This is a genomic window from Nonlabens spongiae (assembly GCF_002117125.1).
In the GTDB taxonomy this organism is placed as follows: Bacteria; Bacteroidota; Bacteroidia; order Flavobacteriales; family Flavobacteriaceae; genus Nonlabens; species Nonlabens spongiae.
Map to the genome: position 1 here is coordinate 403,701 of NZ_CP019344.1, position 57,671 is coordinate 461,371.

Here is a 57,671-nt window from a genome sequence, read left to right on the forward strand (position 1 = left end):
TCAGAATTTCTATGGGCTGATCTTTATATTTTCCGAATGGAATTAGCTTCATATCATCTATCAATTAGGCTTATCAATAACTACTGATTTTTTCTAAAATAAACTTACCAATGTAGATCTTTAAGAGAATTATTTCATTTCTGGGATATTTCCGTATTGATATTTTTTTCAATAAATCTATCAAACCCTATTCTCACTGTAGATAACTCTCGTTTACGACTGATCGACACCTTTTTGTCTCCAATAAAACAAGTTCTAGAGCCATTATTCTTCATTACTCTTCTCCACCGCATCCCAGTACTCATAAGCTCGGCGCAGGTGAGGAATCACGATGGTTCCACCTACAAGCGTAGCGATAGAAAGGGCTTCCACGACCTCCTCTTTTTTTAATCCAGCTTTGTGGCTCGCCTCCAGGTGGTATTTGACACAGTCGTCACATCTTAAAACAGTACTGGCGACCAGTCCTAAGAGTTCTTTGGTTTTCTTGTCCAGGGCGCCTTCAGTAAAGGCATTTGTGTCGAGATTGAATATGCGTTTCAGGATTTTATTGTTATCCTCAAGTATCGCGTCGTTCATTCTTGCGCGATACGAGTTGAATTCTTCTACGAGATTACTCATGCGTTTGCTGTAATTTTTCTTTTTTCTTGTTTTTTCAATACGTACGCTGAGATCCAAATACTGATCTCATAAAGAATTAGTACTGGGATAGCAACGATGATTTGGCTGGCTACATCTGGTGGGGTAATGACCGCTGCCACGATCAAAACGATCACCAGAGCAAATTTTCTGTTCTTACGCAGGCCTTTGGGCGTGGCAAGACCTATTTTGGTTAGAAAATAAATAATGATGGGAAGCTCAAATAGTAATCCACTGGCTAATATACTCGCCCGTACATAAGCTATATAACTTGACAGGCTGGGCTCAACGGATATCTCTTTACTCAAATCATAGGTGACCATAAAATGAATGGATAACGGTGCTATAATGTAGTAGCCAAATACAACTCCCAAGAAGAATAATAAACTACAAACGATTATAAAGCCGCTACTGTACTTGCGCTCACTGCTGCGCAATCCAGGAGATACAAACCTCCAGATTTGCCACAGAACCCAAGGAAATGCGATTACAAATCCTACAAGTATAGAAGTCCAGATGTGCGTAGAAAACTGATCTGACATTTCACGCTGCTGAACCTTAAATTGAAAAGTAGGATCACAAAAATCACTTTCCACACCTATAAATCGTCCCATCTTGCAGAAAAACTCATAGGTCACAAAGTCGGCGCGCTTAGGACCAAAGATGATAGTATCAAAAATAAAATCGGTAAAAAATGCTGCAAGAATTGCTCCTGCGACAATTCCTAGAATAGCGCGGATCAAGCACCATCTCAATTCCTCAAGATGATCCAAGAATGACATATTGTTGGGATCCTTCCTAACTCGTGCCATAATTAAACGATTCCTTCTCTTATTAAATCATGAATGTGGACCACACCTGCATATTTATCATCTTCTAGAGCTACCAGCTGTGTGATGTTGTATTCCTCAAGGATCTCACGCGCCTCAACCGCCATGGCATCATTATCAATCGTTTTGGGCCCTGAGGTCATGATATCTTTAGCCGTAAGTGAATCAATGTCTTTATTAGTAGTCAACATACGCCTTAAGTCACCGTCAGTTATGATTCCTATCACTTTTTCGTTTTCAGTCACTACCGTCATTCCCAGGCGGTTTTCAGAAATATTGATGATTACTTCCCTGAGCGTAGACAGTTTATGAACTTGAGGTCGTGCATTTATAGCAGTGAGGTCACTCACTCTCAAATACAATCTCTTGCCTAAAGCCCCACCAGGATGGTAGCGAGCAAAATCTTGGTCTGTAAAACCTTTTAATTCTAACAGGCAAATCGCAAATGCATCACCTATGACAAGCTGTGCGGTGGTGCTCGTAGTAGGAGCCAGACCATTGGGACAGGCTTCTTCTTCAATAGGCGCGTAGAGAATAAAATCTGCTTCTTGCCCTAAGAAAGAGTCCTTATTACTGGTAATGGCGATCAATTTATTTTCAAAATTCTTGATGAGTGGTACAAGCACTTTAATTTCTGGAGTGGTACCGCTTTTTGAGATACAAATGACCACATCGTCTCGCTGTATGTTTCCCAGATCACCGTGAATAGCGTCAGCGGCATGCATAAAAACAGCAGGTGTTCCCGTACTATTGAGGGTAGCCACGATTTTTTGGGCGATAATGGCACTTTTGCCTATTCCAGTGATGATGACTCTACCTTTTGATAAGTGCACGTGTTGTACCGCTTTCGCGAAAGCGGAATCTAAACTATCCAGTAAACCTTTTATGGCTTTTTGTTCTATTTCTACGGTACGTCGGGCTACGGAGAGGATTTGCTGCTCGTCTTGCAAAGTGGGCGCTATTTTAGAATTTGTGATAACGAAATTATATCGTAAATTTAGCTTACAAAGATAGTTAAAAACCCTACAGCCATTATGGCACATACTGAAGTTGCGCTAGAAGAATCTCTAAAGAAATTTTTTGGTTTTGACCAGTTTAGAGGACTACAAAAGAGCGTCATAAAATCCCTCCTCAATAAAGAAGATGTTTTTGTAATCATGCCTACCGGTGGTGGTAAGTCACTTTGCTACCAGTTGCCTGCATTGATGCAACCTGGTACCGCGATCGTGGTATCCCCACTTATCGCCCTGATGAAAAATCAGGTAGATGCTATAAGAGGTGTCTCAGATAACGATGGTGTGGCGCATGTTTTAAACAGCTCGCTTACCAAAACTGAGATTACTCAAGTCAAAAGCGATATAGAAAACGGCGTTACCAAACTGCTTTATGTAGCACCAGAATCGCTTACTAAGGATGAATATGTCGAGTTCTTAAAAGAGCAGGACATCTCTTTTCTTGCTGTAGACGAGGCACACTGTATAAGCGAGTGGGGGCATGACTTCAGGCCAGAATACCGCAATTTGCGTAAGATCATAGATCGCATAGGAAAAGATATACCTATTATAGGGCTCACGGCGACTGCTACACCTAAGGTGCAGGAGGACATCATGAAAAACCTGCAGATTCCTAACGCTACAAGTTATAAAGCGTCCTTTAATAGACCTAATCTTTTTTATGAGGTGCGACCCAAAACGGCTCAAGTAGATTCAGACATTACGCGTTTTATCAAACAAAATGAAGGTAAGTCTGGGATTGTTTACTGTCTATCACGCAAGCGTGTAGAAGAACTAGCCCAAGTTTTACAAGTAAATGGGATCAAAGCGGTTCCTTATCATGCTGGATTGGACTCTAAAACCCGTGCTAAGCATCAAGACATGTTTCTCATGGAAGATGTAGATGTCGTAGTGGCTACGATCGCCTTCGGTATGGGAATCGATAAGCCTGATGTGCGCTTTGTGATCCACCATGATATACCTAAAAGTATTGAATCCTATTATCAAGAAACCGGTCGAGCCGGTCGTGATGGTGGTGAAGGTCACTGTCTAGCTTATTACTCTTACAAGGACATCGAGAAATTAGAAAAGTTCATGAGCGGTAAGCCTATCGCGGAGCAGGAAATAGGACACGCATTGCTACAGGAAATGGTGGGTTATGCCGAGAGCAGCATGAGCCGTCGCCAGTATATTCTTCATTATTTTGGAGAAGAATTTGATCCAGCTACCGGTGAAGGTGGTGATATGGATGATAATATGCGCAATCCAAAGCCTCAAAAAGAAGCCGGTGATGATGTCAAGAAGTTGATCAAACTGGTAGATGATGCGGGTGAGCGCTATAAATCAAAAGACATTGTCAATATTCTTATGGGTAAGAGCAATGCGATGATTTCCAGTCACAAACTGGATCAACACGATTATTTTGGTAGCGGAAAGGATAAGGAAAAAGAGTACTGGACTGCGCTTGTGAGACAAGTCATCGTTGCTCGTTTTCTTAAAAAGGATATCGAAACTTACGGTGTTTTAAAGGTCTTGGAAGGTGGTCGTGAATTTGTCAAGATAGGCAAAAGTTTCATGATGACTGAGGATCATAGCTATCATGAAGGCGACAGTGCTGGTGTGGCGGCGAGCAAAGGAGGAGCCGTGGACGCACAACTGGTTAAATATTTGAAAGATCTGCGTAAAAAAGTCGCGTCCAAAAAACAGGTGCCACCTTATGTGGTTTTTCAAGATCCATCGCTAGACGATATGGCAACCAAATATCCCATTACGATGGAAGAAATGGTGAATATTCATGGAGTAGGTGAAGGAAAAGCCCGTAAATATGGAAAAGATTTCGTAGACCTAATTGCCAAGTATGTTGAGGACAACGATATTACACGTCCCGATGATTTGGTTATAAAGAGTACAGGTTCCAAGAGTGGTAATAAATTGTATTTTATTACCAGTATAGATCGCAAGTTGAGTTTTGAGGACATGGCAAGTGCCAAAGGTCTTGAAATGGATCAGCTTATAGACGAGTTGGAAAGCATTGTTTATAGTGGTACTAAACTCAACATAGGTTATCAAGTAGATGAAATGCTCGATGATGACCAGCAAGAAGAACTTCACGAATACTTCCTTGAATCTGAAACCGATAAAATTAGTGAGGCATTTGATGAGTTTGATGGTGATTATGAGGAGGAGGAGCTCCGTTTGTATCGATTGAAGTTTATTAGTGAGGTGGGGAATTGATCGGTTTGCTGCTTTGCGCAGGTCCAAATCTTAGCGTTTTCTTCCTAAATATACCCAAGATGTAGAAAGTCTCGCAGAAATTCTCGGATGGGAAAGAATCCGAGCAACTGCGTATAGCCCGTGTTGCCCAGAGTTATTATTCGGTTATTGTCCTTTTCAATTTATGGAATGGCTCCCATTCATCCGAAGGATAATCATCTATTATAAGAGTTGAATCTTTTGAAACAACGCTATTTACAATTCCACCGTGAGTGGGCATCGAGCTTTTTGTAATTTTCTCTTTGGCGAGATGATAAATGGCATCTTTAATCAATAGTAACTGTTCGGTTGTCAATTCAACACTATCTATCTTACGTTCCAACTTTTTGTATTCATACCAGACTTTCACTTCTTCATCTTCTTTCGGTTGTTCTGGTGGACCAGGTTCTCCCAAGTACTTAGCATAATTTGCATAATATACCTTTCCATCAGAGTAAATTTGAATTATTTCGGAATCACCACCCCATTCACCGTATTCATCATTAGTATGAGCTAATTCGATGCTATTCCATTCGTCGATATAACCTAATTCGGCACTTTTGTTGTTGTCCGATGCATCGAAATTATTGGATTGACTATTTTCTAATTCGCCATTTTTATCAACGCAGCCAGCTAACAAAATTCCGATCGATAAAGTCAGCAGGATATTTTTCATAATAATGGTCAACATGGATATTTAATTGATAACATAAACTATACCAGCCTCCCCACCGAAGCTGTTGTGTCCCGAATTGGGTCTTCTCAATCCAGCATTTGAGGTATGTCTAATAATGGCTCTAGCATCTAGGCGCCAGTTTTGGGCGAATTCATATTGAAAACCAGCTCCTAGAATATTTGAGAAGGCAAAGCCGCCTTTTAATCGTTCGGTGGATTGTTCGGAATACATAGGGCCTGAACTAAGTAATCCGTAAAAATCTAGTCTTTCAAATAGGGATCTAGATACGCGTAGGCCAGCATTCAAAGCATACTCGTTAAAAGTACGTGGCATTTGAAAACGTTCTCTTCTTTCAAGGTAATTTGGATCATCTGGAGTGATGAAATAAAAATTGATCAACTGATGGTCTACCCTATAAAAGCCAGGCTCAATTAAAATATGGGCATCCCATTTTCCCCAGTTCCACAATTGCCGATTGTATTGAAATTTAATTTGCGTGGAAGAATATATGTACCCGTTGCTGGTGAAGGGAAATGTCTTTTGACTCGCCTTGCCGAAAACGACTCCTATGTATTCAGATTTGCTAGAATTCTGCTCAGACTGATCTTGACTGTAGCAAAATAGAGGGAGAAATATTAGTAAAAAGCTGAATAATCTGAGCAACTTGATGAATTTGGTTGCAAAAATAGATCAATTGATGGAAGGAATTGCTGCGAACGATTTCCAAAAAGAATCACAAGTGTAAACTATATTTCACCCGTCCCAGCCTTTCCTCAAGGGAAGCAGTTTCTATCGCTCAGTATACATCAATTATCAAAAGCCCCCTTGAAGGGGTTTGGGGGTGTTATCTAATACAATTTCGGAGTGTCACCCAATATTAATAAAAAAGCCGCTTCAATCGCGAAGCAGCTTTAACTTAAGGTATTTCTATCACTCTACAATTACATAGGACGCAATACAAAATCTATCGCGTGTACGACACCGTTTGTACCAGTTACATCAGTTACTACAATGTTAGTTGTGGTTGCAAAACCATCGGTTATAGTCGCGCCTCCAGTGATGTTTACTGTAAAAGTTCCTGTAGTTATAGGATCTACAGTTAAATTATCTGATAACTCATCTGAACGTACCTCATCTCCGGCTACCACATGATATAATAGGATATCAGATAGGTTGCTTAAACCTAGAACATCATTGATATCGTTTAAACTATCGTTAGCATCAGCATCGATCAATGCTTGAAATGCATCGTTTGTCGGCGCAAAAACGGTAAACGGCGATGGAGGTGTTGCATTTACGTCAGCTGTGGATAAGGCCTCTACGAGATTTTCTCGACTCAACGCGGTTACCAAGTTAGAGAAATCGGGATTGTATGCTGCTAAATCAGCTACGGTAGGCATAGGAAGTACACCTTGGACAGCATGAATTACTCCGTTATCGACTTCTATATCCAGAGCAGTGGCATCAAGAGCCACTCCATTTATTGTTGTATTATCTGCGCTGATGTATGCATCAAGTGAATTGCTACCATTATTTGCTGCCGTTTTTATATAGCCGTTAGCAAAAGCACTGCTCGTGATTTCAGTGCCTAAAATATGATATAATAACAAGGATTGTAATGTTGTGATGGGCACTTGAGCCAGCTCGTCAAATTCGTCACTATTATTAATAAAGGCTTCAAACGCATCATTATCAGGTGCAAAAATGGTGAAATCACCATTTCCTTCTAATGTAGATCGCAGTCCCGCTGCATCAACCGCTGCTTTCAGACTACTATAATTAGGATTGTTTTCTAGAAAATCATAAGCTGTATTTTCTGATGCTACAGCATTGTCATCGTCATCATCACAAGATGTGAGAAAAGTTGCGGTCAGTAAAATCAGCACCGCAGTTGTAAGTTTTCTTAGGTTTTTCATTGCTTAAAATTTTTGATAAAAATACGCCTCAGGTTCACAGCTATTATTAAACTAACAGTTAAAAGGCTAGACCAGCAATCTCTACTGGCTTCAGGTCAGCGCCATTGGGAATAAATTTTGTCCATTGAGAAAAGCGATCATGAATCATGTCTATCTCATTTTCAAACCAACTATTTTTGCAGCATGGCAAGAGTAGTAGTAGGATTATCAGGTGGAGTGGACAGCAGTGTTTCTGCATATCTTTTAAAGGAGCAAGGACATGAGGTGATCGGGCTTTTTATGAAGAACTGGCACGACGATTCTGTAACCATTAGCGATGAATGTCCCTGGCTGGAAGATTCTAACGATGCCATGCTGGTGGCAGATAAGTTGGGAATTCCATTTCAAACGGTGGATTTAAGCGAGATGTATAAAGAGCGCATCGTTGATTATATGTTTGATGAGTATGAGCGAGGTCGTACGCCTAATCCTGATGTACTTTGTAATCGAGAGATCAAGTTTGATGTTTTTCTAGATATCGCGATGGATTTGGGAGCTGATTATGTGGCCACCGGCCATTACTGTCAAAAAGATTCTTCTATGGCAAATGGCAAGGAGGTATTTCAATTAAAGGCTGGAGCAGATCCTAATAAAGATCAGAGTTATTTTCTTTGTCAGGTTTCTCAAGCACAACTTGCCAAAACCCTTTTTCCCATAGGCCATCTGCAAAAAAGCGAAGTGCGTGCCATCGCCGCAGAACAGGATCTGATCACTGCTGGTAAGAAAGATTCGCAAGGTTTATGTTTTATCGGTAAAGTGCGTCTTCCGGATTTTCTGCAGCAAAAACTCCAACCTAAACCTGGAGAAATAATAGAGATAGACGCTTCAATTAGCGATGCCAGATCTTCAGAAGTAAGTGTGGAGCAAGAAGAATTCAGTAGGGATGAATTGATCTCGCTTTCGCGAAAGCGTACCTATCAAAAAACCGATGGAAAAGTAGTCGGCAAACATCAAGGAGCACATTACTTCACCCGTGGACAGCGTAAGGGACTCGCCGTGGGAGGAACACCAGAGCCCCTTTTTGTGATCGATACGGATGTCAATGAAAACATTATTTATACTGGTCAGGGAAAATCGCATTCTGGATTATACAGACACGGTTTACGAGTTGCAGCAGATGAAATTCACTGGATCAGGGAAGATTTGAAGCTGGCAGTAGGAGAGAGTAAGCCAGTGATGGCGCGCATACGCTACCGTCAGCAATTGGAACCGGCTAGACTTTTTATGACCGAAGATGGTCTTTTTGTGCTATTTGATGAAAAACAGAGTGCGATCGCTCCTGGTCAGTTTGTGGCATGGTACGAGGGTGATGAATGTTTGGGTTCAGGAGTTATTTCGTAACTTTTCTGGCATGAGGATATGTATTGTCTTGTTTTGGTTGCTGTTTGCTCAACTGTCTTTTGGTCAGCAATTACATGCATGGGTATACTTTGCTGATAAACCCAACGTCTCAACCTCACTGGCAAATCCATCGACTATTCTTACCCAGAGAGCGCTGGTTCGTAAGGCTAGGCATAATATTGTAATTGACCAGCGCGATGTGCCCTTGAACCAGAGCTATGTTAATCAAGTGAAAAACAGCATTGGCATTACTTACAAGGCACAATCAAAATGGTTCAATTGTGTGCATGTCATTGGCTCACAATTAGATGTGGAAGCACTCGAGTCTCTTGCATTTGTTGATCGAGTTGAATTTGCTGATCCTTTGTTGAATCCGCGTGTGGAAGGTTCTTGGGATAAATATGCTGAACTTAATACCCAAAATCAAAATTACGGCAGTGCTCGGAATCAGATCGAAATGATTGATTTAGACCAATTGCATAATGCTGGTTTTAAGGGAGATAATGTGTTCATCGCGGTAACGGATTCTGGATTTCCGGGAATTCCAAATAATGCAGGTTTCAGTCATTTAATAAATAATGGCCGCATTTTAGGCGGGCGTGATTTTGTAGAGCGCGACAATAGCTATTATGGAGATAACATTCATGGAACTAGAGTTTTAAGCGTTATGGCAGGACTGGAATCTTTTCAGTTTCAGGGAACAGCGCCAGACGCCTCCTATTATTTGTTCAGAACAGAAGAAAGCGCGCAAGAAACGCCAGCAGAATTAGCTTACTGGGTAGCCGCTGCGGAACGTGCCGACTCTTTGGGTGTAGATGTAATTAATGTTTCGTTGGGCTATTTAGGCTTTGATAATCCTGCAGAAAATTTGACCTACCAAGACATGGATGGAATGACTAGTTTTATCTCTCGAGGAGCAAACGTTGCCTTTGAAAAAGGAATGGTCGTGGTTACGAGCGCGGGAAATAGTGGTAGAAGCACGGTTCATCCTTATATCGCCGCACCTGCTGATGCGCTGGGTAGTCTATGCATAGGATCTGTAGATGCTTCTATGCAGCGATCTGTATTTTCTAGTGTGGGACCCACTTTTGACGGGAGAATAGCTCCAGATATTGTGGCGCAGGGAACTGCAACCGCCTTGATCGATGAGAATGGGTCGGTAACTACGGGTAATGGAACCTCGTTTAGCGCTCCCCTGATTAGCGGTGCGATAGCTTGCTTGATGCAGGCTTTTCCAGATTTGACGCCGCTGCAGATTTACGATTTGGTACGACAATCAGCCAGTCAGGCGGCTACGCCAGATAATCAGATTGGATATGGAGTTCCTGATTTTGGGCAGATTCTCACCACGTTGTCTAACGAAAATGAATTGATAGATAATATGTCAATTTATGTTCGTGATGGAATCATAAACCTTTCCTCGAGTAATGAAGACCAAGAATTTCAAATCTTTGCGCTAAGTGGTCAACTGGTGCATTCAGGTTGTAGTGTAAAGAACCAGATTGATGCTACTGTTCTAAAATCTGGGATTTATTTGTTGCGGTTGAGGTCTGAAGGAACAATTATTAAAATTGCTATTTCTATTTAATTTAGGTGTTCAGACTTTCTATTGTAGCAAGTAACTTCGTTAATATTTCTGGTGATAACTAGCTTAGTTATTCATTGATTTATAAAGGCTTTACACTATATTTTCGCTTTGTTGGGATTTGCGCTTTCGCGAAAGCGTAACCACTCAATAACTATAGTGGTTCATAACCACTTGACAAGGACTCAAATCCTGAAGGATAATCCATGAACGAACACAACGACGATTTAGAACATATCAATAGCGGCCAGGAAGAACAACCCACGGAGACGATTACTCGTGTCACGGGAATGTATAAAGAATGGTTTCTGGATTATGCGAGTTACGTAATTCTCGAGCGTGCCGTTCCTGCGATTGAAGATGGCTTTAAACCGGTGCAGCGTCGTATCATGCAGTCCATGAAGGATCTGGATGATGGGCGTTATAACAAGGTGGCCAATATTGTAGGTCATGCCATGCAGTATCACCCCCACGGAGATGCGAGCATAAGCGACGCAATGGTACAATTGGGTCAGAAGGATTTGCTGATCGACATGCAGGGGAACTGGGGTAATATTTTTACGGGAGATCCTGCTGCCGCTTCTCGTTATATCGAAGCGCGTATATCCAAGTTCGGCCTTGAAGTCCTTTACAACCCAAAGATTACAGAATGGCAGGCCAGCTATGACGGTCGCCGCAAGGAACCGATTAATTTACCGGTAAAATTCCCACTCTTACTCGCTCAAGGAGCAGAGGGTATCGCGGTAGGTTTAAGTACCAAAGTACTGCCTCACAACTTTATCGAGTTGATCGATGCCAGTATCAAGCACCTTAAAGGAAAGCGATTCAAACTCTATCCAGATTTTCCAACGGGTGGCGAGGCTGACATTTCAGATTATAAAGATGGGAACCGTGGTGGCAAGGTGCGCGTGCGTGCAAAGATGCATTCGCCTGAAAAGAATACGATTGTCATCACCGAGATCCCTTTTTCTACGACGACGAGTTCGCTTATCGACAGTATTTTAAAGGCAAACGACAAGGGTAAGATCAAAATCAAGAAGATCGAAGACAACACCGCTGCAGAGGTCGAGATTGTCATCCATTTGCCAGCTGGCCTCTCACCAGACAAAACCATGGATGCATTATATGCGTTTACTAACTGTGAGGTGAGCATCTCGCCTTTGGGGTGTGTGATTGAGGACAACAAACCACTTTTTATAGGAGTTTCAGAAATGTTGCGCCGCAGTGCTGATCACACGGTGGAATTGCTCAAAAAAGAGCTGGAGATTCTTTTGGGAGAAGTAGAAGAGCAGTGGCATTTTGCATCGCTCGAGCGCATATTTATCGAGAATCGCATCTATCGCGACATCGAGGAAGAAGAAACTTGGGAAGGAGTACTATCTGCAATTGATAAAGGTTTGAAACCACATATTCAACACTTAAAACGGGCAGTTACAGAGGATGATATTGTACGATTGACCGAGATACGCATTAAGCGCATTTCAAAATTTGATATTGACAAAGCACAGCAAAAAATTGAGGCGCTTGAAGACCGTATTGCAGAGCTTAAACACCACCTGGAACACCTCGTGGAATATGCCATCGATTATTTTACCAAGCTTAAAAAAGATTATGGTACTGGTAAAGAACGCAAAACGGAGCTCAAGAATTTTGAAGATATCGTAGCCACAAAAGTGGTGATACGCAACACAAAGCTCTACGTGAACCGCGCAGAAGGCTTTATAGGTACCTCGCTCAAGCGTGATGAGTACGTCTGTGACTGTGCAGATATCGATGATATTATCGTTTTCACGAAAGATGGCACCATGATGGTCACCAAAGTTGATTCAAAGACCTTCGTGGGTAAAAACATCATTCACGTAGCGGTATTTAAGAAAAAGGACAAGCGTACTATTTACAATTTAATCTACCGCGACGGTAAAAGCGCACCGAGTTACGTAAAGCGTTTTGCGGTAACCAGCATTACTCGCGATAAAGAATACAGCGTAGGCTACGGCAGTAAGTCCACCCAAGTCCATTATTTCAGTGCTAATCCTAATGGAGAGGCAGAAGTGGTGACCATCAATTTACGCCAGCAGGGAAGTATCAAAAAACTGAAGTGGGATCTTGACTTTAGCGAGATCAAAATTAAAGGTCGGGCAACTAAAGGAAATTTGGTTACTAAATACAACATCAAACGTGTTGATCTGAAAGAGGAAGGTGTTTCTACACTTAAACCTCGTAAGATTTGGTTTGATGATACGGTGCAACGTTTGAATGTAGATGGTAGGGGAGAGTTGCTGGGCGAGTTCCGTGGTGAGGATCGATTGCTGATCATTAATCAGAAAGGAATCGCAAAAACCATCATACCAGAAGTTACCGCTCGGTTTGATGACGATATGATCGTTTTGGAAAAATGGATTCCCAAAAAACCCATAACGGCGATCTATTATCATGGAGAACGCGAATTGTTCTATATCAAGCGATTCTTGATTGAAAACGAAGAACGTGAGGAAGAATTCATTTACGATCACCCAGACAGCTATCTAGAAGTCATTTCAACTGATTATCGTCCTGTTGCTGAGCTGGTACACGTGAAGCCACGTGGTAAGGAGCAACCGCCTAACGAAGAGATTGATCTTGAAGAGTTTATTGCTGTAAAGGGAATAGGAGCCCAAGGAAACATGCTAACCAAAAGCAAGATCAAGCAGATCAATCTATTAGAGCCGTTACCTTATGAACCTGAAGAAACTACACCAGCTGCAGAAGTTGAGGTGAAAGATGAAGAGGTATTATCATCACAATCTCAAGATCAGAAAGCTCAAAGTTCAGATTCAAGTTCAAGTTCTACCGATACTGATCCAGAAGTGGATGAGACCGGGAATTTTAAGTTGTTTTAAAGTAGAAAAAAGTTTTTTATATCGCTTGTAAATATTTTAATAAAATAAACATTTATCATGGGAATCGAGATGATCGTAAAATAAAAACTCTTTCAGTTAATTCAAACTGAAAGAGTTTTTAAGATTAAATTGCTCAGGAAATAGAGATCCTATGGATCAAGGCTAGGATCCTCATTACCTCCAGTAGTGGTTCTCTTACAATCCCCTTTAACACCACTCGGCCCATAAGGTCTACATTCGGTGCAATACTGACCATCAGGTACGCAACCGCCGCCGCTAGCACATCTCGTGGATTCACATACTGTCTCACCTAAAGAAACATCGCCATTCTGAGGATTAACATTCAGAGCAACGGTGGCCACTTTGTTGTTATCTCCACTCCATCTCAAATACGATTTACCGTCAATGTCTTCTACATGATATTCAACTAGCGAAGCTTTTTCATCACCTTTCCTAAGAAATTTTTGCGCCTCTATTCTAATTGAAGCATCCGTGGCGGTCAAGTGAATAGCACCATCGCTATCAATTTTGCCTATTTTTGAGTTCATTACAGATTTGAGTTCCAAATTTCTTTCGAAGATTTGTGACTCATTTGAATCAGCATTATCACGTTCACAAGATGCTGCGATCAGAATTATCCCGATTAATGACAAGATTTTTTTCATAATATTTTATTTGGTTATTCCTTAAATATACAATCATTTAGTAGCGTTTTTTTTTTTTTTGCCTTTTTTAACAAGACTTTATTATTTAATATTTTTCGCGATTTTCTATAAAAAAACCTCAAAATGCTGCTCCTGAAATGAATGAGACTGGTAATTTTAAGTTGTTTTAATTTACTCTGTTGTCATTCTGAACGGAGCCTTGCGACGATTCAGAATCTGCCTAATCGGGAAGTCGGATAGGATTTCGAGGTTACTTATTGAGACTCTGAATCGCTCGTGCCTCGCGTTCAGAGTGACAGAAAAATTTCTATTATGATGGGCGCAATCCAGCATTTATTTATTTGCATCGCGAGGTTAATGCATTACAGCCATTTGTGGAGACTCTGAATCGCTCGTGCCTCGCGTTCAGAGTGACAGGTCGAATTATATTAACTTCAACTTTAATTTCAGCTTCGACTTCAACTCCAAGTTCAACTTCGTGCCGATAGCTATCGGGATCAACTTCTCTACCCCAGCCACCCATCACGATCTAGGCTGCGGTACTGTATGGCTTCAGCGATGTGGGTGCCGTTGATGTCTTCGGTTGCTTCTAGGTCGGCGATGGTGCGGGCAACTTTGAGAATGCGGTCGTAGGCGCGCGCACTTAGGTTGAGTCTTTCCATGGCGTTTTTCAGCATTTCTTTGCTGGCGTCGTCGAGTACACAGTATTTTCTAATGTCTTTAGTAGACATTTGAGCATTGTAGTGGGTTCGAACTGCGTTCTTATCCGCCGCGGCGGAAAAGCGTGCCGTCTGAATATCCCTAGCCGCAGTAACCCGTTTTCTAATTTCTGTAGAGCGCTCTGCTCGCTGGTCGTCAGTCAATTTTTCAAAGGGAACGGGTGTTACCTCGATGTGAATATCAATGCGGTCGAGTAGTGGCCCGGATATTTTACTGAGGTAGCGCTGCATCTCGGCTGGGCTGCTTTGCACGGGAGCATTGGGATCGTTGAAATAGCCTCCCGGGCTGGGATTCATACTGGCGACCAGCATAAAACTGCTGGGATATGTGACGGTAAATTTGGCGCGCGAAATGGTGACCTCGCGATCTTCCAGCGGTTGGCGCATCACCTCAAGTACTGTGCGCTTGAATTCGGGTAACTCGTCCAAGAAAAGAACACCATTATGACTGAGCGAAATCTCGCCGGGTTGCGGGTAGGCTCCACCACCTACAAGCGCGACATCGCTTATCGTATGATGCGGGCTGCGGAATGGCCGCTGCGCCATCAAGCCCGATTTTTCTTGCGTGCGACCGGCAACACTATGGATTTTTGTGGTTTCCAGCGCCTCGTGAAGCGTCATGGGAGGTAGAATGGAAGGCAGTCTTTTGGCGAGCATGGTTTTTCCGGCTCCCGGCGGGCCGATTAAAATAATATTGTGACCGCCAGCGGCTGCAATTTCCATACAGCGCTTGATAGAATCCTGTCCTTTAACATCGGCGAAGTCAAATTCTGGATGTTCCAGAGCTTGAAAAAACTCATCACGAGTATCGACTACTGTTGGTTCTAATTCAGCATCACCTTTGAAGAAGTTGATAACCTCTTCAATATTTTCTGCGCCGTAGACGTCTAAGTCGTTGACAATAGCTGCCTCTCTGGCATTTTGAGCTGGAAGGATAAAACCCTTAAAGCCTTCTTCGCGAGCCTTGATGGCAATGGGTAACGCACCTTTTATGGGTTGCAAAGTCCCATCAAGCGACAGTTCACCCATGATGATGTATTTATCAAACTCATCTGTAGAGATTTGTCCGCTGGCGTTGAGTATACCGAGAGCTAGTGGTAAATCGTATGCACTGCCTTCCTTGCGTAGATCAGCTGGGGAGAGGTTAATTATTAACTTTTTACCCGGCATTTTATAGCCCACATTTGAAAGTGCGGCGGTGATACGGTAGGAACTTTCGCTTATAGCTTTATCGGGAAGCCCTACGAGGTGATAACCTATTCCCGTTGCGCTATTCACTTCGACAGTTATGGTTGTTGCTTCCACGCCAAAAACGGCGCTTCCATAAACTTTGGTCAGCATAGAAAATTATTTATGCCTAAATGTAAACAAGAAATTTTACTTAGTCACCTGTTAAGGATTTCATCAGTAATGCTTGACTTAGCTAAAGTCTCTTGAAAATCAAGTTAAATGAAATTGAAGTAAACGCCTTGCTAGACTAGCTATACCTATTTTTAAGCATGGAAAATATTTTAGTAGCAGGTGCCACAGGTACTACAGGAAGACAAGTCGTGGATTTTTTGAGCAAATCACAATATTATAATCCTATCGCTATGGTGCGTAAGGAAGAACAGAAAGCCGAATTTCAAGCAAAACAAGTCGATTGTGTCCTCGCCGATCTAGAGGATGATGTTACCCCAGCATTTCAAGGTAGTAAGCCCATTGATAAAGTTCTTTTTGCCGCTGGATCTGGAGGTAAAAAGGTGGTAGAAGTAGACCGAGAAGGTGCTAAGAAATTGGTTGATGCTTCCAAAACAAACAACATACGCAAATTTGTGATGTTGAGTTCTATGGGAGCTGATAATCCTGAACAGGCCGATGATCTCAAGGAATATCTCAAAGCAAAACACAACGCTGATGAATACCTAAAAAATAGCGGTCTTAATTACAGTATTGTACGTCCAGGTTCTTTGACAAATGAAGAATTGACCAACAAAATCAAGTTGGACAAGAATCTTGGCGAAATGGGAGAAATAAGTCGTGCCAATGTCGCTCAAACACTCACCAGAGCATTAAGTGATGATGTAGCAAATAAACAAACCTTTGAAATTTTGGATGGTGATACTTTGATAGGGGAAGCTCTTGATAAAGTCTCTACCGATTGATTTAAGCAAATTTGATATTGAAAAGAGATCAGCATTTGCTGGTCTTTTTTTTGTTGTTTGCCCTCGCACGCTTTGCAAAAGCGCGCGACATGGTAAAAGCGTGCGGCGTGGGACAATTGTATTAAATCCAGACGTTATCGATTGGGATGGAAGTTTGGATAGTGATAATTTTATGGCGTGGTCTATGTCTCAACCAGTTCCTCTTATAGCTTTTATTAGTTTGATGATTTCCCGATTAACATTTTTTCTTTTCGTATCATTAAGGATGCAATAGGTAAGCATAACCAAAAAGACAAAACCTAAAAAACTAAAGAAAAGGGTTTTTATAATTAGAAATACTTCAATGACTATATTGCCAAGAGACAATAAGATCATATTAAATCCAAATTCACTTGTGAAAACGGAGGTGTAGATAAACTCATACATAACTTCATAAATTTGTTTGTGTGGCGCAAAGCAGTAAATGTAATTATTTGTAACAATTCTAAATAATACAATAACTTACTAGTTTTCAACATGCTTTGTCAATATCTAAAATTGTTTATAATCATAACATCTATCTCCAAATCGCAAAAAGACGTCTTAAAAATTCACCTGAACCAGCAAACAGATCTAAAGCGTGTAACTACTTCATACAATGATCACTCAATTGTCTGAAAACAAAAAGTACAAGCAATTTTAACCTGTAACTATCTGTTAATCAAATTATAATACATTATTAGTTCAAGACGAACCTTTGATTGTGGACACTTTGTCCATTTAGCTTAAGCGTTCTTAAACAAAACTAGAAAGCCGATTTTGATTTTGCTTGAACTTAGATATTTATACTGTTTTCTTCACTTATGCTTTGTAAGAATACATGGTTAATTGGCTGAAAACAAATATGATATATAAATTTAGTACATATGTACTACAAATTTTTTAGGATAATATCGATTAAGTGCATTTACCAAATGAAGCCAAGCAATAAAAGAACTTCTATACAATTATTGCAACATGTTTTTTTACTTCACAATCCCAATATGATACTTTGATAGGAGAAGCTCTTGATAAGGTTTCAGCCTAAAAGATTTCAATCTTTAAAACTACAAACGGTCAGCATATTGCTGACCGTTTGTAGTTTTGAGATAATGTGAGAAACTTACTTCTTCTCCTCACGATTGAAATAAACGAGGTAGTAATACATCTGGCGTTCCTCGTCCCAGCCTTTCTCGATGAATTTTTCTGCGCTGTCGCTGTTGGTAAAGTCCATTTTGATTTGAACGTGGGTGTCGAGGTTGATCACGCTCTTAATGCCCTTTCTAGCCGCGGTCACGGCCGTATTTGAGATAGGGAAGGAGCTCACGTCTTCAATGCTGTATTTGGGGCCTTTCTCAACTTTGTAATTCTTGAACTCGGGTATGAGTTCTGGATTTTCTAATGTCTCATTTAAGAATACCGTTTCTTCAAAATCGTCATTCTTCGCAAAGTGGTTCACCGCACGGTTCATGAACATTACCTCTTCTTTTTTGTCCTCGGCTGGTAGGACGACTTCTTTGGCAAAATCCTGACAGAATTTGAGGTATTTCTTAGTGAAAAAGTTCTCGTCCTCAAAAACATCAACACCCAAAAAGCTCTCCAGCCAGTATTTTGCATCATAGCGGTTGCTGTCTACTGATAGGATCTTATAGCCCGATTCTTCTTCAACATTAAAAATGATGGCACCTTTGTCCAGTTTGTTAAGATTCACACCTTGCTGCAGGATCATGCGTAAATCGTCTTCACGTTCCTCAAACTGCAAAAATTCTTGCTTGATCTCGCTTTTGAATATCCCGACGGCGTCCACCTTATTGTTGTCCACCATCAGGTTTTCTAGATGACAGACGTATATCTCACCACTTCGTATGTGTGGATGATCTGACTGTTGATAGAGGTGTTTGGCAATCTTTTTACTCGTATCCAGCAGAGAAGCTGGTGTGTTAAATATCGCTTTCGCGAAAGCGTACATCTCATGAAACTCCAAGTCTTCTTCATGGTGAAAGCTGTAATAAGCCTCCTCCTTAGAGCGGAAGGGTTTCAAGAAATACTCCTTGAGTAGCGAGTGCATCTCATCGTCCAGCGGTGTGGTGTTGCTGGAGGTAAGCAATAGCTCGCCTTTATTCTTATTGCCCACGCGGTGGATGGCGAGGTTTTCAATGCGGGTATTGAATAGATTGATCATAGTCTAATAGAGGTCGTCGTAGTTGTCAAAGTTTTCTTCGTCATAGTAATCTTCTTCATCGTCATCGCCTTCATCATCATCGTGAAAACGAGGATCTGCTTCAAACTCCTTGTCTGGTGGGGAGTCAGGCAACTCTCCCATGGAAAATATCACCTGAGGGTAGGCGATTCCATCAGTCGGGCCTACGATCTCAGCAAGTTCTACAAGAAAGGTCCACATGCTCAAAAAGTCGTAGACGTAGATCAGGCGCGTATCTTTCTTGCTTAAAACATCTTGGATCTTAGTTTCGGCCATCTTCTGAACCGGATTCAATCCCTCGCTCATGTCAAATAGGCAATACTCTTGACCTTGATTCCATTCTTCATCGCTGGAATAGAAGCTTGCCATCTCATCTCCCTGCAATTGAAAGGATTGCGTGATCACGTTATGAAAGTCCTCAAGCGTACTGTCGCCTTCTATTTCTATGTCTCGGAGGCAGTCGTTTGCCGCGTCCAGCAGCACCCTCAATCTATAGATCATATAGTCTGTTTTTTTAGGATTGCAAAGGTAATGAATGGTGAATTCAGAATTCAGAATTCAAAGTTTTTGAATTTGTTATCTCTTAAGTTTATATAATAGACACTTTCAAGATTATTCAATTCCCTCTCAGTCGAAGAGTGTTGGGGTGAGGTAACGGTTCTTGTATCAGCGAAGTAGCAGTTTTCTCCTACGTACTTTCTAGCTTAAAACTTACCTTTGATTTATTCGTTTTCTTTTGTTTCTGAACCACCACCGCTATTACGTTTTATACGGTATTGTGCCTAGCGCTGTACGTATGGCCCAAGAAACTTATCCCCATTGAAATGCACCAAATGGTCGGGATTGTCAGCTATCCAGACTTCCGTTTCCCAAGCGATATCTGCAATATACTGACGGAATTTTTTTCTGTCAAGAAATGCTGTCACATAGACTATGTCCGCTTTACATTTTTCTGTTAATTTTTGTAACTGTATCAGCCTAAGTTCGCTAATTGGCCCAGATGAATGAACAGCTTCAATTAAGTATATCCAATTTTTCCGCTTTGAATATGCTATGACATCAGGTAATTCGTCGTGTGAAATCTCGAAGAAATTCAATTCTTCTAATTTTTCAGTCTCCAAATAGAGATATTTGTTAGAAGTGTCTCCTACATAATAGACCTCTGCATCAAATCCGTATCTCGGTAAAAAGTCTTCGATTATCGCTTTCTGTAAATCGTTATGTTTTCCTGCGGAAAATACCAGTTCTCCTCCAGAAGGTAACGTTACATTAACCTTGGCAAGCTGTCGCTCTCGCTTTAACTTTTTGCGTAATGGCTCAATGCTTTCTAACTTCTTTTCAACAAGACTTTGCCAATTGCTTGTGCCGTAAAGTCTTAAAAGTTCTGCATAAACTGGATTGATCGAATAACCGCGAGTTGAGTCATTTGTGGCTGAATTTGGGCTGGATTGAAGAACAACCTGTGCAACAGTAAGAAGTTTTAAATCCTTTCTGCGTATATCATCATATGAACCAGAGCTGATGTTCTCTCCAAAATGCTCATTTACGTACTCAATTATACCCCTTGTTTTTAGAGCATACCCTGAATTCAAGTCTCTTACTGATCTAAAATGATTGATATCCTTAATGTCGCCGCAAGCAAGAAAAGCTATAGCCATTCTTTCAAGACGTCTAGGTGTATTTTCAACTGGAATACCGAAGCAATCTAGTATGTGAAGTGTCGTGTTTATCAGTTCCTGAACTTCCTTGGTTTTTTCTCTATAAGTTCTGGATTTATCTGGACTGATATATTGCTTCATTCTCAAATAGTTTGAATTGTTGGTTTTCTGTAATAAGATATGTTTGTTCGTTGGATAAATAGTTTTTCACATTCTTGGCCAAATGAAAGGCAAAGTATGGTGCAACCGCATTACCTATTTGGTAAAATTGGTTAGTTTCTGTGCCAACGAATGTAAACCAATCAGGGAAACTTTGAAGTCTAGCAGCTTCACGAACGGTTATTCTTCTTCTTCTGCCGTCTTTTAGCCTAACTCTATGCATATCACCCGTAGCACCAGCTAAATTTCTACAGGTCAAAGTTCGGGCAGGTCTATTTAGATATAGGTCTCTTGGATTTATACATTTGGATGCTTTCTCATATTTGGCAACATATTCATCCATTGATTTAGTAAAAAACTTAGAATTATCATTGAATTGAAAAGCCAATTCTCCTAGGGCTTCACCAGCTGTTACTTTTCTATTAATTTTCTTTGGAAGTCTGTTTCGCTTTTTCGTGCCTAGTACAATGACCCTTTCCCTGTTTTGAGGAACTTCATAATCTTTTGCATTTAACAATGCATAATTTATGAAATAACCGAGGTTTTCAAGTTCGTCAATTACCTCTTTGAGATACCATTTGTTTTTGTAAAGCATTCCACGAACATTTTCAAAAAGAAGAACCTCTGGGTCAATTTGTTGGATGGCAGATAAAAAAATCGGAAACCCGTCACGGGAATCTTTAAGTCCAAGTTGTTTTCCACCAACGCTAAATGGTTGGCAAGGTGGTCCACCGATAACTATATCAGCCTTTGGATATTCAGTATCGGTCGCTAACTTTTGTTGGAAGCATTTTCCTAATAAGTTTTTGTTGTAGGTTTTGGTAGCGTTTTCATCCATTTCATAACCAATGGTTTTAAATCCATTGGCCTCAAATCCAAGAGAGAGCCCACCACAGCCTGCAAATAAATCTAGTACCGTCTTATCTAAATCAGTATCAATCCAAGGCTTTAGTTTTTCATTTATTTCTTCCCAATATTTCATTGGTTAAAGGTACGAATTTTAGTGTTTTTTCCGAGTGTTCTAGCATTAGGCACAACGTACTCCTTTATTATATCTCTACGGTTTAGAGACCTATTAAAATGCCATGAAAGAAACGCTAACAATATGCAATTAAATGATCAATCGATCCTTGTTGCAGATCCCTTATAAATCTGATCGCGACCCGACTGGCGGAATTCAAAATCATAGGAATCTTTTTCGGTACGCATGATTTTAAATAGGTAAGCGCGGCTTTCTGCGTTAGTTTCAGGATTGATAGGGATGATACGCCACTCGCACTCGTTGATCCATTCCACTCGGCTCGTGTCAGTAACTCCTTCAAAGGTTTCAATTTGCAAACTATCTGTTCTTGTGAAAGTAGTGGTTAGAAGTTTACCACCCGATTCTTGTGTCCATTCAAAGCTACCGGTTCTGAAATCAGAACATTCCCTAGGATTTTCATAACAACTCGCTGTTGCAAAAATCAAAACAATAAGAATCATAAATCGCATACCACAAAAGTAAGGTCTAGAGTCAGAATTAAAGTCGGCTTATGGAGTAAAACTTTCAAAAGTTCCATCTTCATAAAACAAAATCGCTTTTGATATATTTTTCCCTTTTTCGGATTTGGTATTTGACATCTTTCTTGGGTCGTTCTCAGATGTCTTAATTGGTGTCCCTTCTTTATTCACGGGAGAAACTGACTCGGCTGGAGTAGGGGGCGATGGAGCATTCTGTACTGGAGAACGCATTGCTGGTTGAGCAACGATTGGATTTTTAGGATCTGGATAGCGATCATAATCAGTGATGAACCATTCAAAAGTGACTTCATCAAAATGGGTCAATACGGACATCACAAAGTCTAAACTCGGTTTGTTACGACCTGATAAAATATGAGAAAGCGAACTGCGTCCCACGCCAATTTTTTCAGCAAATGATGACGCATTGAGCTGATGTTTGTCCATTATCAGCTGAATTTTATCCGAAAATTTTTTGAGCTCCATACGTGTTTACAAATGTAATATTTTATAAATATAAACTGACTGTCCTGAAGTGCTTTTTCATAAAAATAAGCAGTATTTCGTATTGATGTAGTTAAAGTTTATATTTAATTAAATACATGTAAATACCTAGAAATAAATTATAAAAGTAATTAAGAGTGGGGGTGCGTTCTAAAAGTGAAAAAATCACGATTTTCAAACTGTAGTTGTTTACTGCTGTTACTTATAACAAGTAACATCGTGTTTACAGTTGTAAAATATCAATTGTTTACCGATGTAAAACCGATAGTTTAGTGAATCAGAGGAACAGTTTACGGTTGTTAAAGAATAGACTCGTAATTTTAGCCTATGAAATTGAATCGCTATTTTAAGTACTCAGAATTTGAAAAGGGTCTCGATCAGATTTTAAATCGTTCAAAAAATCATTCTTGGCAGAAATCCGTCATCGGGAAATCAGTTTTAGGAAAATCGATTTACGGACTCAAATTTGGAAGTGGTAATAATCATGTCTTGATCTGGTCGCAAATGCACGGTAATGAAAGCACTTCTACTCGAGCGCTCATACGATTACTGGATTCCGATTTTTTTCACCAGTTTGAGCAAAATTTAGAATTGTATATTATTCCCGTTTTAAATCCTGATGGTTGCGATTTCTGGACCAGAAATAATGCAAATAATGTGGATCTAAATCGGGATGCGATAGACCTCTCGCAGCCCGAAAGCAAAATATTGAGAACCGCAATTGATGATTTTCAACCTGACTTTTGTCTAAATCTACATGACCAGCGTACCATTTATGGAAACGACTCAGGAACATTACCGGCACAATTTTCATTCTTGGCGCCTGCCGGTGATGCCGAGAAAACAATTTCTGGTGCCAGGTTAAAAGCCATGAGCCTGATCAATTCGATTGCTGGTGCGATAAATTTAGAATCTGCATACGTAGGACGTTATGGAGATGATTTCAATATTAATTGTATAGGTGATTACTGCATGTCCCGTGGTATACCTATCGTACTTTTTGAAGGTGGACATGCCGGTCAGGATTATGATAGGGAAGAAGCTGCCCAATTGTACGAGAATGCCCTCAAAATAGCGCTGACTAAATTATCAAATGACCTCAAACTTCAAAGTCGTGATGAGATTGTTGATGGTTATAATGAAATCCCTTCCATTGCACAAACCTATACCGATATACTCTTAAAACAAGTATCAGATGCCAGAGGATCGCGACAGGATCTGGCCATCATGTACCGAGAGGTAATCGATGGTGATCGATTATGGTTTATTCCCGTTATTACCGATATTGATCAGGAACAAATAAAAAACGCTCATCGAGTGTTGGATGCCGCTCATCTCTCCTTCGAGGAATTGGATCTGTTAATTGAAGAATGCGGAGTTGTTCAATCTACATCGTTTTCGATACGCTCTTTTTACAAATAATTCATTAAAACTCCAAAATACTTAGATTTTACTACTTAAAAACCTTTATTTTGTAAATTAAATGCATAAAAAGCTGCAAAATCATGAGTAGGATAGATGACATTGATAAGCAAATTCTAGATGTTCTTATTGAAAATACTAGAACCCCTTTTACAGACATTGCAAAAAGACTCAATATAAGCGCTGGTACCGTTCACGTAAGAGTAAAAAAAATGGAAGAGTCTGGTATCATCCATGGATCATCACTCACTGTGGACTATCATCAATTAGGTTATACTTTTATTGCATACATAGGTGTGTTTCTTGAAAAAACAAGCCAAACTCAATTTGTGATCAGTCGTATTAAGGAAATTCCGTATGTGACAGTAGCTCACATAACCACTGGCAAATTCAATATTTTTTGTAAAATCAGGGCTAAGGATACCACCCATGCCAAAAAGATTATTTTTATGCTCGATGATATCGATGGTGTGAGTCGTACGGAGAGTATGATCAGCCTTGAGGAAAGTATCAACGATAAGAAGAGATTACTCCACAAGGTTTTTCAAGATCTATAATGTTCACGATTCAGGATCTCAAATCTGAGGAATACGATACCTATTTTAAGCAATATTTGGGTTTATAGATGTGATTCTGGAAAGGTTTGAAGTACTTGTTCGATCTTTGAAACAAATTCTGGATTTCAAAGTTGGCCTTCAACAACCTTTGGAACATCATTACGTTCCTGGAAAATGGAGTATCGCTCAAATGTTTATGAATAAATTGGATATGGAGCGGGTTTTTCATTACAGGGCCTGGAGGTTTCTAGGAGGCGACAACACGCCTTTGACGGGTTTTGATAAGGATGAATTTGTGGGTGCTCTTGGAGATCTCGTCCCGATAGCTATCGGGATCGCGAAAGCGGATTTAAAACAATTATTTGCCATCACACGAACTTTAACGATCGATATATTCAAAAATGCTAGCTCAGACCAACTCCAATTCAAAGGAAACGCCAGCGGTAAAAACATAACCGCCCGAGTAATTCCGTTTTTTCATAGCTGGATACAACAAACATCATGAAAATGTGATTGCCGAGCGATATTAACGCATTTTAATAGAATCATCAAATCTTTAATAACCTGCTAGGACAACCTTAGCAGGCTATTATCATGAATAGGGGAATTGTCATGCGATCTTTGGGGAAAATAAAAAACTATTATGAAAAAGAAAGTAGCCATATTAGCAACAAATGGATTTGAAGAAGTAGAATTAACAAGCCCTAAAAAAGCGCTAGAAGACGCCGGTGCCGAAGTTCACATCGTGAGTCCAGAAGCCGTAAGTATCAAAGCATGGGATAAAGACAAATGGGGAGATACTTATAAAGTAGATAAGCAAGTTTCTGAGGTATCTGCTTCAGATTATAATTCGTTGATGTTACCTGGAGGCGTTATGAATCCAGACCAGCTGAGAATGAATAATGATGCGATAAGCTTTATAAGAGATTTCTTCAAGCAAGGAAAACCTGTAAGTGCTATTTGCCACGGTATTCAACCGCTTATCGATGCAGAGGTATTAAAAGGTAGAAAACTTACTTCTTACCCATCACTGAAAAAAGACGTAATGAACGCTGGAGGTAATTGGGTAGATGAAGAAGTAGTCGTAGACCAAGGTTTTACCACGAGTAGAACGCCTGACGACTTAGATGCTTTTAATGCAAAACTAGTAGAAGAAGTAAAAGAAGGTAAACACGATGAGCAACACGCGTAAATTGTAAACCTTCATAAATCAGAAACGTCCCGAAATTCATCGGGACGTTTTTTTATGTAATTAAATCAAGTCAAAAAGACTATCCACTGCGGGATAACGCTCTGCAATAAATCCCTCACCGTAGTCAGTTCCTATAATTCTGCCATAATTAGCGCTTCTATACTTGATGGAATTGAGAAAGTTCTTAGTAGAAATGGGGGTGTCCTCGCTCTTATCGTCTGGATTGTAAAATTGGGTTTTATACGCTTGAACGGCATCAATTTTCTCATCGATGAATCCCGTAATGTCAACGACGATGTCTGGCTTAAGTTCCAACCATTGAATGTAGTGATACACTTGCTTAGGACGCCAGTGTTCTTGCTGCCTACCGTCCAGTTCGGTTTTAATTCTTTTCAATCCTGATAGAAAACAGCTCACGCTCGCTAAATCGCTACCTCGACCATGATCAGGATGCCGATCTTGTGGTGAGTTACAGATTACGATCTCTGGGCGGTATTTTCTAATGATTTTTATGATCTCCATCTGGTGTTCCCGATCATTGCTGAAAAACCCATCGGCAAATGCGAGGTTTTCACGCACGCTCAGTTTCATGATTTTTGCAGCATCTGCAGCTTCATGATCTCGTATTTCAGCGCTCCCTTTAGAGCCTAATTCACCACGGGTCAGATCTAGGACACCGGTTCTTTTTCCTCTGGACTGTTCTTTAATCAAGACGCCCGCACAGCTTAATTCAACATCGTCTGGGTGCGCGCCTATGGCTAGAATATCTAATTTCATTATTGCTTTTTTGATTTCTCAATGGCGTTTTCTATGTCGGTTTTGAGCACCTCAAATTCCTCAATTCCACAGGAGAATCTCAGTAATCGGTCTGAAATTCCTTGCTCTGCACGCTGTTCTGGGGTCAGAAGGCTATGAGAAGTGAGAGCGGGAGACAAGATAATACTTTCTACACCTGCAAGGCTTAGGGCAGGTCTTATAACCTCAAGATGCTCGAGAAACGCATCAGGATCTACTTGTTCATTGAATTCAAAAGAAAGCATCCCGCCGTAACCGTGCATTTGCTTCTTTGCTACCTCATGATTTTTGTGATTTGGTAAACCGGGATAATTCACGCGAGCTACACAATCGAGTCCATCCAGCCAACTGGCAAGTTCACCGGCGTTTTTAGTCTGTTCTTTAACCCGCAAGCCTAAAGTTTTTATACTGCGATCCAGTAACCAAACGGTATGATCGCTGAGGCTCCCACCATAATTCTTAGCCGTTTTCCACAAGCGATCCATGTCATCGTGAGAGCCACAAACCGTTCCCGCACAAATATCGCTGTGACCTCCCAGATATTTTGTCGCGCTGTGCATGATGATATCTATTCCCCAATCGGCAGGATTTTGGTTGATGGGCGAGGCAAAGGTGTTGTCGATAACGGTTTTTAATGAGTTCGCTTTCGCGAAAGCGGAAACCACTTCAAGATCAGTAATCTCTAACAACGGATTGCTGGGCGTTTCTACGTAAAGCATTTTGGTTTCTGGCTTCATCGCCTGCTCCAAATTTTCTGGAGTAATTTCTTCCAGTAGGGTATAATCAATTCCCACACGGTGAAATTCTGCCGCGGCAAAATGGGCAGTTCCTCCATAAATCGCGCGCTGCATGATGATATGGTCACCACTTTTGAGAAATGCCATAAACACCGCACTGATCGCTGCCATACCGCTACCAAAAATCAAACCAGCTTCAGTATGTTCCAAAGCTGCTATTTTCTCGCCCAGCGCTATTTGATTAGGAGTATTAAAATAACGCGGATATAGATTTGTGCCCTCACTACGGTAATCATAAGCCGTGGAAGTGTAGATGGGCGGTGTAGCACCTCCATATACTTCGTCTCGCAACTCGCCAGCGTGGACACAAAGATGATTAGGTGCGGGTTTCTTTTTCATACCGTGAAAATAAGCAAGAATTTATGGATGTTGTCATGCGCTGGCGGTGGAAAGGTTTCATTCATGAAGGCTCGACCCTCTTATCTATGTTGATTCTAGATCGTTGAATGCTTAAATTGCGGGAAATTATAAATATTACTTGATGAGCACACAAATCGCGAGCAAATCGCAAGAATTCATAGATTTAGAAGATAAGCATGGAGCGCATAACTACCATCCGTTACCGGTAGTTCTTGAGAAAGGTGATGGCGTTTATGTTTGGGATGTAGAAGGCAAGCGTTATTATGATTTCTTGAGTGCCTACAGTGCTGTAAATCAAGGGCACTGTCACCCTGCGATCGTGGGAGCAATGAATAAGCAAGCACAAACGCTCACCTTAACGTCTCGAGCTTTTCACAATGATAAGCTAGGTGTTTACGAGAAATACATTACGGACTATTTCAAGTTTGATAAGGTCTTACCCATGAATACGGGTGCCGAGGCTGTAGAAACAGCTATTAAGATTGCACGTAAATGGGCTTATGAGAAAAAAGGCGTTGCCGAAACTGAAGCGAAGATCATAGTTTGTGAAAACAATTTCCACGGTAGGACAACGACGATTATTTCGTTTTCAAATGACGAAGGTGCTCGTAAAAACTTTGGACCTTATACGCCAGGTTTCGTAAAGGTGCCTTATGATGACGCAGAAGCGCTTGAAGAAGCTTTGAAAGGCGATAATATCGCTGGTTTGCTGGTGGAGCCTATTCAAGGTGAAGCCGGAGTCTACACACCGTCAGACGATTTCATGAAGATATGTCGTGAGTTGTGTTCAAAATACAATGCACTTTTCATAGCTGACGAGATCCAGACTGGTATCGCACGTACGGGTGCCTTACTTGCCGTTTGTGGAAAATGTAGTTGTCAGGGACACTGTGAGCGTCAAGAAACCTATTCAAGACCCGATGTTTTAATTCTGGGTAAAGCCTTATCAGGTGGAGCTTATCCTGTAAGTGCCGTGCTTGCTGATGATGAAATCATGAATGTAATCAAGCCTGGGCAGCATGGAAGTACTTTTGGCGGGAATCCAGTCGCGGCTGCAGTAGCAATGGCTGCTCTAGATGTTGTGAAAGATGAAAACTTAGCTCAGAACGCACGAGAACTGGGGAGTTACTTCAGGGAAAAGATGAACGATTATATCCAGAATTCAGACCTTGTAACTCTTGTAAGAGGTCGCGGATTACTTAACGCGATCGTAATCAATGACTCAGAAGAAAGTGATACCGCATGGAACATTTGCTTGAAGCTGCGTGACAACGGCTTGCTGGCAAAACCTACTCATGGGAACATCATTCGTTTTGCACCGCCGCTGGTCATGAATAAAGAACAGCTGGATGAATGTATAGAGATTATCATCAGAACGCTGGAGGAATTCTAGAGATCTAAAACGACAATAAATAAGAAAGGCTGCCCTGGACAGCCTTTTTTTGTATTAAGCAAAGTAAGTACTACAGTGCACAACCCTCTTGATCAGCCCAATCATAAAGAGGCTGTAATTGTTCTTGAGTCACGTCAGGATTTTGCTCTGCAAGATCTATGTACCATTCGATAAATTCACACGTATCATTGAATTGTGCAAAAAATGCAATAACACTTATCAAGCCTATTACAGATATGATAAGAGAAATTATAGCTACAACCTTAGCATTTTTCATTGCCTTACCATTAGAGTAAAGGGAAGGGTCAGCCTCATATTTTTTAAGCTGATTGATCGCGATAATAAGAGCGATGATTGCAGCGATTGTACCTAATCCAATACAGCAGCAGAGAATTCCAACTACAGAGAGAATGTAAACAGCAGTGGTATTTAATTTTTGCATGAGATTTTTGATTTGATTCAAATATAGGATTTCAATCTATAACACAAAGCAAAAAAAAGCTGCCAATAATTGACAGCTTCTCAGATTTGATGAGAGGTTGCTTATTCTTCAAGGTTATCTAATTCAGCTTCCATGGCATCAATGGCTTCTTGTGGAGCTCCAAATTGCTCCATCCATTCAATGGTTTGTTCTAATCTTTCAGCTTCAGAATACATAATTGCATTATAGGCTGTCCAAGCGGCAACAATTCCACTAATAACCATTGCTACGATAGCAAGAGTCCTCGCATTTTTCATGGCTTTACCATTGCTGTATTCCTCTGGATTAGCAGCATATTTCTTTAATTCGCTAGTAGCTATTACAAAAGCAATAATGGATAGAACAAATCCTATTCCCCAAAAGCAGCAACAGAGTATTCCTAGTATGGAAAGTACATAGACAGCAGTAGTATTTAATTTTTGCATAGAAAAGTGATTTAGTTAGATTTTAATTGATGTGAAAATAATAAGATTTATGAATTAACTAAACATTGGTCTTTAGTTGTTTGTGAGTGTTACACTTTGAAATCTGAAATTTCAGTAAAATATTCTCAAAAAAAAATTGATCGATTTGTAATGAGATCATTTATAGAAGAAAAGATTCTTATCATTTAAAAAATTGTGCTAAATTGATATATTTATGCTAAATAAATATAGAAATGCTTCAATGTCCTAATTGTCAATCATCTGAAAATGTAAAAAGCGGTATCATTAAAGATCGTCAGAGATATAGGTGCAAAAGTTGTAATTACCACTTTACGGTCCAGAAAATGGGTAAAAAAATAGATAGCTATTATGTGAACAAAGCGCTTCAGCTCTATTTGGAGGGTTTAAGTTATCGTGAGATAGAACGCCTACTAGGTGTGTCACATGTAAGTGTCATGAATTGGGTTAAAAAGTACAAGATCAAGAGACCGTATAATTCTACCTATCACCCCACCTATAAAATTTTGAATGCCACTGAGATCAAAGTTTTTTTCTCAAATCCAGAAAATATGAGTGGGGCTGGTGTTGTCGTGACCGAGCTTGGTGACAAGTATATGTTGATTAAATGGGAGCGATTCAGAGACTAAGGTATAGTATTAACATATAAGTATATTAAATTTTTATTAACAGTTTCTTTTAGAGAGTTTAGCGCAATCGTTTTAGGAGTCCGGGTCTTGAAACTTTAACTTAATTGATCTCTCTATTATGAACTTAAAATTAACCCTTTTCATAGGCGCTTTATTAGTAGCGCTGGCTGGATTCTCGCAAGGCTCCATGGAGTATACTGATGGGATGAAAGTGAAACTTAATGACGCTGGAACTAAATATTTCCGAATAATTTCCTGGGCACAATTCTGGACGCAGTACAGCGATCTTGAAACGGTCAATGCTGCGGGCAATGAAGAGAGTCAGTTCGATTTTTCCATAAGGCGCGCACGTGTTTTGATGTATGCGCAGGTAACTGACAAGTTTTTGATTCTTACTCATTTTGGTCTCAATAGTCAAAATGCACAAAACATGTCTCCCACTGGATTGGGGGCAAACTCACAACTTTTCTTCCATGATGTATGGGGACAGTGGTCTCTTACAAAGGATCATGCCGTAGGAGGTGGTTTGCATTACTGGAACGGTATATCTAGATTGAACAATCAGAGCACCCTTAACATGCTTACCCTAGATAATAACCGCCAGAGCTGGGCGAGTATAGGTCTCAGCGATCAATTTGCTAGACACATGGGGGTTTACTTTAAAGGTAAATTTAATAGGTTTCAATACCGTTTATCAATCAATGAGTCGATAGAGAATAGTCTGGATGTAACCTTGGATAATGCACCAGGAGTTGATCAAGCCGTTTATCGTGGTCGCGAGTTTTTGGGAGGAAAAGAGTCTGGGAAAAATTTTGCAGGTTATTTTGATTACCATTTCTTGGATCAAGAAAGTAATTTTTTACCCTATAAAGTTGGGTCTTATTTAGGAGGTAAAAAGGTCTTTAATGTAGGTGCGGGATTCTTCTATCATCCTAATGGAAGTATTGCCCTGGACAATTCTGGAGGTATAAGAGCAGAGGATGTTTCTGTTTTTGCTGTTGATGCATTTTATGACGCTCCCATAGGTGATCAAGGCGCGGCAATTACCGCTTACGCGACCTTTCAATCAAATGACTATGGTACTAATTATGCCTTAGGCTCGACATATACTACTGGTAGCATGTTCTACTCCCACATAGGATATCTCTTGCCTAGTGAAAACGCAAATCTCAAATTTCAACCCTATGCTTCCTTTAATACCCGCAGTATTGATGCAATTGATGATAATGCTTCAAGGTTAGGAATAGGAGGAAATCTGTATCTAAGCGGTCACCATTCAAAAATTTCTCTCGAATATTCCCGCGACCAGGTAGGCGATCTCGATGCGATCAACACTTTCACACTTCAAGCAATGATCTACCTCTAATCTAAAATTAAAATTATGTCACAAAAAAACAAAAACGCTTCCGCATACTGGAAGGAAAACATTAAATACCTGGCACTGCTCCTAGTGATATGGTTTGCAGTTTCTTATGGCGCTGGAATTTTGTTTAAAGATGCGCTTAACAATTTTACGTTAGGCGGTTTTAAGCTTGGATTTTGGTTTGCCCAGCAGGGATCGATCTATGTGTTTGTAGTGCTCATCTTCGTCTATGTCCGCATAATGAATAAGCTCGATAAAAAATACGGCTACGACGAGGCAGATTGAATTTTCAATGCGTTTACAAGATTTTGAAGATATTCTCGCTTTCGCGAAAGCGAACTCCAACATAACAGCAGAAAATTCATTTATCTCTCGATAGATTCAAACCTCGGAACGTGTCTATCACCATCAATTTTAATTAATGATTACTAAAAAATAATATTATGAGTGTTCAATTATGGACTTACATCCTGGTAGGAGCTACGTTTGCCCTTTATATAGGTATTGCGATCTGGTCTCGCGCTGGATCGACCAAAGAATTTTATGTAGCTGGAGGAGGCGTCTCTCCGCTAGCAAACGGTATGGCTACCGCAGCAGACTGGATGAGCGCGGCTTCATTTATATCCATGGCAGGAATAATCGCCTTTGCAGGCTACGACGGCTCGGTATATCTTATGGGATGGACAGGTGGTTACGTGCTTCTAGCACTCTTGCTAGCTCCTTACTTAAGAAAATTCGGAAAATTTACGGTACCTGATTTCATAGGTGATCGTTATTATTCCAAAACAGCCAGATTAGTAGCTGTTTTCTGCGCATTGCTTGTTTCTTTTACCTATGTGGCTGGCCAAATGCGTGGTGTGGGACTTGTGTTCTCGAGATTCCTAGAGGTTGATATCAATACAGGTGTTATCATAGGAATGATCATCGTATTATTCTACGCCGTTCTCGGTGGGATGAAAGGAATTACTTATACCCAAGTGGCGCAATATTGTGTCTTGATATTCGCCTTTATGGTTCCTGCGATTTTCATCTCCATACAGATGACCGGAAACCCGATCCCGCAATTGGGAATGGGGAGTGAAATGGTGGACGGTTCTGGCTATTTACTTGACAAACTAGATGGGCTAAGCACAGAGCTGGGTTTCAGTGCCTATACTGATGGATCAAAAAGCATGATCGACGTATTTGCAATCACACTTGCACTCATGGTAGGGACTGCAGGTCTGCCCCACGTAATCGTTCGTTTCTTCACGGTCAAACGTGTTAAAGATGCACGTAAGAGTGCTGGATGGGCGCTTTTGCTGATTGCGATTCTTTATACAGCTGCACCAGCTGTTGCCGTTTTTGCAAAGACTAACATGTTAGAAACGGTAGTTGATAAATCTTATGAAGAGCAACCTGAGTGGCTCAAAAACTATGAAGATATAGGTCTTATTGCCTGGACCGATAAAAATGGCGACGGGAGAGTACAATACAGCCCTGGAGATGCTTTTAAAGGAAATAAGAACAAGCCTGACTTTGCAGCTGAATCCAGAACAGCTGTAGGAAATAGAGAAACCTTGAACCCAAGTGAGAATGCAAATGAACTGTATGTGGATCGTGATATCATGGTGCTTGCTAATCCAGAAATTGCAAACTTACCAGACTGGGTGATAGCTCTCGTAGCTGCTGGTGGTCTGGCTGCTGCATTATCTACGGCTGCAGGTTTATTGCTCGTGATCTCTTCATCTGTTTCTCATGATTTGATCAAAAAAGTTGTCAATCCCAACATTTCTGAAAAAGGTGAATTGATTGCTGCGCGTCTTAGTGCAGTAGGAGCTGTTTGTGTGGCAGGTTACTTCGGGATCAACCCACCGGGCTTTGTAGCAGCGGTTGTAGCATTAGCTTTTGGTTTAGCAGCTGCGTCCTTTTTCCCAGCAATTATTCTAGGAATCTTCTACAAACGCATGAATAAAGAAGGTGCAATCGCTGGTATGGTTGTAGGAATCGTGTGCATGCTTTTATATATGATTAAGTATAAACTGGGTTGGTTTGATGAGGAATTGCCCTCTAAAGATGAATGGTGGTTTGGAATATCACCAGAAGGCTTCGGTAGTATTGCAATGATCATAAACTTCGCTGTAAGTATTATCGTGTGCCACCTCACCACACCACCTCCCGCGGAAGTTCAAGAAATTGTTGAAAATATAAGGATACCTAGCGGAGCTGGGGAAGCAACAGGACATTGATTTTGATTTGAATGAAAGGTTGGTACCCTGAGTCGTCTTTAATGTACGTTCAGGGTACAACCTGTTTTTAACAGTATTTAAGTATTTTTAGAATTCAAACATATCGTTTACAGGATATGATCTCATGAAAAAAAGACACCAGCAAAAACTTGTTATTTTATCTATAGGTTTAGTCTTTGCGCTCAATCTGCCTTTATTGTTCATGTTTAACGAGGTTGATGCTGTGATGGGAATACCCTTGATGTACCTCTACATTTTCGGAGTTTGGTTATTGAGTATCATCATCACTTATGTTGTTTTGAAGAGATATGCCTAGTATTACCGTCATTCTTATAATATTGTTTTACCTAATCTTTTTATTTGGAGTGGGTATTTGGGGCGATCGTAATTACAAAAGTAAATGGGTCAATAACTCTTGGGTTTACGCACTTTCACTCGCTGTTTATTGTAGTGCATGGACGTATTATGGTAGCGTAGGGGTAGCAGCGACTGAGGGAATGGGATTTTTAACCACTTATCTAGGACCCGTGATTGCTTTACCGCTCTGGATTTTAATCACGAGACGCGTAATTATTGTTTCAAAACAACATCAGGTCGCCAGTGTTGCCGATTTTATAAGTCTGCGTTATGGGAAGAACCGGTCTCTCGGTGCTCTTGTAACACTCATTTGCGTAATTGCCATAGTTCCTTATATGTCGCTGCAATTAAAAGCGGTATCGGAGACTTTTGACATTTTGAGTACTACAGGAGATAATGGCAGCTATCTTGAAGATAGTACATATTATATCGCACTGATTTTGGCATTATTTGTTACATTTTTTGGAACTCGATTTACTGATGCATCACGTCCTCGAAGCGGTCTTATGTTTACGGTCGCGGTCGAAAGCGTTCTGAAGCTACTCATCTTTTTGATCATTGGCTTATACGCTACTTATTACCTTTTTGACGGCATGCAGGATATCTATTCCCGCGTGAGTAGTCTGGAGAACTTTGAAAAATTGGTCACGTTTTCAAGTCTGGAATCCGGTATCAATTGGTATTTCATGATTGCGTTGAGTTTCTTTGCGATCTTCTTGCTTCCCAGGCAATTCCAAGCGAGCGTAGTGGAAAATACATCGCTGAACCATCTTAAAAAGGCAAGCTGGCTGTTTCCGTTGTACTTGCTGGCTTTTAATGTATTTGTAATTTTTATCGCCTGGGCAGGGAAATTACTCTTAAGTCCTAACCTTAATCCAGATTACTATACACTGTTTTTACCATTAGATCAAGGTCATTTCCTACTAGGTGTGATGGTGTTTCTGGGTGGTTTGTCATCCATCATTTCTATGGTAGTGGTCAGCGCGCTGGCATTAAGCACAATGATCAGCAACAATTTGATTATCCCTTATGGACTATTAAACAGATTCAGCGCAAAATCAACTGAGAGCAACAATAAAACCATCCTTATCATAAGACGTGTCTCCATTTTCATTTTGATAATGGGCGCTTACTATTTTTATCGCGGCTTTAATCAGGAGCTTTCCTTATTCAGCATTGGACTCATTGCATTTGTATTCATTGCTCAGTTAGCCCCATCATTTTTCATTGGTTTATTTTGGAATCGTGGTAGTGCTTTTGGGGCAAAGAGTGGTCTAATTATAGGTAGTATCGTTGTAATTTACACATTGGCACTTCCCGTGTTTCTCAACGCTGTCTCTATGGATAGAAGCTTTATTGATCAAGGTCCAGCTGGGTTTACGAGTCTAAGACCTTACGCCCTTTTTGGTATTGATATACTTTCACCGGTAGTACACGCATTGTTCTGGTCGCTACTGATAAATGTCTTCTTCTACTTAATTTTTTCAGTTTTAAGGAAAGGTGATTACCGCGAGCGCAACTATGCAGAGCAGATCGTGAATGCCTCTTCTTATTCTGAGTTGGAGGAAAATGCATTTGTGTGGAAAGGAGAGGCTTATGTAAATGATTTAAAGGAAGCTTTAATCCGTTTTCTCGGTGAGAAACGTACAGAAAGGGCACTCGATATTTTCTATCGCAAATACCCTATTGATCCCACAGATAAGCGAGCAGATGCCCGTCTGGTAGACTTTTCAGAAAAACTGCTTACCGGTTCACTGGGAGCCGCGAGCGCAAAATTAGTTATAGGAAAAGTGGTCAAAGAACGTCCAGTGACTCTACCAGATGTTTTGAAAATTCTTGAAGAAAACAAGGAAACTACTAAATCAAATAAACAACTTGAACTACAATCCTACCAACTTGAGAAGCTGACGAATAATCTTAAGCAAGTCAATGAGAAGCTGAGGGAACAAGATGCTCAAAAGGATGAATTCCTAGATGTCGTTGCCCACGAACTCAAAACACCTACAGCAAGTATCATGGCAGCCGCCGAAGTGCTATCAGAAAACGAGGACATGCCTGCCGAGCTACAAAAGCAATTTATGTATAACATCATGCAGGATTCTGAGAGGCTGAGCGTTTTGATCAATAACATCCTAGATCTGGAAAAGCTCACAAGCGGCCGGGCCACCCTCAACTTTGATTCAAAATCCCTCAATCAGACGATTACAGACGCGGTAGAGGGAGTTGCATTACTCGCAAAAAACAAAGGCGTCCAGTTTTTTATGAAAAATATACGTCCCATAGAGGTTATTCATGATTCAGAACGCATGAATCAAGTTTTTACAAATCTGCTGGGCAACAGTATAAAGTTTGTAGAAAAGAATCATGGTGAAATTCATATCGAGATTGAAGAGACTGATGATGAAGTTTTTGTCTCAGTCGCAGATAATGGTCGTGGCATACCAGAGGAAGACATGAATCTCATTTTTGATAAATTTTATCAGGCAAAAAACCAAAACATACGCAAGCCTGCTGGTAGCGGCATGGGGCTCGCTATAAGCAAGCACATCGTGGAGTCTCACGGTGGAAGGATCTACGCAAAAGAAAAAGAACGCGGCGCCACTATTGTTGTAGCGCTAAAAAAACACAGCTATGAAAAAAATACTAATCGTTGATGACGAACCCAATATCGTCATGTCCCTAGAGTACACTCTTAAAAAACAGGGCTATGAGGTGTACATCGCACGGGATGGGGCAGAGGCACTTGAAATTATGCAACAGAGCGTCCCTGACTTAGTCCTGCTGGATATTATGATGCCGCATATTGATGGGTATGAAACCTTGAAAAGGATTAAAGAAGATCCCGCTTTCGCGAAAGCGAAAACCATATTCCTCTCTGCAAAAAATAAAAAAAGTGATATAGAAAAAGGTCTCGCACTAGGCGCTGATGCCTATTTCACAAAACCATTCAGTATAAAGAAACTAATCACCAAAGTAGAAGATTTAATAAACTAAACTTAAGATCATGAGCAATTACCACATCAAACATTTAGAAGAATACTGGCAAGTGTACCGCAAATCAGTGCGCAATCCAGAGAGTTTCTGGGAAGAAATCGCTGAGGAACATTTCCTGTGGCGCAAAAAATGGGATAACGTTCTGAGCTGGGACTTCTCTAAACCCGAGGTCAAATGGTTTGAAGGCGCAAAACTCAACATCACAGAAAACTGTATAGACAGGCATCTAGCCACAAGAGCAGACAAAACAGCCATACTCTTTGAACATAATGATCCTTCAAAAGAAGCAGAACACATAAGTTATAAAGAACTCCACAGACGCGTCTGTAAAATGGCAAACGTTCTCAAGGCTAAGGGTATCAATAAAGGAGATCGCGTTTGCATATATCTGCCTATGATTCCTGAGCTGGCGATAACGGTTTTAGCATGTGCTAGGATAGGAGCAGTTCACTCGGTTGTTTTTGCTGGTTTCAGTGCGACAGCGCTTGCCACCAGAATCAATGATTGTGATTGTAAAATGATCATTTGTTCAGATGGTAGCTACCGCGGTAAAAAAACGATTGACTTAAAGCATATCGTAGACGAGGCACTCACAAAATGTGAGGGTATCGATACCTCGCTCGTAGTTAAACACACGGGAGCAGAAGTGACCATGCAAGAAGGTCGTGACGAGTGGCTCGCACCACTTTACGAAGAGGCTTCTGAAACTTGTAAGGCTACCATCGTAGATGCTGAGGATCCATTGTTTATTCTTTACACGTCTGGTTCTACAGGTAAACCTAAAGGAATGGTTCACACCACTGCGGGCTATATGGTATACACTGCTTATAGTTTTAAAAATGTATTTCAATATCGTGAGGATGATATCTACTGGTGTACAGCTGACATAGGCTGGATTACTGGGCATAGTTATATCGTGTATGGACCGCTAGCAAATGGCGCAACCACAGTCATGTTTGAAGGCGTGCCGTCCTATCCGGATTTTGGTAGGTTTTGGGAAATCGTCGAGAAACACAAAATTACCCAATTTTACACCGCACCGACTGCGATCCGAGCATTGGCAAAGGAAAATCTGGACTTTGTGGAGTCTCACGATTTGAGCAGTCTGAAAGTCTTGGGAACTGTAGGTGAGCCTATTAATGAAGAAGCATGGCACTGGTACAACGATAATGTAGGTAAAAAGAACAGCCCTATCGTGGATACATGGTGGCAAACAGAGACTGGTGGTATCATGATCAGCCCCATTCCATATTCTACGCCTACGATACCCACTTTTGCAACCTTGCCTTTACCGGGCATTCAGCCAGCTCTTATGGATGAAAACGGTAAGGAAATCAAGGGCAATCAGGTAGAAGGCAGGCTGTGCATTAAGTTCCCCTGGCCCAGTATGGCACGCAGTATTTATGGGAATCACAACCGTTATCGCGATACTTATTTTAGTGCCTACAAGGACATGTATTTTACGGGCGATGGAGCTAGACGAGATGCCGTAGGTTACTATCGCATCACTGGTAGGGTAGATGACGTTATCATTGTAAGTGGTCATAACCTGGGAACTGCACCTATCGAGGATGCGATAAATGAGCACCCAGCTGTTGCTGAAAGTGCCATCGTAGGCTTTCCACACGATATTAAAGGAAATGCTCTGTATGGATACATCACGTTAAAAGAATCTGGAGAGAACCGTAATCAAGACAATCTGCGCAAGGAAATCAACCAGCTTATAACAGACCGTATAGGTCCCATAGCAAAACTGGACAAGATACAGTTTACTGCAGGTTTGCCAAAAACGCGAAGTGGTAAAATCATGAGAAGGATTTTACGAAAAATAGCTAGTAAGGATACAAGTAATTTAGGCGACACCAGTACATTGTTAAACCCTGAAGTAGTAGAGCAAATTATGGAAGAGGCGCTGTAGTTTAGTAGGCAGTAGGCAGTAGGCAGTTGACAGTTAACAGTTGCAGTATGAAGCCTAAAATCTAGCTCAAATAGTAAGGTCTCTGAGCATTCCGACTGAGCCTGTCCTGAGTTTATCGAAGGGCTCAATGACCACGGAGCCGAAGAGTCGTTTTATAGTTCGCCGTCGCAGTTACCAATTGGCAGTTTAAAACTTATTTGATAAAGGAGAATAGCGGGAGAGAGTGAATAATTAACTGTTATCAGTTGTTTATGGTATTGATTAAATTTATCAATAAATAGTGGATTTGAATAATGTAACTATCTAATCTTTAATCTCCTCCCACAGCTTTTCAGAAGTCAGGCGATAGGTACCCACAAAATCCCAGTTGCATTCATGGGGAGCAATGACGGAGAGGAACGGCTGTCCCTTTCGATCTTTGTACAAATGGTAAGTCTCGCCCACTATAGGCTCAAATGAGAACTTTGCACCATAAACTAGCTGATTATCCTCATATTGCTTAAGCATGGCATCATATTGCGCCTTGAGCTGGTCAAATTGCGATTTGATTTCATGGTTCACCTTATTGATATTGTTCTGTTTCCACGAGGTAATGTCGGGAGTAGTAATTTTAGGCGCTCCCACACCGCTGGCATAAGGCAAAATCGCGGCGTTATACGTTCCTGTTTCTTCGTCGTAAACGATATGGTCTGGCTTTTTCTTCTCGCTCATGACACAAAGGTAATCATGCCCTGAATTATTTGTTTATACTTAACTGGATTTTATTAAACAGAAATTAGTTGGTTGTTGATTATCTCGCTTTCGCGAAAGCGTAACAATCAACACATATTTATCTAAATAAAAAATTTTCCTACGTAACAAACTTCGCAGTAGGCTTACTTATGAGATAAATGCCAAGAAATGACAAACCAAATTCAATTTAAAGACTTTCATCCGCAGGTCATAGAAACCTCATTTTGGAAAGGCAAGAAATATGAGTCAATCGAGATGGTTCTGGAACGAGTTAATGAATGGATCCGTAAAAGTTATAATAGGGAAATTATCAATGTTGAGACCATTCAGGCATTTACCGGTCATACCCAAAAAAGCTCTACGCCTTATAAGCCAGTAGTTACGGGCGGCGGACATATGTTTACTGTGCAGTTCCTGAGACTGTGGTACAAGTGAGTTATCGTTTTCAGTCGATAGTGGGGTTGAGCCGTATTTCTTTAAACTTTACCTTTCACCAAAGGTTTCTCACCAGCTACGCCTGCCGATTTAGTGAGCAGTAGAAAGCATGCATTTTATAAAGTGAGTCGATGATTTGCAAAGAATCTTCAAAATTTCAAAATCTAGTATGGTGTCACCCTTCAGGGCTTGGGATTCAATTCTCCGTTTTTTCATGTTTAAATTTTGAAGAAAAACCTAGCCCTTCAGAACTTAGAATAAGGTTTTAGGATTATGGCTTGTCAGTTATCTTTGATGAAAAATTAGACTATGTCCCAGATAGAGTGGAAAACCGCCATCGAGTTTCAAGATATTACCTACAAAAAATGTAACGGTATTGCGCGTATTGCTTTCAATAGACCTGAGGTGCGCAATGCATTCAGGCCACTAACTGTTTCTGAGTTGATTAAAGCCTTTTATGATGCTCAGGAAGATCTTTCTGTAGGAGTTGTGATTTTGACCGGAGAAGGACCATCACCCAAAGACGGAGGCTGGGCATTCTGCAGCGGTGGCGATCAGCGAGCTAGGGGAGTAGATGGTTATAAAGACGATTCCGGCACGGGTCGTTTGAACATTCTTGAAGTTCAGCGTATGATACGCTTTATGCCTAAGGTCGTTATTTGTGCCGTTTCAGGCTGGGCAGTAGGCGGTGGACACAGTCTGCATGTAGTCTGTGACATGACCATCGCGAGCAAAGAACACGCCATTTTTAAACAAACCGATACTGATGTGGCCAGCGTAGATGCTGGTTATGGGAGCGCTTATCTCGCCAAAATGGTAGGACAGAAAAAAGCTCGTGAGATTTTCTTTTTGGGACGTAATTATTCTGCGCAGGAAGCGATGGACATGGGAATGGTTAACGCTGTAGTTCCTCACGATGAATTGGATCAAACCGCTTATGATTGGGGACAGGAAATTCTCAAAAAATCACCTACAGCTATCAAAATGGCAAAATTTGCCATGAACGCGACCGACGATGGTATGGTAGGACAACAGGTATTTGCTGGTGAGATGACCCGATTGATCTACATGACTGATGAAGCCCGTGAAGGTCGTGATGCCTTTCTGGAAAAACGCGCTCCTGATTGGGGAAAGGATCGATATATTCCTTAAAAAAACTTTTTTCTCAAACCAAATAACACACCAGTACTCAGTAAAAAAGACGAGCAAAGCAACAAACCTAATACGGTTTCTCCATAAAGCAATTTGCCCATCCCAAACAAGAGGCTGTAAACTCCTATGGTTCCTAAGAGAAAACCTAGTGTTTTAAACTGGAAGTTATGAAATTTTGACTCTTGACCAAAAATCATATTGTCAAAATGCATAATAGTCTTTAAGTCGTTTTTAGGTCCTAGAAGGGTTGCGAGTATCCACGCGATGGTGGTAATAAACACATTGAGACATATGCTTTCCCAGCTCTGCAGTTCGCCAAACAACTGGTTTTGCAATCCGAGTGCTTCACTACTATTGACAAAAAACAAAATGGCATTTAAAAAAGAAACAATCATCGCCACGATCTCAGACCACGGATTGATACGATACCAGAACCAGCGTAGAATAAATAACAATCCAGAACCGGCACCTATTTGAATGATGAGGTCAAAGGCGACTTTAGCTTCTTCTAGAATATAGGAGAGTCCAGCAGCGGTGGCAATCATCAAGATCATAGATAACTGCCCTACGCGTAATTTCTTTTTTTCAGATGCTCTCTGATCGATGAATCGCGCGTAAAAATCATTGACTACATAACTGGATCCCCAATTGAGGTGAGTGGAAATTGTGCTCATAAACGCGGCGATTAGGGAAGTGACAACCAGACCCAATAGCCCAGCTGGCAATAAGGTAAGCATAGCAGGATATCCCAAATCATCTTTAATGAAACTGGATTCTAGATTGGGAAAGGCAGTCGCCAGAGCATTTAGATTGGGAAATACGATCAATGATGCAAGCCCTATCAAAATCCACGGCCAAGGCCTCAAAGCATAATGCGCTAGATTGAAAAAAAGCACGGCCCAAGTGGCGTGCCGTTCTGTTTTAGCCGAAAGCATGCGTTGAGCAATGTATCCACCACCTCCAGGTTCAGAACCGGGATACCAGGTACTCCACCATTGTACCGCAATAGGGATGATGAATATGCCCATTACCAGATCAGTATTATTAAAATCTGGAAGCAGCTCTAATTTGTTGACGACATTGGGATGGGTCACCATAGCTTCCAGTCCGCCTATCTCTGGAAGGTTGATTAAATAATATGTTGCCCAGACCGAGCCGCCCATTGCTATAAGGAACTGGACAAAATCTGTGATGAGAACTCCTTTCAGCCCACCGATTAAAGAATAGATCAATGTTACGATGCACGCGAGCAAAAGAGTCTCGTGACTTGCAAAGCCGAACATTACATGTCCTATTTTAATGGCTGCTAGACAAACTGTTGCCATCACTACGATGTTGAATACTACGCCTAGATAGATAGCTCTGAAACCTCTCAAAAAGGCGGCACTCTTGCCACTATAACGCAACTCGTAAAACTCCAGATCTGTAGTTATGCCGCTGCGTCTCCACAATCGGGCATAAAAAAATACCGTGAGCATTCCAGTCAGTAAGAATGACCACCATACCCAGTTGTTTGAAACACCTTTATCTCTAACTAATCCAGTGACCAGATTAGGCGTATCTGCTGCAAAAGTGGTAGCAACCATGCTCACGCCTAGCAGCCACCAGGGCATATTCCTATCTGAAAGAAAGAACGATTTACTGCTTGAGGTACTTTTGCGAGACACTAGAAAACCTATCAAAAGCGATAGAATGAAAAATCCTATAACTATGGAAATATCAACGAATTGCAGCTTCATTAAAGAAAGTTATTAACGATAACGTTTGAAATTTTGAGAAACGCTAAATATAGATTAATTCACTTCAAACCTTACGATTTCTTTAGTAGATTGGCGTGCTTTTTATTAAAAATACAATGTCAACGACAATAAAAAAGATAGGTGTAATGACCTCTGGAGGAGATTCTCCAGGAATGAATCCAGCGATAAGGTCAGTGGTTAGAACCTGTGCATATCACAATATAGAATGTGTTGGAATTTATCGCGGTTATCAAGGATTAATTGAGGGCGACTTTAAATATCTAGATGCTCGTAGTGTAAATAATATCATCAACAAGGGAGGAACAATTTTGAAAAGTGCTCGCTCCCAAGAATTCAGAACTAAAGAAGGTCGCCAGAAAGCTTATGATAATGCTGTTAAGGAAGGTATCGATGCATTGGTGGTCATAGGAGGTGATGGTAGCTTCACAGGAGCGATGATTTTCTCTGATGAATTCGGCGTTTCTGTGATGGGGATTCCAGGTACGATTGACAATGATATTCATGGTACTGATTCAACTCTGGGGTATGATACGGCTTTGAATACTGTGGTAGAGGCTATTGACAAGATCAGAGATACGGCCAGTTCTCACAACCGTTTATTTTTTGTGGAGGTGATGGGACGTGATGTGGGTCACATTGCGCTTAACGCTGGAGTAGGAGCTGGTGCAGAAGAGATCTTGATTCCTGAGGAAAATTTGGGTAAGGATAGACTTATTGAAAGTTTGAGAAGATCAAGACAATCTGGAAAATCCAGTAGCATCGTAGTTGTTGCAGAGGGTGACAAAACAGGGTCAAATGTCTTCGATTTAAAAAATTACGTAGAAGAGAATCTCCCAGAATATGAAGTACGAGTATCTGTTTTAGGACACATGCAGCGTGGTGGATCGCCCTCCTGTTGGGATCGTGTGCTCGCGAGTCGCATGGGTGTTAAAGCCGTTGAGAGTCTTATGGAGGGTAAAACTAACTATATGGTGGGAATTAAAGAGAACAAAATGTCTCTTTGCCCTATAGATAAAGCGGTAAAAGGAAAGACTGAAATTGACATGGAGTTGCTGCGCGTTAGTGACATCATGACTACATAATTTAATTTGAATCCAATAAACAATAGATAGAAATGAGTAAGAAACTAAGATTAGGTATAAACGGATTTGGGCGTATAGGACGCATTGTGTTCAGAGCAACTTTGAAAAGAGAAAATGTTGAGGTTGTAGCCATTAATGATTTAGTAGATGTTGAGCAACTTGCCTACCTACTTGAATATGATTCAGTTCATGGACGTTATGGTGGTTCCATTGAAATTAAAGATGGTAATCTTATTGTAGACGGTGTTGAAGTAAGGGTAACCAGTGAGCGTGATCCTAAAAACCTTAAGTGGGATGAAGTAGGAGTAGATGTGGTAGCAGACTGTACCGGTATCTTTACAGACCTTGATAATGCGCAAGCACATATCGATGCCGGCGCTAAGAAAGTTGTGATCTCTGCACCTTCTAAAACAGCTCCTATGTTTGTAATGGGGGTAAATGACTCTAAACTTACTGCAGATCACAAAATCGTTTCAAACGCATCTTGTACCACAAACTGTCTCGCGCCTATGGCTAAGATCCTAGATGAGAACTTTGGTATCGAGGAGGCTCTTATGACTACCGTGCACGCTACAACAGCGTCTCAATCTACGGTAGATGCTCCGGCCAAGAAAAACTACCGTTTGGGACGTAGCGCATTAAATAACATCATCCCTACATCCACGGGAGCTGCAGTAGCAGTTACTAAGGTAATTCCTGAATTGAAAGGTAAATTGACGGGTATGGCTTTCCGTGTTCCTACAGCAGATGTTTCTGTAGTGGATCTTACGGTGAAGTTGAAAAAAGAGACGAGTCTGGATGAAATTAATTCCGCTTTCGCGAAAGCGTCACAAGGCGACATGGCTGGAGTAGTAGGTTACACAGATGAGCCAGTCGTATCTCAAGATTTTGTAAGTGATGCCCGTACCAGTATTTATGATGCGGGAGCTGCGATTGAACTCAATCCCACATTTTTCAAACTGGTAAGCTGGTATGACAACGAGTTTGGTTATTCTAACAAGTTAGTAGACCTTGCCGAAAAGGTAAACTCACTTTAATAATTTTCTAAAAGCTGGGATCTAAATTTGATTCCAGCTTTTTTATTTTTCCAACTTAAACAATCCATATGATACTTATTACCGATAGTGGATCTACTAAATGCGACTGGATTGCCATTGATAACGATGGTAATGAAATCTTTAAAACAAGAACTAAAGGGATGAATCCCGCGATTCTAAGCGTGGAGCAACTCCAGGCGAGAATTGATGAGAGCGTTGAGTTAGTAGAACATCGGGAGAAAGTTGAAAAGTTATACTTCTACGGAGCAGGCTGCGGGACTGAAAAACCCAGACAAACGCTGGAGGTTTTGTTGAAAGGACATTTCAGTAAAGCTGATGAAGTCATGGTCAAAGAAGATACTGCTGCTGCCGTTTATGCTGCAGTGGGCGATCGTCCTGGGATTGTTTGTATACTGGGAACTGGATCAAATTGCTGTTTTTCAGACGGTAAAGAGATTCATCAGAAAATTGTTTCTTTGGGTTACACCATTATGGACGAGGCCAGCGGTAACTGGTACGGTAAGGAACTGATCAGGGATTACAGTTTTAAAAGTATGCCACAACGCCTGCGTGAAAGATTTAGCAGTGCCTATGATCTAGATCCTGACTTTGTGAAGAAAAACCTTTACAAAGAACCTAATCCTAATGCCTACCTCGCAAAACACGCGGAGTTTATCTTTCAAAATCTAGATGAACCTTATATCAAAAAGGTGCTACGCCGTGGTTTGCGTAAATTCTCTCGTAATATGATTCTTCAGTTTCATGAAGAAATCAAAGAGTACAAAGTACACTTTGTTGGCAGCATTGCTTATTTTGCCGAGCGTCGTATCAAGCAAGTAGCAGATGAGTTTGATTATGAAGTAGGGAATATCGTAAGAAGGCCTATTGAAGGTTTGGTAGATTACCACATCAAAAAATTAAAATCAGCTTAGAGCTTCTGCTTGAAGAATACCGATTCTTTTAAATCTGGATCGTAGAAATAAAACACACTACAGTTTTCAGAAAGCTTGAATTCAAATAAGAATTCAAGCTTTTTTATTTTCCTGAAATCCATATCGTTGATCAACCATTGCGGATAACCACCTACTTGAAGTGAGTACTCCGGTGAAGTTGCTACCTTATTTTTTGCTTTTTTGTACAGGCTCCACGGCGCATTGGGCGCTTTTGTTTTGATTAAATCATTCAAGTCCTTATTCCTATGAACCAATTCTTCCCAAATGGGTAGGGAAGGAGCCGTTAGAAATTTTTCACTGTCCGGTGATGATCCATTGCTATCAGAATTTAGAATCAGCGCGTGGTATTTATCATTCTTAACCGCCTTTTCCGGTTGAGCATAAAACTTGCATAAATGATTTCCGCATGTAAACTCTGCAATGAGTGGTAAAGGCTGCAACTTGGGATCCAGCGGATGCTCGTTTTCGATTTCTTGAGGGATCTCTTGTAGAACCGGAGTGCCATAAGAAGCAGCGATGCTAATGTCTTTCAAACGCTCTGAAACCGCTCTTACATCAGCATCGTTAAAGCTCACGAGCTCTTTTCTACTGCGCATCAGGTTCTCATAGTAGGTGCTGACTCCGCCCAGCCATTTTTCTAATTTGGAAAACATAGTGTTCATTGAGTTTTCTAAAATAAAAAAGCGCCAGGGAACCGGCGCTTAGTTTAAGAAATTCTGTTGAAGAATTATGATTCAGTAGATTCTTTTGTTTCTGAAACCTCATCTTCTTTGTTGACTTGACGCTCCAGAATATTGATCTGTTTTTGCTTTTCTTTGATAACGGAAAGCTCTTTCTCAAGATTGGCAATATTCTTGCGTTGCTGCACCAAAAACGGATTCTTATCATCTTTAGCATTGATGAACTGTAGGTTGTTCTCCAGCTGAATCATTTCGTTTTTAATTTCCTCGCGTCGTTTCTTTAAATAAAAACGTTCATTTTTGAAATCACGCTCGCTACCATCTTCAAGACGGTTGAGTTTGTTTTGATACTTCATCATTTCAGCATCTTCTTCACTCAATCCAGCTGCTTTGAATTTAGCTTTTACGAGCTTTTCAAATTTATCCTGAATCTGGCGCTTGCTGTAAGGAACGCGACCTACCTTGTTCCATTCTTCCATCACGTTCTCGATGCTCTCTTTCATCGCATCTTGATCTCCATCTGGAATTAAGGTTTTGAGCTTGTCGTAAATCTTTAGTTTTGCTTCATAATTAGCGGTTTCCTCTTTTGAGTCCTTATTACGCTGAGCCGATTTCTTGTCGAAGAATGCATTACACGCTTTCTTGAAACGCTTCCAGATCTTGTCGCTGTCCTTACGCGGTACATGGCCTATGGTTTTCCATTCCGCTTGGATGCGTTTCATAATTTCTAAGCCTTCAGCAAAGTTTTCTGAGTCTTGATGCTCTTCAGCGATCTCGACCAATTTCATTTTTGCTTCGAGGTTTTTTTGTTGCTCCTTCTTGATTTCTTTATAGAAGTTGTTCTTGGCACGATTGAAATCGCGAGTCGCATTGCGATATCCTTCCCAGATTTCATTGTTCACTGCTTTGGGAGCTCTACCCGTTTTTTGAAATAGCTCTTTAAGAACGTTGATCTCTTCAAGTCGCTCTTGCCATTCTTTATGTGAATTAGCGCCAGCAGCTGTGATCTTTTTGATTTCAGCAACGATGTTCTCTTTGATGGTCTGGTTCTTCTCAGCTTCCTTTTCACGCTCCTCGTAATAAGCCTGTCTACGATCGTGAATCGCTTTTGTCGCTGCGCTGAATTCGTCCCAAATAGGATCTCTCAATTCACGAGCTACTGGCCCTGCATCTTCCTTCCACATTCTGTGGAGTTCTTGCAATTCTCTTAATGCTTTATGGATATTTTCCTCATCATTGAGTTCTACTGCGCGAGCGATGATCTTTTTCTTGAATTCTAGATTACGTTCAAAGTCTTTGTCACGCAGTTCTTTACTCAAGTCTATGTAATCATAAAAGTTCTGAACGGCAAGACGGTAATCTTCCCACGTGATATTGTAAGCATCGTGCGGTATGTTCCCAGTAGCCTTCCAGATATCCTGCAACTCGTGGAACTTTTTGAAGGTGGTCCCTATGTTTTCTTCCTCATCGATGAGTGCTTTCATCTTCTCGATGACCTCACGCTTCACTTCAAGGTTTTTCTCCTCTTGTTTTCTTTTCTCTCGCTGGTATTCACCTTTTTGCTTTCTGTAGAGTCGGTGAAGGTCGTTAAATTCCTTACGCAATTTGTCATCATACTGAAACTCTGGCGCTAGGAGATCATCACTCGGCGGATTTGCCTTGTCAAAAGCTACCTTATCTGCTTTTTCTTGAGCTTGATCCTGCTTTTCAAATTCCTTTTTGATGCTCTCAGCTTCATCTCTAAAGCTGTTGATGGGGTATTCTTGCATCATCTGTCTGAGCTCGATGATCAAGCCCTCGGGATTCATTTTAGTATAATCCTTTTTAGGAATACTTATCTCCTTATCCTTCTTATTAGAAGTTTCAGAGACCACGTTTAATTCTTTGTTCTCTAAACCAGCTTCAGCAGCATCGTCTACATCCACGATAGAATCTTCAGCATTCTCCACATTGGTTTTTTCAGTTACTATAGCATCCTCATGGGTAGTAGATGCATCTTCGGCAACTTCCTTTTTCTTATTGTCTCCAGCAACCACGGCTTCATCTTCCTTCCCGGTCTGAATATTATCTTCTTTTGGTGCTTTTTGGGCGTTTTCTGAAGTTTCAACGATAGAGTTTTCAAGCAAATCCTTTTGCCTGTCGTTCTCTTCTTGTTTTCCGTCTGCCTTTTGTGACAGGTTATCGTTCTGTGACATTTCCATATATTTTATAGAGCGGGCAAGATACTTAGTTTAAGAGGTACATGCAACTTCAAAAATCTATCAAATTCAAAGCTATTTTACCCAGTGTATATGGTTTCTACAGGATTGCTTAAGTATACATGAATACTTTAAAAATTTCTTAGATGCTTATGGATGGTTACGCTTTCGCGAAAGCGTACACCCCACATATTATTATTAACTAAAAGTTTTCAAAGGCTTTTTTTCAAACGTATTATTTTGTCAATGCTAACTACCCAGGGAGCCATATATGAGCTGCTCTGGACCTAATCAAAAATAGTCAATGGAAACTCTGAAAGTTAAGTCATTACCTATCAAAGATGTACTGAATAACCTAGCTGATGAGATGGGTGGGAAGGTGGTAAATGATTGTGAAGTTTATAGTCTCAAAATCCCTCAAGAATACGGCACAGGTTTTATAAGAGGTGTAAACTTTACTAACGGCTTAGCATGGGTACAATACGACTGCAAATTCAAGCAAGATGTAGAGATCAGGTTCACTGTAAACCAAGTTCATCCACTCAAATTCCTTTACAATCTAAGTGATCCATTTATCCACACTTTTGAGAATGATGATGAACTTCATACAGCAGAGCAATTTAAAAATCTGATTGTAGCGAGCAAAAATACTAATGGACATATCCTACGATTTCATGCGCAAAAAAGTGTGAAGCTGAATAGTATCGAGATCGATCGTGAGCGTTTTGAAGTAGGGCAGGACTGTTATTACAATCAATTGAATGAAACGATTAAAAATGCGATCTTAGACTCAAATGCAGAGAGTCGTCATTTCCTAGAAGGGGGTATAAGTCTTAAAATAGCTCATGAATTCAGAACCATAGACCATTATAAATACGACAATTTTATTAGGAAAATGTTTTTAGCTGGTAGAACCTATGAGATCCTTGCACTGCAGTTACGGGATTATAATACTGTTACTATAGTTGAAGACAGCGATCCTACACCAGAATTGATGCTTGAAATTGATGCTCTGCTTCAAGACGATTTTAGCACGTACGGTAGCGTACGAGCTATTGCAACAAAGTTGAAAATTCCTGAATCTAAGCTCCAACATTTTTTCAAAAAGTATTATGGTATGACTGGCAACGAATTTTTAAAACAACATCGTATGGACTTAATCGTTGAGTTACTGGAGGAAAGTTCATTAAGTATTAAAGAAATAGCCAAACTGGTAGGAATTGAAAACAGCAGTTATTTGAGTAAGATCTTTAAATCAAAATTCAAGTTAACGCCAGCTGAATACAGAAAAAGATGCTGATAAAAATTAGTTATACATTAACTTTTACTATAAAAGACTTACAGTCAGTTCTATAAGAATAAAGTTTACATATACTTAAGTTAATGATTTTACAATTTGTCCTTTGCTCCTAAATATGTGTTAGTTCCTAAAATGCATAAGTTTATTTTTAAGGATTAACACAACTTAATTTGTACCGTTCTTCCTTACTCTCAGTCGTCTTCGTGTCAGCTATAAGCATAGCTACATACCTATTAGTTCCACAATTTTTAATATTTATACTAATACTACCCGTTGTGCTAGTCAAAATTAAAAAATAGATTTGATAAAAGACCGTGCATTTTATTGATATTCAGTATATTAATAGTGTCAAATCTTTAATTCTGATATCATGCACGATCTGCCTGCAATGTACAAAAAACACCTTTCCTACCTTATTGACGTCTTTGACGGTGTTACCGTTGACGGAAACTTCAAAAAGCGACCGATCAACACGAAAATGAATGACCTGGAGGTCATGGCTCTTGCCATCACTGGCGAGGCTGCCTCGATTCCCAGCGAGAACCTATTGTTTGCCGAGATAAGGAAACACTTTCGCCAGGATTTTCCAATGCTGATCGACCGCACCAGATTCAACCGCCGCAGGCGCTCCCTCGAGCCACGCCTCAGGGAGTCCGCGGGACTTCTGGGCGATCGTATGGATGACGGCGAGTCCGCGCTACTGGTGGACTCGATGCCATGTCCCATCATCCACAACGCCAGGGAGCAGCGCATGAAGGTCTGCATGGAAGACCCGGGCACGGCTCCCAGAAAGGGCTACTCGGCAGTCGACCGCCGCTATTATATCGGTTACAAGCTCCACCTGCTCATGAGCACGCAGGGCATCTTCCACGACATGGCGGTAACCCCTGCAAACGTACACGACATAAGGTTCTTGAAAGAGAGGCAGTACGACGGTAGCGAGGACAGGGAGATCATCGGCGATCGTGGCTACATATCCAGGGAGCTCCAGGCCGATCTGTTCACCAGCTACGGTATAGAACTGGTCACCCCACCCAGAAGGAACCAGTTGGTCAAAAGGGCATTTTCGCCGGAGAGGAGAAGGAACCGAAAGTTCATAGAGACAAGGTTTTCACAGTTGTGCTCTCAGTTCTCCATCAAGATCAACCTTGCAAAGAGCTTCAAGGGTTTCCTGACAAGGATCTCAAGCAAACTGGCCGCAGTTGCCATGCTGCAGATGTTCAACAGGGAAAACAACAGACCAATCAATAGAATCAGGCATGCGTGGAACTACTAGCACAACGAGTTAATACTGAATGTTCTTTCTGTAATTCTTTTAGGTTGCTATAGATTGTATTTAATTTCCCTCAATAGTTATGGCGCTTCAAAGATATCGCTCAAAGAAACTCCGCAGCCATTCATAAGCATACATATAGCAGCTTGCAGTGAGCCTGTTAATGACGTTATCAAGACCATTAAAGCTGCTGCTCGACAAGATTATAAAAACTATGAGATTATCGTCCTATATAATAATACAGATGATAGGAAATTATGGAAGCCTATAGAAGCTTTTTGTGAGTTTATTCCCAGAGTAAAATTTTATAACCGTGATAATGTTGCTGACTATAAGGCTGGTGCTTTAAATATTTGCCGTGGATTAATGAATCCCAGAACAGAGTTTCTTTTCACTCTGGATGCCGATTATCTTCTGAGTCCTAATGCACTTACTATTGCAAACAACAACATACACGCACAAGGAGTAGATCTTTTACAATTTCCCCAAGCTTATACTAATCATAGTAAAGAAAATGGTCTCGCATTAGAATTTGAACATTATTTTAAATTGTATAGCGCAGCTGCGGGAAGTTTAAACATGAACTTGCCTACTGGAACCTTGACTTTGGTTAATGTCAAGTGTCTGGATTCCATAGGTGGATGGCCTACCACCTCTATTACTGAAGATGCTTTTCTCGGTATAGAACTGCTTAAGAATAATTGCAGTATAGGTTACTCAGATAACATTATAGGTAGGGGGATAATGCCTAGTTCTGCAAGGGATTTAAAAACCCAGCGTATGCGATGGATATTTGGGAATTTTCAAACTATAATTCACACGCTACGTACTACCGTTCTAAGCAACCGGGCCAAATCAGTCCTTATAACACAACTATCATCGTGGCTCAATCTTAATGGCTTGGCTTGGATATACTTAATTATTATAGGTTTACTTGCTCCTGTCTACAGAAACACCACAACACTCACTATAGTATTCTTGAGTTTATTTGTCATAGGATTTCACAGTGTGTTCCAGCTAATAGCATTTAAGAGAATCTGGGGCAACTGGAGACATGCTATAAAAAGCTACACTATACATATAGCAAATAGTGTGGAGGGTGCATATACCTGGTGGGGTTATGTCATAGACCGAGATCGCCCTTTTGCTCGCACTAGCAAATTTGCTCGTAGTGTAGGAATCGATACCGAGCAGATAATCTTTAATTCATTGATTCTTCTCAGTGCTTTACAAATTTATGTACAAGTAGATAAAGTACTCGGTATAATTTTATTTGGATACGCTTTAACTCGAGCATTTTCAAGATTTTGTCTATATCACAGTCTCAAAAATGCGCAAGTAACAATTAACAAATCTCAAACTATCAGTCTATGAAAATTGCAATCTTGGCACATTCCCTTTATCCTCTCAACGAACCGTTTGCCGGTGGACTCGAGATGATAACCCATTTGCTTGTCAAAGAACTAGCAGCGCGAGGAAATGATGTCACCCTATACGCTCATCCTTCTACTCAACTGGGGGTTGATCTCGTTCCTGTAGATACTGAGACTGCCGGACTCTCTGAGAATGAAATTCAAATGCTTGAAGAAGGCAATCAATCAGTTGTTGATATCGCTTTCGCGAAAGCGGTAACTCATATCGCAAAATCAAACTATGACGTTGTGCAAAACCATTCACTGAACTGTGCGGCGCTTACTTATTTAACGTTTCTTGAAACCCCTGTCGTTCATACTTTCCATACTCCCATCATTGCATCTGTATTGGGCGGAGTGGTCGGGATAGATAATCCAAAAAACATAACCTTTACCGCTGTCAGTCAGTTCATGAAAAAAGAATGGGAGGAAAAAGTTTCAGAAGTACAAGTTTTGTATAATGGGATAGACATAAATCAGTGGCCGTATGAGGAAGAGACAAATGAGGATTATCTATTCTGGTATGGCAGGATATGCAAGGAAAAAGCTCCCCACCATGCCATCATAGCAGCTATCAATACAGATACTAAACTACTGGTTGCAGGCCCGGTTTATGATCGTGAGTATTACGAGATGTACGTAGAGCCCTACTTGGACAACCAGTTTGTTGAATATGTGGGTCACCTAGAGCACGATGAAATAAAGGTTTATCTAAGTCGAGCAAAAGCATCGCTTTTTACCAGTCTATGGAATGAACCTTATGGGCTAGTGCTTGCAGAATCCCTAGCGTGTGGTACTCCAGTATTAGCATACGATTCGGGTGCGAGTCCTGAAATTATTGATGATTCTTGTGGTGTTATAGTTCCTCAGGGACAAGTGGATATGTTGATGCAGTTCATTCCTCAGGTAGTGCAAAAGAGCAGAAAAGCTTGTAGAGAACGGGCAGAAACTTTTTGCAGTCACTTAAAAATGGTGGATAGCTATGAGCAGCTGTATGAAAAGGTACTTGAGCAGAATAAATCTTTGCAGTTGATATGATAGGTTACTACGCTCATAGTCAGGGATATGGCCATTGTAGCTATGCCCAACTTCTGGCAAGAGAGCTCAATGAGAAATTGATCATCTTTACCGATAGCGATTTCCCATTTGATGATTCTTGTACAGTTGTTCATCTTGAAAATGAGGACTTAAATGGAAATGAATTGTATTTGGAAAATTGCATGATTCCCAACTACTTACACCACAATCCAGTCGGTCTTAAAAAAATTCAACGCAGATCACGTGATATACTCAATGCTGTTATCCATAATGATATTAGCTTAATGCTCATAGATGTAAGTGTAGAAGTTGCAACCTTATGTCGAGTTTCAAGCATTCCATACGCTTACCGTCGCATGCCAGGCAATCGCAATGATACTCCACATTTAGAGGCCTACAGAGGAGCAGTCTTTTTATATGCTTTTTATCCCAAATCTTGTGAACATCCAGATGTTCCGGAATGGATAAAAGAAAAAACAATTTACTTAGGTTTCATAGCTGCATTAGATGTTAAATCTAACCTTGAGAGACCTATTGAAGCTGATCTTATACTTGAAAAATCCATTCTGGTAATCCAGGGTAAGGGAGGAAATAATTTTGACAGAACTAAAATTACGGAATTGATTCAATCATTTCCTGATCATTATATTAAGACCGCTGGTTCTTTCAATGATGTTCCTACAGCAGTAAACTATGAACATTTAGGTTTTGTAGACGATCTCTCGCGGTATATCGCTCAGTCAGAAATTATTTTCTCAGCTTGCGGTAGCAGTACAGTATCACTACTACTTCAAAACAAAAGAAAATTCATCTGTATGCCGCAAGTACGGCCGTTTGAAGAGCAGGACTGTATAAGTCAATTTTTAGTAGATAATGAACTCGCTGTACTTCTTAAGGGGAATGACTTTCAAAAAGCCGTTGCTGATTTGAAAGGTTTAAATCCAGAAATTTCTCAGGAGTTTGAACCCAGAACTATGAAGGAATTCTCGCTAGAGTGCACACGCTATTTACAAGTTTTAACTCAATCAAAGACAAAAGAACAAATTGTTGAGACTTACTAATATGAAATCTACTCTTATAACTATCCATTACGACCGTGAAATTCAGCTTAATAATTTATTGAGAGGATTATCTCTAGGTACAAATGTACCAGATGAGGTAATCGTAATTAATATGGGCCAAAAACCAAATATTTATAAAGATTACAATCTCAATTTAAAAATCGAACAGATAGAGGGTGATGATCGGGCACGCCTGCCCATAGGTCAATCTCGTAATCTAGGGGCAAAACTAGCCTCGTTTGAAACTTTACATTTTCTAGACGTGGACTGTATTCCTGATAAATTTTATATCGAGAAAATGAATGACGGACTCCTCAATCAAAATGGTTTATTTATGGGAACTCCTAAGTATTTATTTGATGAAGTTTCAGAGGACTTTACTTTCAACGAATTAGAAAAACAAAGCACTGAGCACCACAAACGGCCTTCTGTAAAAGGTATAGAAAGGTCTAATGATGCGGGATTGTTCTGGAGTTTGTGTTTCTCTATATCCAGGAGTAGTTTCAAAAAATTAGGGGGCTTTGATGAAGGCTACTATGGTTATGGTGGTGAGGATACTGATCTGAGTTTTACATGTAAAAAGCTGAATTTCCCATTCTTTCTTACAGAAGCCGTTGCGTATCACCAGCAACATGGTTTTTACAAACCACCAGTAGATAAGCTTCAAGCCATAGTTGATAACTGTAATTATTTCTATAGTAAATGGAATCACTGGCCTATGGACAAGCATTTAAAAGCATTTGCTGAATATGGTTATGTAGACTGGGAAGAGAATCAAAAGAAACCTATCAAAGTAATTAATAAACCAGACCAGTTCTCAATAGAACAATTCTATATAAAAGATATTCCTTATGCCTAATCCACAAACTAGTAAACAATTTTCTACTCAATTAGATAAAGTGGTGAATAATTTGAGCGATGTAACTGAGCCTAAAAAATCAAGACCTAATTCTTCCATTCCTCTTGAAGCTGAAGTCGATGAGCTGCTGCGAGATATTGTACATGGCAATCATTATACAAACGTAGAGGAAATTGCCACGTTAAAAAATGGAGTCCGTAAACTTAATCGAAGTAAACGAATGCGATTTAAGGAAATCTGGAAAAAACGGTGCAAGAAATATAGTTACGTTCCTTTAATTCCAGCGAGTGGATCTGGTTCAAGATTGTTAGAAATGGTGATGAATTTCGCAAAGAATGTTGAATCAAAAGACATAGCTCATGTTTTCATAAAATACCATATTACACCATGAAAAAGTATACTGAAAGTAGAATAAGACAATTCATTCTAGACGACCATCCATGTGTTATGGCGCAAAGTGTTTTTGCCGATGAATCCGTACAGATACATTCTTATGGCAAAATGGATGATAATGTTACTGTAAATAAATTGTCAGATGATTTAAAAATGTATGTCGATAAGCAAGATCCAGATTCAAAAGATTTTGAATCTTTTATTGCGGTTTTTAGAAAAGACAAGTTTCTAAATGAAATCCATTTTGAAGAAGCTTTGTGGAAAATGCTATACAACTTAAGAGAATTAGACAAGTCACCTTGGGATCCCAAGACTTCTTCTGATACTTCTAGCAATAATTTTAGCTTTAGCCTCCACGGGACCTCATTTTATGTAGTGGGTATGCATCCCATGTCGTCAAGATTTGCAAGAAAGTCTCCCTATACTATGGTAGTTTTTAATTTACACGACCAATTTGATAAGCTTAGAGAGATGAACCGCTATAAGCGAGTTCGTGATTTAATAAGACGTAGAGATAAGCATTTTCAGGGCAACATCAATCCTATGTTAGAAGATTTTGGTTCCAGCAGTGAAGCCCGGCAGTATAGTGGTCGAGCTGTTGATCAGGACTGGAAATGTCCTTATTCTTTTGATTAATGCTGCCTGATTCTACAACATATCGAAATT

Annotated in this window: 54 protein-coding genes and 1 pseudogene (1 of these 55 only partly in view); 32 read left to right on the top strand and 23 right to left on the bottom strand. The window is 40.5% G+C overall.

Translation table 11 applies throughout. The features are described from left to right. The 4 genes from BST97_RS01885 to BST97_RS01900 all read right to left on the bottom strand — a co-directional run. On the bottom strand, nt 1-52 hold the beginning of the coding sequence (locus BST97_RS01885; RefSeq protein ID WP_157111385.1) for a hypothetical protein. 593 nt of this gene lie to the left of the window's left edge; only the first 52 of its 645 coding nucleotides appear in the window; its start codon is at nt 50-52; the stop codon falls past the left edge of the window. Between the two features lie 212 nt (nt 53-264). Beyond that, complete coding sequence (locus tag BST97_RS01890; protein WP_085765649.1) at nt 265-618, bottom strand: carboxymuconolactone decarboxylase family protein; 354 nt, start codon at nt 616-618, stop codon at nt 265-267. Continuing rightward, nucleotides 615-1,448 carry a twin-arginine translocase subunit TatC gene (gene tatC, locus BST97_RS01895; RefSeq protein WP_085765650.1) on the bottom strand — a complete coding sequence of 278 codons (834 nt, stop codon included), beginning with the start codon at nt 1,446-1,448 and terminating at the stop codon, nt 615-617. Before tatC ends, BST97_RS01890 begins: the two co-directional genes overlap by 4 nt. Before the next feature lie 2 nt (nt 1,449-1,450). Next, nucleotides 1,451-2,416, bottom strand: a complete 966-nt coding sequence (locus BST97_RS01900; protein WP_085765651.1) for a KpsF/GutQ family sugar-phosphate isomerase — start codon at nt 2,414-2,416, stop codon at nt 1,451-1,453. 84 nt (nt 2,417-2,500) lie between these two features. On the opposite strand from BST97_RS01900, the gene recQ reads away from it, so the two are divergent. Further along, the gene (gene recQ / locus BST97_RS01905; RefSeq protein WP_085765652.1) at nt 2,501-4,693 is read left to right on the top strand and encodes a DNA helicase RecQ; all 2,193 of its coding nucleotides are present in this window, start codon (nt 2,501-2,503) and stop codon (nt 4,691-4,693) included. A gap of 136 nt (nt 4,694-4,829) precedes the next feature. On the opposite strand, the gene BST97_RS01910 is transcribed toward recQ, so the two are convergent. From BST97_RS01910 to BST97_RS01920, 3 genes are all read right to left on the bottom strand, one after another. Continuing rightward, nucleotides 4,830-5,402, bottom strand: a complete 573-nt coding sequence (locus tag BST97_RS01910; protein WP_085765653.1) for a hypothetical protein — start codon at nt 5,400-5,402, stop codon at nt 4,830-4,832. A gap of 6 nt (nt 5,403-5,408) precedes the next feature. Continuing rightward, the gene (locus BST97_RS01915) at nt 5,409-6,050 is read right to left on the bottom strand and encodes an acyloxyacyl hydrolase (protein WP_169711516.1); all 642 of its coding nucleotides are present in this window, start codon (nt 6,048-6,050) and stop codon (nt 5,409-5,411) included. A gap of 278 nt (nt 6,051-6,328) precedes the next feature. Continuing rightward, the gene (locus BST97_RS01920; protein WP_085765655.1) at nt 6,329-7,303 is read right to left on the bottom strand and encodes a fasciclin domain-containing protein; all 975 of its coding nucleotides are present in this window, start codon (nt 7,301-7,303) and stop codon (nt 6,329-6,331) included. A 183-nt stretch (nt 7,304-7,486) separates the two neighbouring features. Here BST97_RS01920 and mnmA point away from each other — a divergent pair, with 183 nt between their 5' ends. The 3 genes from mnmA (at nt 7,487) to BST97_RS01935 (ending at nt 13,147) form a co-directional block, all read left to right on the top strand. Further along, the gene (gene mnmA, locus BST97_RS01925; protein ID WP_085765656.1) at nt 7,487-8,683 is read left to right on the top strand and encodes a tRNA 2-thiouridine(34) synthase MnmA; all 1,197 of its coding nucleotides are present in this window, start codon (nt 7,487-7,489) and stop codon (nt 8,681-8,683) included. Between the two features lie 10 nt (nt 8,684-8,693). Then, entirely contained in the window at nt 8,694-10,271 is a 1,578-nt protein-coding gene (locus BST97_RS01930) for a S8 family serine peptidase (protein WP_085768118.1), read from the top strand. A gap of 203 nt (nt 10,272-10,474) precedes the next feature. Beyond that, entirely contained in the window at nt 10,475-13,147 is a 2,673-nt protein-coding gene (locus BST97_RS01935) for a DNA gyrase/topoisomerase IV subunit A (RefSeq protein ID WP_085765657.1), read from the top strand. A gap of 149 nt (nt 13,148-13,296) precedes the next feature. On the opposite strand, the gene BST97_RS01940 is transcribed toward BST97_RS01935, so the two are convergent. Both BST97_RS01940 and BST97_RS01945 read right to left on the bottom strand, forming a co-directional pair. Continuing rightward, on the bottom strand, nt 13,297-13,812 hold the full coding sequence (locus BST97_RS01940; protein WP_085765658.1) for a hypothetical protein: 516 nt from the start codon (nt 13,810-13,812) through the stop codon (nt 13,297-13,299). A gap of 506 nt (nt 13,813-14,318) precedes the next feature. Further along, nucleotides 14,319-15,872: a YifB family Mg chelatase-like AAA ATPase gene (locus BST97_RS01945; protein ID WP_085765659.1), complete on the bottom strand. Its 1,554-nt coding sequence runs from the start codon at nt 15,870-15,872 to the stop codon at nt 14,319-14,321. 158 nt (nt 15,873-16,030) lie between these two features. Here BST97_RS01945 and BST97_RS01950 point away from each other — a divergent pair, with 158 nt between their 5' ends. Then, the gene (locus BST97_RS01950) at nt 16,031-16,675 is read left to right on the top strand and encodes an SDR family oxidoreductase (RefSeq protein ID WP_085765660.1); all 645 of its coding nucleotides are present in this window, start codon (nt 16,031-16,033) and stop codon (nt 16,673-16,675) included. Nucleotides 16,676-17,816: 1,141 nt separating this feature from the next. Here the strand turns inward: BST97_RS01950 and BST97_RS01960 are convergent. The 6 genes from BST97_RS01960 to BST97_RS01985 form a co-directional block, all read right to left on the bottom strand. Next, nucleotides 17,817-18,875, bottom strand: coding sequence for a nucleoid-associated protein (locus BST97_RS01960; protein ID WP_085765662.1), 1,059 nt, complete (start codon nt 18,873-18,875; stop codon nt 17,817-17,819). Between the two features lie 3 nt (nt 18,876-18,878). After that, nucleotides 18,879-19,394: an IS1096 element passenger TnpR family protein gene (locus BST97_RS01965; RefSeq protein WP_085765663.1), complete on the bottom strand. Its 516-nt coding sequence runs from the start codon at nt 19,392-19,394 to the stop codon at nt 18,879-18,881. 281 nt (nt 19,395-19,675) lie between these two features. Next, nucleotides 19,676-20,692 carry a BsuBI/PstI family type II restriction endonuclease gene (locus tag BST97_RS01970; RefSeq protein WP_085765664.1) on the bottom strand — a complete coding sequence of 339 codons (1,017 nt, stop codon included), beginning with the start codon at nt 20,690-20,692 and terminating at the stop codon, nt 19,676-19,678. Further along, the gene (locus BST97_RS01975; protein WP_085765665.1) at nt 20,667-21,692 is read right to left on the bottom strand and encodes a DNA cytosine methyltransferase; all 1,026 of its coding nucleotides are present in this window, start codon (nt 21,690-21,692) and stop codon (nt 20,667-20,669) included. The genes BST97_RS01970 and BST97_RS01975 overlap by 26 nt, the downstream gene beginning before the upstream one ends. Nucleotides 21,693-21,829: 137 nt before the next feature. Continuing rightward, nucleotides 21,830-22,201, bottom strand: a complete 372-nt coding sequence (locus tag BST97_RS01980; protein ID WP_085765666.1) for a DNA topoisomerase IV — start codon at nt 22,199-22,201, stop codon at nt 21,830-21,832. 39 nt (nt 22,202-22,240) lie between these two features. Next, nucleotides 22,241-22,693: a helix-turn-helix domain-containing protein gene (locus BST97_RS01985; protein WP_085765667.1), complete on the bottom strand. Its 453-nt coding sequence runs from the start codon at nt 22,691-22,693 to the stop codon at nt 22,241-22,243. A 345-nt stretch (nt 22,694-23,038) separates the two neighbouring features. On the opposite strand from BST97_RS01985, the gene BST97_RS01990 reads away from it, so the two are divergent. The 4 genes from BST97_RS01990 (at nt 23,039) to BST97_RS02005 (ending at nt 25,882) form a co-directional block, all read left to right on the top strand. After that, complete coding sequence (locus BST97_RS01990; RefSeq protein WP_085765668.1) at nt 23,039-24,133, top strand: M14 family zinc carboxypeptidase; 1,095 nt, start codon at nt 23,039-23,041, stop codon at nt 24,131-24,133. A gap of 83 nt (nt 24,134-24,216) precedes the next feature. Further along, nucleotides 24,217-24,690 (top strand): Lrp/AsnC family transcriptional regulator, encoded by a 474-nt coding sequence (locus BST97_RS01995; RefSeq protein ID WP_085765669.1) that lies wholly within the window; start codon nt 24,217-24,219, stop codon nt 24,688-24,690. 106 nt (nt 24,691-24,796) lie between these two features. Then, nucleotides 24,797-25,195 carry a hypothetical protein gene (locus BST97_RS02000; protein ID WP_085765670.1) on the top strand — a complete coding sequence of 133 codons (399 nt, stop codon included), beginning with the start codon at nt 24,797-24,799 and terminating at the stop codon, nt 25,193-25,195. Nucleotides 25,196-25,333: 138 nt separating this feature from the next. Next, nucleotides 25,334-25,882, top strand: coding sequence for a type 1 glutamine amidotransferase domain-containing protein (locus BST97_RS02005; RefSeq protein ID WP_085765671.1), 549 nt, complete (start codon nt 25,334-25,336; stop codon nt 25,880-25,882). 60 nt (nt 25,883-25,942) lie between these two features. Here the strand turns inward: BST97_RS02005 and bshB1 are convergent, their stop codons facing one another. Both bshB1 and BST97_RS02015 read right to left on the bottom strand, forming a co-directional pair. Further along, nucleotides 25,943-26,659, bottom strand: a complete 717-nt coding sequence (gene bshB1 / locus BST97_RS02010; RefSeq protein ID WP_085765672.1) for a bacillithiol biosynthesis deacetylase BshB1 — start codon at nt 26,657-26,659, stop codon at nt 25,943-25,945. Continuing rightward, nucleotides 26,659-27,813, bottom strand: a complete 1,155-nt coding sequence (locus tag BST97_RS02015) for a trans-sulfuration enzyme family protein (protein ID WP_085765673.1) — start codon at nt 27,811-27,813, stop codon at nt 26,659-26,661. The genes bshB1 and BST97_RS02015 overlap by 1 nt, the downstream gene beginning before the upstream one ends. Before the next feature lie 142 nt (nt 27,814-27,955). Between BST97_RS02015 and rocD the strand changes: the two genes are divergently transcribed. Beyond that, nucleotides 27,956-29,227 (top strand): ornithine--oxo-acid transaminase, encoded by a 1,272-nt coding sequence (gene rocD / locus BST97_RS02020; RefSeq protein WP_085765674.1) that lies wholly within the window; start codon nt 27,956-27,958, stop codon nt 29,225-29,227. Between the two features lie 70 nt (nt 29,228-29,297). Here rocD and BST97_RS02025 read toward each other — a convergent pair whose 3' ends face one another. Together BST97_RS02025 and BST97_RS02030 are read right to left on the bottom strand one after the other, a co-directional pair. Next, nucleotides 29,298-29,669 (bottom strand): CCC motif membrane protein, encoded by a 372-nt coding sequence (locus tag BST97_RS02025; protein ID WP_085768119.1) that lies wholly within the window; start codon nt 29,667-29,669, stop codon nt 29,298-29,300. A gap of 101 nt (nt 29,670-29,770) precedes the next feature. Continuing rightward, the gene (locus BST97_RS02030; RefSeq protein ID WP_085765675.1) at nt 29,771-30,133 is read right to left on the bottom strand and encodes a CCC motif membrane protein; all 363 of its coding nucleotides are present in this window, start codon (nt 30,131-30,133) and stop codon (nt 29,771-29,773) included. 233 nt (nt 30,134-30,366) lie between these two features. Here BST97_RS02030 and BST97_RS16420 point away from each other — a divergent pair. The 9 genes and pseudogenes from BST97_RS16420 to acs form a co-directional block, all read left to right on the top strand. Beyond that, a pseudogene (locus BST97_RS16420) lies at nt 30,367-30,456 on the top strand (transposase-like zinc-binding domain-containing protein); the annotation flags it as partial. A gap of 21 nt (nt 30,457-30,477) precedes the next feature. Then, nucleotides 30,478-30,780, top strand: a complete 303-nt coding sequence (locus BST97_RS02035; RefSeq protein ID WP_211277456.1) for a helix-turn-helix domain-containing protein — start codon at nt 30,478-30,480, stop codon at nt 30,778-30,780. Nucleotides 30,781-30,898: 118 nt separating this feature from the next. Next, a complete protein-coding gene (locus tag BST97_RS02040; RefSeq protein ID WP_085765677.1) occupies nt 30,899-32,146 on the top strand; it encodes a hypothetical protein in 1,248 nt (415 codons plus the stop codon). Between the two features lie 15 nt (nt 32,147-32,161). Further along, on the top strand, nt 32,162-32,428 hold the full coding sequence (locus BST97_RS02045) for a DUF4212 domain-containing protein (protein WP_085765678.1): 267 nt from the start codon (nt 32,162-32,164) through the stop codon (nt 32,426-32,428). A gap of 158 nt (nt 32,429-32,586) precedes the next feature. Beyond that, nucleotides 32,587-34,371, top strand: coding sequence for a sodium:solute symporter family protein (locus tag BST97_RS02050; protein ID WP_085765679.1), 1,785 nt, complete (start codon nt 32,587-32,589; stop codon nt 34,369-34,371). A gap of 124 nt (nt 34,372-34,495) precedes the next feature. After that, nucleotides 34,496-34,687 (top strand): hypothetical protein, encoded by a 192-nt coding sequence (locus BST97_RS02055; RefSeq protein WP_085765680.1) that lies wholly within the window; start codon nt 34,496-34,498, stop codon nt 34,685-34,687. Continuing rightward, nucleotides 34,680-37,382 (top strand): sensor histidine kinase, encoded by a 2,703-nt coding sequence (locus BST97_RS02060; RefSeq protein WP_085765681.1) that lies wholly within the window; start codon nt 34,680-34,682, stop codon nt 37,380-37,382. The genes BST97_RS02055 and BST97_RS02060 overlap by 8 nt, the downstream gene beginning before the upstream one ends. Beyond that, nucleotides 37,360-37,722: a response regulator transcription factor gene (locus tag BST97_RS02065; protein WP_085765682.1), complete on the top strand. Its 363-nt coding sequence runs from the start codon at nt 37,360-37,362 to the stop codon at nt 37,720-37,722. The genes BST97_RS02060 and BST97_RS02065 overlap by 23 nt, the downstream gene beginning before the upstream one ends. A 10-nt stretch (nt 37,723-37,732) precedes the next feature. Then, nucleotides 37,733-39,640 (top strand): acetate--CoA ligase, encoded by a 1,908-nt coding sequence (gene acs / locus BST97_RS02070; protein WP_085765683.1) that lies wholly within the window; start codon nt 37,733-37,735, stop codon nt 39,638-39,640. Between the two features lie 303 nt (nt 39,641-39,943). On the opposite strand, the gene BST97_RS02075 is transcribed toward acs, so the two are convergent. Next, nucleotides 39,944-40,351, bottom strand: coding sequence for a DUF2452 domain-containing protein (locus BST97_RS02075; RefSeq protein ID WP_085765684.1), 408 nt, complete (start codon nt 40,349-40,351; stop codon nt 39,944-39,946). A gap of 189 nt (nt 40,352-40,540) precedes the next feature. On the opposite strand from BST97_RS02075, the gene BST97_RS02080 reads away from it, so the two are divergent. Next, nucleotides 40,541-40,807: a hypothetical protein gene (locus tag BST97_RS02080; RefSeq protein ID WP_085765685.1), complete on the top strand. Its 267-nt coding sequence runs from the start codon at nt 40,541-40,543 to the stop codon at nt 40,805-40,807. A gap of 309 nt (nt 40,808-41,116) precedes the next feature. Continuing rightward, entirely contained in the window at nt 41,117-41,959 is an 843-nt protein-coding gene (locus BST97_RS02085) for a 1,4-dihydroxy-2-naphthoyl-CoA synthase (protein WP_085765686.1), read from the top strand. On the opposite strand, the gene BST97_RS02090 is transcribed toward BST97_RS02085, so the two are convergent. Further along, nucleotides 41,956-43,698 carry a sodium:solute symporter family protein gene (locus BST97_RS02090; protein WP_085765687.1) on the bottom strand — a complete coding sequence of 581 codons (1,743 nt, stop codon included), beginning with the start codon at nt 43,696-43,698 and terminating at the stop codon, nt 41,956-41,958. The two genes, BST97_RS02085 and BST97_RS02090, sit on opposite strands and share 4 nt — an antisense overlap. Nucleotides 43,699-43,814: 116 nt before the next feature. On the opposite strand from BST97_RS02090, the gene pfkA reads away from it, so the two are divergent. The 3 genes from pfkA (at nt 43,815) to BST97_RS02105 (ending at nt 46,770) form a co-directional block, all read left to right on the top strand. Then, on the top strand, nt 43,815-44,801 hold the full coding sequence (gene pfkA, locus BST97_RS02095) for a 6-phosphofructokinase (RefSeq protein ID WP_085765688.1): 987 nt from the start codon (nt 43,815-43,817) through the stop codon (nt 44,799-44,801). A 32-nt stretch (nt 44,802-44,833) separates the two neighbouring features. After that, nucleotides 44,834-45,838, top strand: coding sequence for a type I glyceraldehyde-3-phosphate dehydrogenase (gene gap / locus BST97_RS02100; protein ID WP_085765689.1), 1,005 nt, complete (start codon nt 44,834-44,836; stop codon nt 45,836-45,838). Between the two features lie 68 nt (nt 45,839-45,906). Continuing rightward, on the top strand, nt 45,907-46,770 hold the full coding sequence (locus BST97_RS02105; RefSeq protein ID WP_085765690.1) for an N-acetylglucosamine kinase: 864 nt from the start codon (nt 45,907-45,909) through the stop codon (nt 46,768-46,770). Here the strand turns inward: BST97_RS02105 and BST97_RS16035 are convergent. Together BST97_RS16035 and BST97_RS02115 are read right to left on the bottom strand one after the other, a co-directional pair. After that, complete coding sequence (locus BST97_RS16035; protein ID WP_085765691.1) at nt 46,767-47,444, bottom strand: hypothetical protein; 678 nt, start codon at nt 47,442-47,444, stop codon at nt 46,767-46,769. The genes BST97_RS02105 and BST97_RS16035 overlap by 4 nt on opposite strands. Nucleotides 47,445-47,518: 74 nt before the next feature. After that, nucleotides 47,519-49,666 (bottom strand): DUF349 domain-containing protein, encoded by a 2,148-nt coding sequence (locus tag BST97_RS02115; protein ID WP_085768120.1) that lies wholly within the window; start codon nt 49,664-49,666, stop codon nt 47,519-47,521. Between the two features lie 307 nt (nt 49,667-49,973). Here BST97_RS02115 and BST97_RS02120 point away from each other — a divergent pair, with 307 nt between their 5' ends. The 8 genes from BST97_RS02120 to gntA all read left to right on the top strand — a co-directional run bounded on the left by BST97_RS02120 (nt 49,974) and on the right by gntA (nt 57,641). Continuing rightward, nucleotides 49,974-50,969, top strand: a complete 996-nt coding sequence (locus BST97_RS02120) for a helix-turn-helix domain-containing protein (protein WP_085765692.1) — start codon at nt 49,974-49,976, stop codon at nt 50,967-50,969. Between the two features lie 370 nt (nt 50,970-51,339). After that, nucleotides 51,340-52,245: an IS982 family transposase gene (locus BST97_RS02125; RefSeq protein WP_085765693.1), complete on the top strand. Its 906-nt coding sequence runs from the start codon at nt 51,340-51,342 to the stop codon at nt 52,243-52,245. A 54-nt stretch (nt 52,246-52,299) separates the two neighbouring features. Continuing rightward, nucleotides 52,300-53,616, top strand: a complete 1,317-nt coding sequence (locus BST97_RS02130; protein ID WP_169711517.1) for a glycosyltransferase family 2 protein — start codon at nt 52,300-52,302, stop codon at nt 53,614-53,616. Beyond that, nucleotides 53,613-54,692, top strand: coding sequence for a glycosyltransferase (locus tag BST97_RS02135; RefSeq protein WP_085765695.1), 1,080 nt, complete (start codon nt 53,613-53,615; stop codon nt 54,690-54,692). Before BST97_RS02130 ends, BST97_RS02135 begins: the two co-directional genes overlap by 4 nt. Then, on the top strand, nt 54,689-55,753 hold the full coding sequence (locus tag BST97_RS02140) for a hypothetical protein (RefSeq protein WP_085765696.1): 1,065 nt from the start codon (nt 54,689-54,691) through the stop codon (nt 55,751-55,753). Before BST97_RS02135 ends, BST97_RS02140 begins: the two co-directional genes overlap by 4 nt. A gap of 1 nt (nt 55,754) precedes the next feature. Next, nucleotides 55,755-56,612, top strand: a complete 858-nt coding sequence (locus BST97_RS02145) for a glycosyltransferase family 2 protein (RefSeq protein ID WP_085765697.1) — start codon at nt 55,755-55,757, stop codon at nt 56,610-56,612. Next, the gene (locus BST97_RS02150) at nt 56,605-57,003 is read left to right on the top strand and encodes a DUF4301 family protein (protein ID WP_085765698.1); all 399 of its coding nucleotides are present in this window, start codon (nt 56,605-56,607) and stop codon (nt 57,001-57,003) included. Before BST97_RS02145 ends, BST97_RS02150 begins: the two co-directional genes overlap by 8 nt. Continuing rightward, nucleotides 57,000-57,641 carry a guanitoxin biosynthesis heme-dependent pre-guanitoxin N-hydroxylase GntA gene (gene gntA, locus BST97_RS02155; protein ID WP_085765699.1) on the top strand — a complete coding sequence of 214 codons (642 nt, stop codon included), beginning with the start codon at nt 57,000-57,002 and terminating at the stop codon, nt 57,639-57,641. Before BST97_RS02150 ends, gntA begins: the two co-directional genes overlap by 4 nt. Nucleotides 57,642-57,671 lie beyond the last annotated feature (30 nt).

Coding starts and splice junctions, on each gene's coding strand:
- BST97_RS01890 (WP_085765649.1), bottom strand. CDS start 618: ATGAGTAATCTCGTAGAAGAATTCAACTCGTATCGCGCAAGAATGAAC.
- tatC (WP_085765650.1), bottom strand. CDS start 1,448: ATGGCACGAGTTAGGAAGGATCCCAACAATATGTCATTCTTGGATCAT.
- recQ (WP_085765652.1), top strand. CDS start 2,501: ATGGCACATACTGAAGTTGCGCTAGAAGAATCTCTAAAGAAATTTTTT.
- BST97_RS01910 (WP_085765653.1), bottom strand. CDS start 5,402: ATGTTGACCATTATTATGAAAAATATCCTGCTGACTTTATCGATCGGA.
- BST97_RS01920 (WP_085765655.1), bottom strand. CDS start 7,303: ATGAAAAACCTAAGAAAACTTACAACTGCGGTGCTGATTTTACTGACC.
- mnmA (WP_085765656.1), top strand. CDS start 7,487: ATGGCAAGAGTAGTAGTAGGATTATCAGGTGGAGTGGACAGCAGTGTT.
- BST97_RS01930 (WP_085768118.1), top strand. CDS start 8,694: ATGAGGATATGTATTGTCTTGTTTTGGTTGCTGTTTGCTCAACTGTCT.
- BST97_RS01935 (WP_085765657.1), top strand. CDS start 10,475: ATGAACGAACACAACGACGATTTAGAACATATCAATAGCGGCCAGGAA.
- BST97_RS01940 (WP_085765658.1), bottom strand. CDS start 13,812: ATGAAAAAAATCTTGTCATTAATCGGGATAATTCTGATCGCAGCATCT.
- BST97_RS01945 (WP_085765659.1), bottom strand. CDS start 15,872: ATGCTGACCAAAGTTTATGGAAGCGCCGTTTTTGGCGTGGAAGCAACA.
- BST97_RS01950 (WP_085765660.1), top strand. CDS start 16,031: ATGGAAAATATTTTAGTAGCAGGTGCCACAGGTACTACAGGAAGACAA.
- BST97_RS01960 (WP_085765662.1), bottom strand. CDS start 18,875: ATGATCAATCTATTCAATACCCGCATTGAAAACCTCGCCATCCACCGC.
- BST97_RS01965 (WP_085765663.1), bottom strand. CDS start 19,394: ATGATCTATAGATTGAGGGTGCTGCTGGACGCGGCAAACGACTGCCTC.
- BST97_RS01970 (WP_085765664.1), bottom strand. CDS start 20,692: ATGAAGCAATATATCAGTCCAGATAAATCCAGAACTTATAGAGAAAAA.
- BST97_RS01975 (WP_085765665.1), bottom strand. CDS start 21,692: ATGAAATATTGGGAAGAAATAAATGAAAAACTAAAGCCTTGGATTGAT.
- BST97_RS01980 (WP_085765666.1), bottom strand. CDS start 22,201: ATGCGATTTATGATTCTTATTGTTTTGATTTTTGCAACAGCGAGTTGT.
- BST97_RS01985 (WP_085765667.1), bottom strand. CDS start 22,693: ATGGAGCTCAAAAAATTTTCGGATAAAATTCAGCTGATAATGGACAAA.
- BST97_RS01990 (WP_085765668.1), top strand. CDS start 23,039: ATGAAATTGAATCGCTATTTTAAGTACTCAGAATTTGAAAAGGGTCTC.
- BST97_RS01995 (WP_085765669.1), top strand. CDS start 24,217: ATGAGTAGGATAGATGACATTGATAAGCAAATTCTAGATGTTCTTATT.
- BST97_RS02005 (WP_085765671.1), top strand. CDS start 25,334: ATGAAAAAGAAAGTAGCCATATTAGCAACAAATGGATTTGAAGAAGTA.
- bshB1 (WP_085765672.1), bottom strand. CDS start 26,659: ATGAAATTAGATATTCTAGCCATAGGCGCGCACCCAGACGATGTTGAA.
- BST97_RS02015 (WP_085765673.1), bottom strand. CDS start 27,813: ATGAAAAAGAAACCCGCACCTAATCATCTTTGTGTCCACGCTGGCGAG.
- rocD (WP_085765674.1), top strand. CDS start 27,956: ATGAGCACACAAATCGCGAGCAAATCGCAAGAATTCATAGATTTAGAA.
- BST97_RS02025 (WP_085768119.1), bottom strand. CDS start 29,669: ATGCAAAAATTAAATACCACTGCTGTTTACATTCTCTCTGTAGTTGGA.
- BST97_RS02030 (WP_085765675.1), bottom strand. CDS start 30,133: ATGCAAAAATTAAATACTACTGCTGTCTATGTACTTTCCATACTAGGA.
- BST97_RS02035 (WP_211277456.1), top strand. CDS start 30,478: ATGGGTAAAAAAATAGATAGCTATTATGTGAACAAAGCGCTTCAGCTC.
- BST97_RS02040 (WP_085765677.1), top strand. CDS start 30,899: ATGAACTTAAAATTAACCCTTTTCATAGGCGCTTTATTAGTAGCGCTG.
- BST97_RS02045 (WP_085765678.1), top strand. CDS start 32,162: ATGTCACAAAAAAACAAAAACGCTTCCGCATACTGGAAGGAAAACATT.
- BST97_RS02050 (WP_085765679.1), top strand. CDS start 32,587: ATGAGTGTTCAATTATGGACTTACATCCTGGTAGGAGCTACGTTTGCC.
- BST97_RS02055 (WP_085765680.1), top strand. CDS start 34,496: ATGAAAAAAAGACACCAGCAAAAACTTGTTATTTTATCTATAGGTTTA.
- BST97_RS02060 (WP_085765681.1), top strand. CDS start 34,680: ATGCCTAGTATTACCGTCATTCTTATAATATTGTTTTACCTAATCTTT.
- BST97_RS02065 (WP_085765682.1), top strand. CDS start 37,360: ATGAAAAAAATACTAATCGTTGATGACGAACCCAATATCGTCATGTCC.
- acs (WP_085765683.1), top strand. CDS start 37,733: ATGAGCAATTACCACATCAAACATTTAGAAGAATACTGGCAAGTGTAC.
- BST97_RS02075 (WP_085765684.1), bottom strand. CDS start 40,351: ATGAGCGAGAAGAAAAAGCCAGACCATATCGTTTACGACGAAGAAACA.
- BST97_RS02080 (WP_085765685.1), top strand. CDS start 40,541: ATGACAAACCAAATTCAATTTAAAGACTTTCATCCGCAGGTCATAGAA.
- BST97_RS02085 (WP_085765686.1), top strand. CDS start 41,117: ATGTCCCAGATAGAGTGGAAAACCGCCATCGAGTTTCAAGATATTACC.
- BST97_RS02090 (WP_085765687.1), bottom strand. CDS start 43,698: ATGAAGCTGCAATTCGTTGATATTTCCATAGTTATAGGATTTTTCATT.
- pfkA (WP_085765688.1), top strand. CDS start 43,815: ATGTCAACGACAATAAAAAAGATAGGTGTAATGACCTCTGGAGGAGAT.
- gap (WP_085765689.1), top strand. CDS start 44,834: ATGAGTAAGAAACTAAGATTAGGTATAAACGGATTTGGGCGTATAGGA.
- BST97_RS02105 (WP_085765690.1), top strand. CDS start 45,907: ATGATACTTATTACCGATAGTGGATCTACTAAATGCGACTGGATTGCC.
- BST97_RS16035 (WP_085765691.1), bottom strand. CDS start 47,444: ATGTTTTCCAAATTAGAAAAATGGCTGGGCGGAGTCAGCACCTACTAT.
- BST97_RS02115 (WP_085768120.1), bottom strand. CDS start 49,666: ATGTCACAGAACGATAACCTGTCACAAAAGGCAGACGGAAAACAAGAA.
- BST97_RS02120 (WP_085765692.1), top strand. CDS start 49,974: ATGGAAACTCTGAAAGTTAAGTCATTACCTATCAAAGATGTACTGAAT.
- BST97_RS02125 (WP_085765693.1), top strand. CDS start 51,340: ATGCACGATCTGCCTGCAATGTACAAAAAACACCTTTCCTACCTTATT.
- BST97_RS02135 (WP_085765695.1), top strand. CDS start 53,613: ATGAAAATTGCAATCTTGGCACATTCCCTTTATCCTCTCAACGAACCG.
- BST97_RS02140 (WP_085765696.1), top strand. CDS start 54,689: ATGATAGGTTACTACGCTCATAGTCAGGGATATGGCCATTGTAGCTAT.
- BST97_RS02145 (WP_085765697.1), top strand. CDS start 55,755: ATGAAATCTACTCTTATAACTATCCATTACGACCGTGAAATTCAGCTT.
- BST97_RS02150 (WP_085765698.1), top strand. CDS start 56,605: ATGCCTAATCCACAAACTAGTAAACAATTTTCTACTCAATTAGATAAA.
- gntA (WP_085765699.1), top strand. CDS start 57,000: ATGAAAAAGTATACTGAAAGTAGAATAAGACAATTCATTCTAGACGAC.